Here is a 57,671-nt window from a genome sequence, read left to right as displayed (position 1 = left end):
GAACCTATGATCACCCTGGGACCACCCGGGTGCTCGCGGTGCTGGACGACATCGCCGACGAGCTCTCGACCACGAGGAACCAGGTCGTGCTGGCATGGCTGATGCGGCAGGGAATCGATCCCCTCGTCGGCGTGAGCAGGGTGGAGCAGATCGAGCAGGCACTCGCCGCACGCCGCGTGCGACTCAGCGACGAGCACCTGGCGCGCTTCGTCGAAGCACGTTAGGGACAAGGACCCAAGGAGCCCCATGACCGCCCTGGCCCCAGCAGCGGCCGCCGACCGCACCGGCGTCTCCATCGACACGCTGCGCTACTACGAGCGCGAAGGGCTCATCGGCCCGATCCGGCGTTCCGTCGGCGGGCGCAGAGAGTACACCGAGGACGACCTCTTCTGGATCGGCCTGGTCACCTGTTTCCGCGAGGCCGGACTCGGCATCGCGGACCTGCGGGGATTCGTCGCCCTCCTGCGCGCAGAGCACCCTGCGCAGGAGCGGGTGGCCTTCCTCCGCGAGCGCCGTGCAACCCTGGAGCAACGGGTGACAGCCCTGCGCCGGGCGATGGAAGTTCTCGACGAGAAGATCGCCTACTACAGCTGAGCGGGGGCGCCGTCGACGGACTCGACGGCGCTGGGTCCTCAAGCGCAGCGTCTGGTGGCTCTTCGACCGACCGCAGGCTCGGCCGTCCCTTCGAGCGCAGTCGGGCGAGCTGTTCGCCAGGGAGGGGCGTAGGCGACTGGTCGAGCCTGGCGGGCCAGGGTCTGTTGCGGAAGTGGATCTTGACCGCGGGATGCTCGTGCTGTGTGGCAGTGAACATCGAGAGCTCCGGGGTGCCGGACGAGAGGCCGAGCCGCCGGGTCCGGCGGAGGGCTGATGGTCGTCCGGGCACGTGGAGATCTGACGGACGCGCAATGGGCAGTGCTGGAACGCCTGTTGCCGGAGGGTAAGAACTGTTGGACAAGAGGCGGAGCACGGTTGGAGGCGTGAGTGAAGGGCCTTGGTATGTCCCGCGGTGCTCGTCTGACGGCTCACGGCGCCGTTTCCACATCGCTGGCGCTGCGCAGTGACCGCAGTCTGCGCGAGTTCGTGGACGCCGGCGTACCGCTGGGGTCGGGCATCGGTGGGACGACGGTCCTGCTGGACGTGGAGGGGACTCAGGTCTTCGTCAAGCAGGTACGGCTGACCGATCTGGAGCGACGGCCGGAGCATGTTCACTCCACCGCGAATCTGTTTGGGCTCCCTGCCTTCTGTCACTACGGTGTCGGTACCATCGGCGGCCCGGGGTTCGGGGCCTGGCGGGAGTTGGCCGCGCACATCATGACGACGAACTGGGTGGTCGCGGGTGACTACGAGGGCTTCCCTCTGATGTACCACTGGCGGGTGCTCCCAGACTCCGGCCAACTACTGCCCGAGGAACTGGCCGATGTGGATCGAGCTGTCGCCTACTGGGGAGGTGGATCAGCGGTACGCCGGCGGATCGAAGCTCTCCAGCATTCCACGGCCAGCGTTGTGCTGTTTCTGGAGTACATCCCGCAGAACCTGCACGACTGGCTGGGCGTCCGGGTCGGGACCGGCGACGAGGCGACCGAACAGGCCTGCGCCGTGGTCGACGACGAGCTGAGAGCCGGCATCTCGTTCATGAACGCCCGCGGACTTCTGCACTTCGACGCCCACTTCGAGAACATCCTCACCGACGGCCGACGGCTCTTCTTCACCGACTTCGGCCTCGCGATCTCCTCACGCTTCGACCTCACACGGGACGAGGCCGACTTCGTCGACCAGCACCGCGGCTACGACCAGTGCTATGCCGTCACCCACCTGGTGAACTGGTTGGCCGTCGCTCTCTACGGATACACACCGGAAGAACGCAGGACGTTTGTGAATGCTTGGGCTCAAGGGGCGCCCCTCGAGGGGGTGCCCGCGTCGGTCGCGGCGCTTATGGTCCGTTACTCACCGGTCGCCGCGGTGATGGGCGACTTCTATCGCGAGTTCCAGCAGGAGAGCCGAGCAGCTCCCCATCCGCCGGCAACGACATGTCGGATCTGGTGAAGTACGTCATCAGCGGCAGCCCGTCACAGGCGGGTGGTGAACCGATCGCGCTACCCCGGAGGCAGCGGCAGCGGCAGCGGCAGCGGCAGTGGCACCGGCACCGTCCTCGGCCTCACCGTCACTGGCTCATGGCTCCAGGAGAAAAATGATCACTGCGACGTCCGGAATCGGATTCGACAATCCAGTAGCTACGTGGACCCTGGGAGGTCTCGTTCTGGTGGCTGCCATTCTCCTGGCCCACTGGAGCTACAAGAGGGAGAAGAAGTAGCGGTCGAAGCTCAGGCGAACGGTGGCGGCCGCCGGCAGGGGCCGAGGATGACCGGACGGGGCCGATGCCGTACAGGGCCTCGACCGGCAGCGGCGCCGGCCGGTCGGCCGCCTGGCCGGGGACGGCTGAAGGAACAGGTCGCGTTCGGGGTCCCCGCGCACCAGGACGCGCTCACCGGCCACGGGTGTTTCGCCGCGTGGCGACGGAGGGCCCTGTCGGCGGGCTTCCCCTTGCGGGGACCGGCGACAGGGCCCACCCGGTACCGACGCGGTCAGGAGTGGGACTCCCGGTGGGCGCGGATGAGGTCGGCGTACCGCCTGCCACTGGTCTTGATGGTGCGGGCCTGGGTCGCGTAGTCGACGTGGACGAGGCCGAAACGCTTGTCGTAGCCGTAGGCCCACTCGAAGTTGTCGAGCAGGGACCAGGCGTAGTAGCCGGCCAGGGGGGCGCCCTTGCGGATCGCCCGGGCGCAGGCGGCCACGTGCTGTTCCAGGTAGCGGGCCCGGTCGGGGTCGTGGACCTCGCCGTCGGGGCGGACGGTGTCCGCGAACGCGGAGCCGTTCTCGGTGACGTACAGCTTGCGTACCCCGTAGTCGTCGGTCAGGCGCAGCAGCAGGGCCTCCAGGCCGCCGGCGTCGATCTGCCAGTCCATGCCGGTGCGCGGTACGTCGGGCAGCCGGACCTCACGGGCGTACGGGACGGGACCCTCGGGGTCGTCGGTGACGGTGGCCGGGAAGTAGTAGTTGAGGCCGTGCCAGTCGAGGGGCGTGGCGATCGTGTCCAGGTCGCCGGGACGTTCGGGCAGTTCCACGCCGTACAGTTCGCGCATGTCGGTGGGGAAGCCGCGGCCGTAGACCGGGTCCAGCCACCAGCGGTTGGTGTGGCCGTCCATGCGGGTGGCCGCCGCGAGGTCCTCCGGACGGGTCGAGGCGGCCTCGACGGTGGAGTGGTTGGTGACCAGTCCCACCTGCGCGCCCGGTGCCGCCGCCCGGACCGCCTGGGTGGCGAGACCGTGTGCGAGGAGCAGGTGGTAGGAGGCGCGGACGGCGGCGGTCAGGTCGGTCAGGCCGGGTGCCATCCGGCCCTCCAGGTGGCCGATCCAGCCGGAGCACAGGGGTTCGTTCAGCGTGGCCCACTGGGTGACGCGGTCGCCGAGGCGGCCGGCCACGACGGAGGCGTATGCGGCGAGGTGTTCCGCGGTCTCGCGCACGGTCCAGCCGCCGCGGTCCTGCAGCGTCTGCGGGAGGTCCCAGTGGTAGAGGGTGACGTTGGGGGTGATCCCCGCGTCGAGGAGGCCGTCGACGAGCCGGTCGTAGAAGTCGAGTCCGGCCGCGTTGACCGGACCGTCACCGCCGGGCACGATCCGGGGCCAGGCGATGGACAGGCGGTAGGCGTCGGCGCCGAGCCGCTTCATCAGGGCGATGTCCTCGGGCCACCGGTGGTAGTGGTCGCAGGCCACGTCGCCGTGGTCGTCGTTCTCGATCTTCCCCGGGGTGTGGGAGAAGGTGTCCCAGATCGACGGTGCCCGGCCGTCCTCGGCGATGGCGCCCTCGATCTGGTAGGCGGAGGTGGCCGTGCCCCAGGTGAAGTCGGCGGGGAAGGCGGCGAGGTCAGGCGAATCGGACACAGAGGGCCTCTCTGGGGTGGTCGGGTGGTGTGCGGCGGGGGTCGCGGTCCGGGCGGTTATTTGACGGCGCCGGCGGTGAGGCCGGTGACGAGGTAGCGCTGGAGGAGCAGGAAGCCGGCGACGACGGGCAGGCTGACGACGAGTGAGGCGGCCATGACCTGGTTCCAGTACACGTCGTTCTGGGTGGAGTAGCCCTGGAGACCCACCGCGAGCGTGCGGGTGGTTTCGTTGGTCATGACCGAGGCGAAGAGCACCTCGCCCCAGGCCGTCATGAAGGCGTAGACGGCGACGGCGACGATGCCGGGGATCGCGGCGGGCACGATGACCCGGAAGAGGGCGCCGAGCGGTCCGCAGCCGTCCACCTTGGCCGCCTCGTCGAGGTCCCTGGGCACGGAGTCGAAGTAACCGATCAGCATCCAGATGGAGAACGGCAGGGAAAAGGTGAGGTAGGTGAGGATGAGGCCGCCGCGGGAACCGAAGAGGGCGATGCCGGTGGCGTTGCCGATGTTGACGTAGATGAGGAACAGCGGCAGCAGGAACAGGATGCCCGGGAACATCTGGGTCGACAGCACGGTCACCGTGAAGACGCGCTTGCCGCGGAAGGAGTACCGGCTGACCGCGTAGGCCGCGAACACGGCGATGGTGACGGAGCAGACCGTGGCCGCGCCCGCCACGATCAGCGAGTTCATGAAGTAGTCGGCGAGCGGGACCGTCTCCCAGATGTCGAAGTACGGGCGGACGGTGAGGCCCGAGGGGAACCACTCGAACTTGCCCGACACGTCCTCCAGCGGCTTCAGCGAGCTGGAGACCATCACGTAGACCGGCAGCAGGACGAAGACCGTGAGGAGGGTCAGGAAGACACGGCGGCTCCACAGGAAGGACCGCGGGGCCGCCATCGGGGAGCGGGGCCGGCGGGCGGTGGGGCTAGACATCGGAGGCCTTCCTTCCTCGGGAGGTGAACCAGAGGTACGCGCCCGTCACCACGAGCAGGAACAGGAGCAGCAGGACCGACATCGCGGAGCCCGTTCCGAAGTTCCAGGTCTGGAACGAGGACTGGTAGATGTGGATGGAGATCAGGTCCGCGGCTTCCGGCGCGGCCTTGCCGAACAGGACGAAGGGGGTGTTGAAGTCGTTGAAGGTCCACAGGAACAGCACCAGGACCAGGACCTGGTTGACGGGGCGCAGGGCCGGCAGGGTGATACGGCGGATCTGCTGCCAGACTCCCGCGCCGTCCAGTGCCGCGGCCTCGTAGATGTCCCTCGGGATGTTCTGGAGGCCGGCCATGATGATGAGGAAGGCGAAGGGCCAGCCCTTCCACACCGAGACGACGAGCAGCGCGATGAAGCTGTTGTCGCCGATCAGCCAGAACGGGGCGCTGTCGGTGAGACCGAGCTGGTCGTGCAGTACGTGGTTGACCAGTCCGTTGTCCCGCTGGAACATGAACGACCAGGTGATGACGGCGGCGTAGACGGGCAGCGCGTACGGGACGAGGAAGACCGTGCGCAGGAAGCCCCGGCCGCGGAACGACTCCTGCATGAAGATCGCGGCGGCGACACCCAGCAGCCAGCACAGGCCCACGGAGAGAACCGTGAACAGGCAGGTGGTGAAGAAGGAGTTGAGCAGCGCCTCGCCCACGGGGGCGTCGAAGTCGACCGACAGCTTGTAGTTGTCGAGACCGGCCCAGGGCGCGGTGCCCCAGTCGCGGATGTAGAACTGGGTCAGCTCCTTGAAGCTGACGACGATGCCGATCACCATCGGCACCAGGTGGACCAGTAGTTCGAGGAGGATCGCGGGGGCCAGGAGCAGATACGGCAGTCCGATGCGGCGCAGCCGCCCGGAGCGGCGCTTGCGCGGCGCCGCTCCGGGGTCGTCCTTGCGTGCCGTCCGCTCGCCTGCGTCGAGGTCAGCGGTCGTAGTCATGTGGGTGTCCGCACTCACTTCTTGGGCATCTGCTGCTGGGCCTTCTCGAGCTTGGCCCGCACTGACTCGGTGGTCACCGCACGGCCGGCGGCGGCGTCGGCGAAGAGTTCCTTGACCGCGGTGCCGACGACGGTCTCGAACTGCGACTCCTCGGGGACCTGGGGCAGCGCGGCGGCACTGGTGGCGAGGGTCTCCCGCAGCACGGTGAGGGCCGGGCCGTTGAAGGCCTCGTCCTGCTGGGCCGCCTTGACCGGCGGGATGGAGCCGTAGGCCTTGTTGAGGACGACCTGCTCCTCGTCGCTGGTCATGAACTTCACGAACTTCTTGGCGCCGTCGATGTTCTTGGTGTTCTTGAAGACGGCCATGTTGATGCCCGCGACCATGGAGTTGGTGGCCTTGCCGGCGCCCGGCTGACCGGACTGCACGGGAGCGGGCGCGACGCCCCACTCGTCGTCGTTCATGCCCTGCGCCTTGAAGGTGGCCGACGCCGTCTGCCACAGCACCATGGCCGTCTTGTCCTTGGCGAAGTCGCTCAGGGACTGGTTCTGCGCGTACTCGGCGTTGCCGGGCGCGACGATCTTGTCCTTGGCCATCAGGTCGACGTACTGCTTGACCGCCGCCACGGCCCCGTCGGACGTGAAGTCGGCCTTGCCGTCGGCGGTGAAGAAGTCCGCGCCGTGCTGCTTGCCGAGCACGAAGACCTGGTGGATGTTGTTCGACAGGTTGGATCCCTCGGCGCCGAGGCCCCACTTGCCGTCCTTGGAGAGCTTGCGGCCGGTCTCGGCCAGCTCGTCCCAGGTCGCCGGCGGCTTCTCGATGCCCGCGTCGGCGAACATCTTCTTGTTGTAGTAGAGCGCGTAGGCCATGGAGTAGAGCGGGACGGCGGCCGGGTCCTGGCCCTGTACGCCGGTGGAACCGAGCGCGGACTCCACGAAGCGGTCCCTGCCGCCGATCGCCTCGAAGTTCTTCGCGTCCCAGGGCAGGAGGGCGCCGCTGGACTGCAGCGACGCGCTCCAGGTGTTGCCGATGTTCAGGACGTCGGGGCCCTGACCGGAGGTGGTGGCGGTGAGGATGCGGTTGAGGAGGTCCGCCCAGGGCACGACCTCCAGCTTCACCTTGATGCCGGTCTCCTTCTCGAACTTGTCGAGTTCCGGCTGGAGGACCTTCTTGTCGACCTCGAGGTTGGCGCCCTGGTTGGAGGCCCAGTAGGTGAGGGACTTCGGCTGCTCGTTGGAGCCCTCCGAACCGGACGATCCCCCGCCGCAGGCAGCCAGGGTGAGGGCGAACGAGAGGGTGACGGCGCCGACGGCTGCGGCTCTGATTCTGCGCATGACTCCAGAGGCCTTCCGGAAAGTGACGGGGTCGCCCGCGGAGGGGGGCGGAGCGTCGCCCCACGGTCCCCGAAATCCCCCACGGCTTAATTTAGGATGTGAGTTAAACCTCATGTGAAGGTCGCGTCAAGGGCCTTACCGCATGTAAGTTGCGGTGAGGAGCATCGGACGAGGGGGCGAGGTTGAGAGTGCGCAGCGGCCGTACAGTGCGTGACCTGCGGCGGGAGAATCGCACCGCGGTATTGCAACGGTTGTATTTCGACGGGCCGCTCAGCAGGTTCTCCCTGGGACCGGCCACCGGGCTCAGTTCCGGCTCGGTGAGCAACGTGGTCTCGGAGCTGGTCGCCGAGGGCCTGGTGGAGGAGGCCGGAAGCGTCGACTCCGCCGGCGGGCGTCCCCGCACGCTGCTGCGCATCAGCGCGCGCAGCGGCTACATGATCGGCGTGGACATCGGCGAGACCCGGGTGCGGATCGAACTCTTCGACCTCGCCCTGACCGAGTTGGCCCGGATCGAGAGGCCGTTGGAGGCCACCGGCCCGCGCCGCGTCGACCGCTACGACGTCGGCCTCGTCATGACGCACCTTCGCGACGGCATCCCCGAGGTCCTGGCCGAGGCCGGCATCGCGGTGGAGCGGCTGCTCGGCGTCGGGATCGGGGTGCCGGGCATCGTCGCCAGGACCGCCGAGGACGGTGCGGTGGTGCACGGCCAGACGATCGGCTGGGACGCCGTCCCGCTGGAGCGGTTGCTGCGCGAGTCCCGGATCCTGCCCGACACCGTGCCGTACTACATCGACAACGGGGCCAAGACGCTCGGCCAGGCGGAGATGTGGTTCGGTGCCGGCCGCGGCGCGCAGAGCGCGGCGGTGGTGCTCTTCGGCTCCGGAGTCGGTGCCTGCGTCGTCGGGGACGACATGCGACCGGGCCGAGCCGTGGAATGGGGGCACCTGACGGTGCGCGTGCGCGGGCGCCGGTGCCGCTGCGGCGCCCAGGGCTGCCTGGAGGCGTACGCGGGTGCGGAGGCCCTGCTCCAGCGCTGGGCGGAGGCGGGCGGGCGGCCGCCCGCGGGCGTGGACGAGGAGACCGCGCTCACCGCGATGCTCGCGGCCGCCTACCCGGAACCCTGCGCGTCCGGGACCGGCCCGGAACCCGACGCCACGGCGCTGGCCGTCCTGGAGGAGACCGCCGAGTACCTCGGTGCGGGGTTCTCCGACCTGATCAACCTCTTCCAGCCCGAACGCATCCTGGTCGGCGGCTGGGCCGGACTGCAGCTCGGCCGCCGCTTCCTGGACGCCGTGACGGCCCACGCCACCTCCTACGCCCTGACGTATCCCGCCGCCCGTGTCCGCATCGACCTCGGCACCCTGGGGCCGGACGCCGTCACCGTGGGAGCCGCCATCCTGCCGCTCGCCGACTTCTTCGCCCGGGGTGGCCGGCCGGAGCAGGCCGAGCCGGTGGAACAGGACCCGGCGTGGCGGACGGCGCTGCGGGAGCGGTCGGTGCAGTGACGGCGCCGTGCCGCCCGCTGCCGTCCGGCGGCCGTGCCGATCCGCGGACCGCCACCCGCACCCACCCACCGCTCACCACCACCCGCCGCCGACAACCGCCCGCCGACCGCCACCCGCAACCGCCCACCGCTCACCACCCGCCGCCGACCGCCACCCGCAACCGCCCACCGCTCACCACCCGCCGCCGACCGCCACCCGCAACCGCCCACCGATCGCCACCACCCGCCGCCGACCGCCACCCGCAACCGCCCACCGATCGCCACCACCCGCCGCCGACCGCCACCCGCACCCACCCACCACCCGCACCCACCACCCGCGCAAGCAGAGACCGTGCGCGTGCGTCATGGCCTCCGTCGCACCCCTCGCTCCCGGCGCCGCAGCCCCGGGCGCAGCACGGCCCCGGCCCCGCGCCGCAGCCCCCGGGCGAGGTGCGGACCCGCCCGTCACGGGCCGCCGACCGTGACCGTCCCCTCCCACCGCACGTCCCCCACCGACCTGCCCACCATCAGACGGTAGGGACCGGGCTCCGTCACCCAGCCCCGGTCCGCCTCCGACCAGTGCCGTAGCGCCCTAGCGCCCACCACCACCTCGGCGCTCGCGGTCCCGCCCGCCTCCGCGCGCACCGCCGCGTGACCGGCGAACCAGCGCACGGGACGCTCCACCGCCGATCCGGGGCGAGCCAGGTAGACCTGTACGACCTCGCGCCCGGCGCGCTCACCGGAGTTGCGCACCTCCACCCGCACCGTGAACGGCTCGTCGGCCAGGACGCGCGCCGGAGCCTCCACGGCCGCGTACTCCCACGTCGTGTAGCCGAGCCCGTGGCCGAACCAGTAGGCGGGCTCGCGACCGGACCGCAGCCACGCCCGGTGGCCGATGTGCAGGCCCTCGGTGTACTCCAGTCGGCCGTCGACCGGCCGGGTACGCGTGACGGGGGCGTCCGCCAGGGATGCAGCCCAGGTGGTGGGCAGTCGGCCGCCGGGCTCCGCGAAGCCGAACAGGACGTCGGCCAACCCTCCACCGGCCTCCTGTCCCGGGAACCAGGTGAGCAGCACGGCGCCCACCTCGCCGCGCCAGGGCAGCTCGACCGGTCCGCCGCTGTTGACCACCACCACCGTGCGGGGATTCGCGGCGGCCACCGCGCGGACCAGCCCGTCCTGGATCTCGCCCAGCGACAGCCCGGCCCGGTCGTACCCTTCGGTCTCGCCGTGCTCGGTGGTGCCGACGACCACGATCGCGGCATCGGCTTCGCCGGCCGCCCGCACGGCGTCCTCCAGCGCGGTCGCCGGGTCCGGCTCCGGCGGCGCGGCGGTGACGACGGTGGCGCGCCCTCGGCCGGGCACCAGTTCGCGCCGCGCCACCACGTGCACGGGCCGCTTGGTGGCGAGTACCGTGCGCGCCGTGTGCACGGGCGGGTTGACGTGGACGACGGCCGGGTCGTCCGTGTCACCGGGGAACTCCCCGTCCACCAGCACCCGGTCGTCGACGGTGAGCGTCATGCGCCCGAATCCCCCGACGCCGAAGGTCCATCTCCCCGCCTGCCGGGGACGCAGCACCGCCGAGATCTCCACCGTGTGGGCGCCCGGCGGCAGGTCCGGCTCCAGTTGCCGGCCCGAGAGCCGGTGCTCGGCGAGCAGTTCCCGCCCCGCCGCGTCCAGCACCCGCAGGAGCACGCCGGGGGTGCCCGAGCGCGGGTCGCCGCAGTCGTCGGTGCCGAGGGGAGCGGGCGGGGATCCCGGCGCCGGGCCGGGTGCGTACACCACCCCGGCCCGGCCCCGCAGTCGGGCTCGGATGCCCGCCAGCGGAGTGACCACGTCGGAGCAGAACACACCCGCACTGCCCCCGCCCTGGACGCGCGGCGACGCGGCGTGCACGCCGACGACGGCGACGGTGGACACCTCGGCGGGGTCGAGGGGCAGGACGGCGTCGTTGCGCAGCAGCACACAACCGGCACTGACGGCGCGGCGCAGCAGCGCCCGGGTGTCGCGGGACGTCACGGCGGGCGCTCTGCGCGGGTGACGTGGTTCCAGCGCGCCCACGCGGGCGGCGAGCCGGAGCAGCCGACGCACCTTGTCGTCGACCGCCTCCTCGGCGACCCGACCGTCCTTCACCGCCCGCACCAGGGCGACGCCCCAAGGGCTCTCCGGCCCCGGCATCGCCAGGTCGAGGGCGGCGCGGCCGGTCTCCTCGGTGGTGCGCACGGCGGCCCAGTCGGAGACGGCGACACCGTCGAACCCCCACTCCTCCTTGAGGGGTTCCGCCAGGAGCGGGCTGGCCGTCATCGTAGTGCCGCCGACGGCGTTGTAGCCCGCCATGACGAGCCACACCCCGGCCTCGACGGCCGCCTCGAAGGGCGCGAGGTACACCTCCCGCAGGGTGCGGTCACCGGCCCGGACGTCGACGGTGAGCCGGTCGGTCTCGGAGTCGTTGCCGACGTAGTGCTTGGCGGTGGCCGCCACACCGTGCGCCTGGATGCCCCGGATGAGCGCGGCCCCGGTACGGCCGGTCAGTTCCGGGTCCTCCGAGAAGCACTCGAAGTGCCGGCCGCCCAGCGGACTGCGGTGCAGATTGAGCGTGGGGGCGAGGACCACGTCGACACCCTTGCGGCGGGCCTCGGCGGCGAGCAGGCCGCCGAGCCGCTCGACCAGTTCCTCGTCCCACATCGCGCCCAGGGCGGAGGCGGAGGGCAGCAGGGCCGAGGTGCGCCGCTCGTCCCATGCCTCGCCGCGCACCCCGGCGGGTCCGTCCGAGGTCACCATCTCCCGCAGACCGACGGCGTCTTCGCCTGCGGTGCGCCAGGTCGTCGCGCCGGTGAGCAGGCGCACCTTCTGTTCGAGGCTCAGCCTGCCGATGAGCCGATCCAGTGCCCCGTCGTCCATGTCCGCCCCGCCTCCTGCCCTTCCCTCACTGGGAGAGCGCTCTCCCAACCGTCTGACGTGCACCTCACCCCCGTCAAGTCCCCATACCGCGAGGGGGTCGGAGGCGTCCGGGCAGGCGGAAGGGGCCCGGCGGCACCCGCACCGCGGGGTGCCGCCGGGCCCTGGAGGCCGGACGGGTCAGGGCAGCCGGTGGTCCGCGTTCAGCACGGCACCGCGCTCCGGGTGGTTCTGGTCGTAGCCGCGGGTGTCGCACTGGAGACCGCCCACGATGCAGTGGTCGACCAGCGCCTTGAGGGTCCTCTCCTCCCACGCGTTGAAGAAGTCGTAGTGGAAGGAGTAGCCCCGCCCACTGGCCAGTCGGACGTCACTCATGTCGCCGTTGACCGGGAAGGCCATCTTGAACTCGATCATCGGCAGGGCGACGGGATGGGACGCCGGGCACATGTTGTCGTTGGTGCCGGGCTTGACGACCGGGTAGGCCATGTGGCTCTGGTGGTCGGGGGTGTCGAGATACTTGCCGTCCCAGCAACTGGGGGCCTGGAAACGGATGTTGAGCTGGACGTCGGGCCGGCTCGGACAGCTCGCCGGGATGTCGGTGTTGAAGAAGCTGTCACCGCACTCCCAGCCCTCGACGAACCCCTTGTGGGCGCGGAACTCCTGGGCGCTCTGCATGGGGTTGCCGACGACGTACCGCAGTCCCCTGGGGAAGGGCCGCACGCTGGTGTAGTCGGTGATACCGGACTTGTAGTAGATGACCTGGGGCCCGACGGGGAGGATCTTCCTGTCCCCCTTGTACAGGGACGGCATCCAGTACGCGGAGGCGTCGGCCGGTGCCAGGCAGGTGGTGGCGCCGCCGTAGAGGCTCGCCGTGGTACTGCCCGCGTTCGTCGTCCTGTTGCCCATGAAGGTGTGGTCGTGGGACTTGCCCGGCTGCCCCGGGTACACGATGGGGTCGTCCGGCGCGGTGTGCGTGACGGAGCAGTTGGCCTGGAACTCCTTGTGGTAGCGCGGCGGCGGGGTGGCTTGGGAGGGGGTCACGCCGGTGACCTGGGGGACGGCCGGTATGTAGCCGTCGCCGTCGGGATCGTCGGCGGACGCCCTGGTCGACACCGCCATGGTGTGTCCGGTGTGGGCGCCGGCCGAGACGGCCGGAGCGCTGTCGGGACCGGCCGCCGTGGCGACGGTGCCGACGCCCAGCACACTGGCCAGCAGTGCGGTGCCGAGCAGCAGCGCGGGGATTTTCGAACGTGGTCTCATGGGGCCTCCTGCCCGCCGAGGTACCGAGTGGGGGTGGCGCGAAGGGCGCCGACGGGCGCCCTTCGCCGTCGGTCAGCTGTAGATGCCGAACTCGTGCAGCGAGTAGCCCCAGCCGGTGCCACGCGCCGTCAGGTGCAGTCGCACGTACCGCGCGGTCGCCGTGACGTCGATGGTGTCGATGTCACCGTTGCCGGCGGTCGTGGTGTGGACCGTGCGCCAGGAGGTGCCGTTGTCCGAGACCTGCACCTCGTAGGACTTGGCGTAGGCGGGGTCCCAGACGAGCTGGAGCTTGCGGACGGCAGTGGCGGCGCCGAGGTCCACCTGGATCCACTGCGGGTCGCTCCAGTCACTGGCCCAGCGGGTGTCCGTCCTGCCGTCGGTCGCCTTGGTGGGCTCGCACGGGCAGTCGCCGTAGGACTGCTGGAAGGAGGACGCGGTTGTGGGCTTGTTCAGCGCCACGTTCGTGCCGGAGACCGGTGGGGCGACGACCTTGACCGACTTGGTCTCGATACCGGCGTTGCCGCGGCCGTCCTCGGCCTGGATGTACACCTTCCACACGCCGAGCTTCTCCGGGGCCGTCACCGCGAAGGTGCCGTTGCCGGTGGCGCGCCACTGGGCCTCGACCAGGCGCTTGTCGCCGTTGGCGTAGTTCCCGCTGAGGAAGATCTTGTACTTGACCGCGTCGCCGTCGGGGTCCCGGACGTCGGCGCGGACGGTGAACTCACCGCCCGCCGACGCGGACGAGGCGGGGCTCACGGCCATGTTCGAGATGACCGGAGGGGTGTTGTCGCCGGTGGTCGAGCCGGTGTAGGCCCGCTTGACCGCGTAGTAGGACAGCCGCTTCAGCCCGTCGGGCACGAGGTTGAACCAGACGCCGCCGAAGTCGTGCTCGACGCCGTAGTGGAAGAGGGTGGCTCCGAGGGCGACGCCCCGGTGACCGGTGACGCAGTCCCAGGCCTTGGAGTACCCCTCGGCCTTCTGCACGTCGGTCGGCTCGTCCGGGATGCCGTTGGCGTCGTCCGGCACCTCCCACTCACCGGCGGGCCCGCCCTCGGTGATGATGTACGGCTTGGTGTAGCCCCCTTCCTCCCAGTCCTCCTGGACACCGCAGATGTCGCCGTAGGAGTTCATCGAGTACAGGTCGAGGTCGGGCGCGTTGCGCTTGTAGTAGGGCCAGGCCCCGGTCCAGGCGTCGGTGGAGGTGACGGGGTGGTCGGGGTCGATGCTGTGGATCTTCTTGGCCACGTCGTTGACGAAGCCGGTGTACGCGTTGCGCTGCGCCTCCAGCTCCGCGCCGCTGTAGCAGTTCTGCAGACCGAGCACCGACTCGTTGCCGACGTTCCACATGAGGGTCGCCGGGTGGCTCTTGTACGCCGCCACCCACTTGGCGAACTCGGTGAGCATGTTGTTCTTGTACGTGGTGTCGGTGACGTAGTTGACGCAGCCGCCGGAGCCGGGGCCGCCGCCCGGTTGCAGCCAGAAGCCGTTGACGACACGGATGCCGTTGGCCGCGGCACTGTCGAGCAGCGGCTTGGTGCCGCCGTCGGTGCCCCAGGTGCGGATCGTGTTGACGCCCATGGACTTCACGTCGGGCATGTACTTCGGGGCGTCGCCGATGGCGGGTCCCCAGGTGAGGCCCTTGACCGTGTACGGCTGGCCGCCGACGGTCAGCTGCCAGTTCCCCTGGGATCCCGTGACCTCGACCGCCCCGCCGCCGACGGGAGGCGTGCCGTCGGTGCTCCCGTACACCTGGAACTCCCAGAGGGAGTAGCCGTAGCCGCCGGACCGTTCGGTGCCCAGCATGCGCACGTACCGGCCGGCGCCGGAGACCGCGATCTCGTCCGTGCCTCCGTCGCCGCCGGTGACGGTCTTCAGGGTCCGCCAGTCCGTACCGTTGTCGGAGGCCTGGATCTGGTAGCTCTTGCCGTACGCGCCCTCCCAGGTGAGCACGGTCCGGCTCAGGTCGGCGCGCTGCCCGAGGTCGACCTGGAACCACTGCGGATCGCTCCACTGGCTGGCCCATCGGGTGCCGGTGAGATTGCCGTCGACAGCCGCCGAGGCGGCGTACCCGACGCCCTCCTGGGACGACGCGGTGGCCGGCTTGCCCTGGGAGAGCAGGGCCTCCGCGGCCTGGGCGGGCGGGGCTGCGACGGCGAGCGTCGACGCGACCAGCGCTCCGAGGGCGAGCAGGGGCACGGCGGCGCGACCGGCTGGTCTGCGGGACGAGAGGGGTGTGGACACATCTGCTCCTGGCGGGGTGGGGAGGGCAGGCGGGGGCGGCCGGGGAGGGCTGCCTGAGGGCCCCTCCGGGCCGGGGCGCGGGGCGTCTTCCGGCCCGGAGGGGACGCGGTGGCCGGGGAACGGCCGGTCAGGGGAAGGAGACGAGGGTGGACGGCACGGTCGTCGTGCCGGCCGGGACCGTGGAGGCACCGGTTTCGTTGATGACGTGGTTGTAGTGGCCCATGCCGCCGAGGGAGACCACGAGGAGGCTGTGGAACTTCACTCCCGGTTTGACGGGGGTCTTGAAGCCGTGGTCCTGGCGGATGTTCGGATCGACGTTGTAGTTGCAGTAGCTGCCCAGGCCCCAGGCCTCGTGGGTGTCGACGGAGTCGTCGACGCGGTAGGCGGCGTACCCCTTCGTCGCCCCGTTCTGGATGGCGGCCTGGTTCGGGGCGTCGTACGCCTTCTCGTTCTGGTAGAAGATCGTCCGGCCGCGTTCGCCGTACCACTCGACGTCGTACTTGTTGAAGTGCTCGACGAACAGGCCGGTGGCCAGGACGTCGTCGCCGTTGACGCGGACGCCGTAGTCGGCCCGGTTGGTCTCCCAGCCGACGCCCTCGCCGTGGTCGGCCCGCCAGACCCAGGTGTGGTCGATGATCGTGTCGTGGCTGTTGACCACCATGCTGGTGGTGGCCTTGCCGGCGCCCGCGCCGCCGATGCGGATGTAGACGTCCTGCACGGTGGTCGGGTTGGCGGCGTGGTCGGTGGTGGCGCCCTGGTGACCGATCTCCAGCAGCGTCGGGGAGTTGACCGGGCCGGCGTCGATGAGGAAGCCGGCGAGCTTCACGCCGTCCACGTCGGCGACCTTCATGGCGGTCACCCCGTTGTCGGGGATGATCGTGGCGAGCCCGAGACCCAGCACGATGGTGTTCGCGCGATCGACGTTGATGGTCTGGTCGACGTGGTAGACGCCCGGGGTGAAGAGCAGGTGCAGGCCCTGGGCGAGGGCGGCGTTGATGGTGGCGGCCGTGGCGCCGGGCTTGACGACGTAGAACTTGCTCAGCGGGATCGACTCGCCCTGCGGGGTGCCGTTCGCCCAGGTGGTGCCGCGGGCGTTGGTGCGCTTGGCGGGCGCGAAGACCTTGTACTCGTTGCCGTCGAGGTAGAGGAAGGGCTTCTCGCGGGAGATCGGCGTCGTGTTGAGCGTGGTGTAGCGGGGCTCGGGGAAGCTGGTGGCGGGCGCGCCCTCGACACCGGAGAAGACCTGGTTCCAGACGCTGTTGGACCAGCCTCCGATGGAACTGTCGCGGGTGTACCACTGCTGCTGCGAGTAGTTGCCGACCTGGCCGTCGATCTTGCTGTCGGCGATGTAGCCGCCGCTGGCCCAGCCGTAGCCATTGGGGGCGAGGTTGAGGCCGCCCTTGACGTGCATCCGGCGGAAGGACGCCGCCTGGGAGACCGCCCACCGGTTGGTGCCGTTGACCGGGCTCACGGCGAGGTTCTCCGCGCCGCGCCAGAAGTTCTGGGTGGCGTTGCCGTTGAACCAGCCGGCGTCGACGGTGATGTCCCCGTTGATCGTCGTGTCGTCGGGGCGCAGGCCGAGGCCGGCGATCTGGGTGTAGAAGCCGATCTGGGCGTTGAGGTTGTTGTAGGTGCCGGGCTTGAACAGGAAGGCGTGCCGGCCGGAGCCGAACTGCGCAGACTCCTGCTCCCGGAAGACCTGGTCCAGCTTGGCCTGGATGCCGGGTGTGGACGGGTCGAAGACGTGCACGTTCGGGCCCAGGTCGCCGCCGCCCGGGATGACCGGTCCCGAGTCGTCGCCGGTCGTGCCGTAGACCTTGAACTCCCAGAGGGAGTAGCCGTATCCGGTGGCCCGGGTGGTGCCGAGCATACGGACGTAGCGGGCCGTGCCGGAGACGTTGACGGTCTCCACGCCGCCGGCGCCGGTGGTGGTGGAGTAGGCCGTCGACCAGTCGGTGCCGTTCTGGGACGTCTCGATCCGGTAGGACTTGGCGTAGGCGGCCTCCCAGCGCAGCTCGATCTGGCTGAGGGCGGCGGGGGCGCCGAGGTCGACGCGGAGCCACTGCGGGTCGGCGGCCGCGCTGGACCAGCGGGTCCCGTTGTCCCCGTCGACGGCCGCGGTCGCCGGGGTGCCGTAGTGCTCCTGGCTGGAGGCGGTGACGGGCTTGCCCTGGGAGAGCAGCACGGGCGCGGCCTGGGCCTGTGTGGCGGGGACGAGGGCGAGAAGGGTGGCGGCCAGTGCGGTGACCAACACGCCGACGAGACCGCGGCGGCCGGGTCTGCGGGACATCAGGGCCGCGGGGCGACGGCCGGATCTGCGTGGCTCCGGCGCGGCTGGGGGTATGCCGACTGCGGGCATGCGGGGGCTCCTCGAAATGGGGAACATGGGAGAGCGCTCTCCGGCACCTTGCCCGCCGTGTCAGATTCGGTCAAGGAGTCTGACACGACTTTTCTTTAGGCTTGCATTAAGCAGCGTTACTTGCCGGGACCGAGGGAGGAGCGGGCGGGGCCAGGTCGAGGTGGCGGGCTCCCGGCCGACGGCTGGTCAGCAGCCTGTCCGCCGGATCAGGGACGGACCGGGACCCGGTGGGCCGGGGGAGTGCCATCGGCGGGCACGTCGAGGCTGATGACGAGGGCCTCTCCTGTGTCGGCGCACTCCCAGCGTTGGAATCGTTCCGGCCACAGCGGGCCGTTCGGCCCGAACGGCAGGGCGGCTCGACCGGCTTTCGAACCGGTCGGCGCAGTGGAGGGCGAGTTCGGCGGTCGTGCCGGAGGTCCGCAAGAAGCCTTGCTTCTGTGACTCATGGAGGTTGAAGAGCCGGCCGGAGACTTTCCCACGCCCGCACGTGTGCGCCGTGGAGGTGCACGGCCCACCCGCCGAGTATCCGTGGGCGTTCCTCGTCGAGGAGGGAGATCCGAACGAGCAGCGACGAGTCGTCCTGGGGGCGTGAGACCGTGCTGGGCGCCCAGGACACCTGCCAGGTGGCGTCCTGGGCCCGCACAGCCGCAAGGAAGGCCTGTACGGCCTCGTCGAAGTCCCGGGGCTGCTCGTCGTCACCCTCCGGGCCCTCAGCGTCGAACCAGGTTGCCCTTCAAGGCTCCCCGCTCTCCTCAACCGGTCCGCCTCCGGCAGCGACTGGGTGTGAAGCCCAGCCCTGGTGAGACGCGAGATCGTCGCCGGTTGAGCGTCGCGCACCGAGGTCCCGCACCTTGATCGCCTTCTGTGCGGGGCCTAGGCTCCCATGCTCATGGAGACGGGGGAGCCGGACCGCGGCCGCAAGCCGTGGCGTGACCGGCTGGTCGGACATCGTGCGGTGGGGGCGCTGCTGGCCGGGGCAGCGGGGGTGACCGTGATGGGCGCCGTACTCGTCCTGTTGCCGAGTGCGGTGGTCGACCATGATCTCGCCGGGGCGAGCGTCGCCGCGCAGGACCGGTTGAAAGCGGTGAACGACGTCCGCACGGCACTGCTGCAGGCCGTGGGCGGCATGGTCGTACTGTTCGGCGCATACGCCACCTGGCGGCAACTACGCGTCAGCCAGGACGGTTTGCGAGCCACCCAGGAAGGCTATGTCACCGACCGGTTCAGCACGGCCGTCGATCAGCTCGGCAGTGACAAGCTGCAGACACGCATCGGCGGGCTCCACGCGCTGTGGCGGATCGCTGAGCACTCCGCCCGCGACCGCGAGGCCGTCATCTCCATCCAGGCCGCCTACCTGCGTACCCACCTGCCCTGGCCGCCCGCCGGACCCCAGGCTCCGGCGATGGACGTGCCGATCAACGACGTGGTCCCGCTGGAAGTACGTGCGGCCGACGCCCAGGTGGCGCTCACCGGACTCGGCGTGTTGCTGCTGCAGCCTCGGGAGCAGTCATGGGTCAACCTCAGCGTCACGGACCTGCGCCGGGCCGACTGCGACGGGCTGTGGCTGCACGAGGTCAACCTCGACCGGTCCTGCATGGAGGCGGCGGGCCTGTATCACGCCAACCTGACGCAGGCCTCTCTCGTCTCGGTCAACCTGCGGCACGCCGACCTCAAGACGGCGATCCTGCGCCGGGCCCGCTGCGTCCTGGCCGACATGAGAGGCGCCCGGCTGGTCGAGGCGGACCTGCGCGACGCGGACTTCACCGAGTCCGACCTGCGTGAGGCGAACCTGCGCAAGGCCGACGCGGGCGGTGCTGTCTTCCGCCGCGCCGACCTGCGCCTGGCCGACCTGCGTGGCTCCGACCTGAGCACTGCCGACCTCGCTCAGGCACGTCTGACCGGTGCGCTGGCCAGTGAGCAGACCCGCTGGCCGGCCGGATTCGACCACGCGAGCGCCGGCGTCGTCGTCACCGAGGATCCCGGCCCCGAACCTCCGCCACTGCTCCAGCCCCCGGGCATCACGACGCAGCACCCGCCCTTGCGATCCATGCCGTGACCGCGAGGCCAGGGGGCTGACACCCGAGTGCCGACGGGCTGAGGCGGAGCGCAGGCCTACGCCTGCTCGTCACGAAGCGGTCGCGTACGTCGACCAGGCGGGCCCCGGGTTCCCGTAGGAGATGCCGGAGTCCGCCTCGCCGCTGTCGGCCGAGTGTGATGCCGGGTCGGGTGTTAGGGCAGTGTCCACTTCTGGTTGGTCCCGGTGTGGCAGGTCCACAGGTGGACCGGGGTGCCGTCGTTCCAGGTGCCGCCGGAGGCGTCGAGGCACTTGCCGGACTGCGGGTTGCGTACCGTGCCGTCGGCCTGCGGCTGCCAGGTCTGTGCGCCGCTGCCGTTGCAGGTCCACAACTGGATCTTCGTGCCGTCGGCGCTGCCGCCGCCCGACACGTCCAGGCACTTGTTCAGGGCGCGTATCGTCCCGTCGCCGGGCAGTGTCCACTGCTGGGCGCCGGTGCCGTTGCAGGTCCAGATCTGGATCTCGGTGCCGTCGGCCGTCTGGGAGTTGTCGACGTCCAGGCACTTGCCGTTGACGCCTGTCACCTCACCGGTTCCGGACGCGCCCCCTGGCAGTTTGTTGAGGGTGTACCAGGCTTCGGTGCTCCAGAGCGTTTCGCCGCCGGCCGAGCTGAAGGGACGGGGCGAGCGGACGTGCACGACGCGGTCGGTCTTGAGGCCGGGGATCGTGAGGGTGACGGTCTTGCGGTCGGCGGACAGCGTGGCCGACTGCGCGGTGAGTGTCTCCTCGTCGACCTTGGGGCCGCCGTAGGCGGCGGTCGGCACGTAGCGCCACTGCTTGATCTTGTAGTGGGCGGCCAGTTCGTTCGCCGTGTCCGTCGACAGGGGCTGGGTGTACTCCAGCTGGAAGCCGCCCGGTACGGCACGCATCGCGCGGATGTCGAAGGTGTTGGCGCCGTTGGGGGTCAGCTTCTGCAGACCGTGGGCGAGCTTGCCCTCCTGGCCCCAGTTGCCGCCCGCGCCCAGGCCACCGGCGTAGAGCGCGCCGTCGGGGCCGACGCTGATCCGGGTGACCCCGGCCTCCAGGCCTTGGGTGAGACGGAAGACCGCCCCCTGGTACTCGCCGCCGACCTTCTCCAGGAACCCGCGCTGGACACCGCCGTAGGTCACGTCCCCGAACAGCATCTGGCCGGCGAACGGTCCGTCCTCCAACAGCAACGGGGTGCTGGGGGAGTTGGCGATCTCGTTCTGCGGTAGCCACAGCACCGGCTTGGTCACCGGCCGGGAGTCGAAGGGCCCGTCCGGATTGGTGTAGTGGTTGAAGAAGCGGTCCTGTTTGATGTGCACGAGCTTGGACGAGGGCAGCCAGCCGCCCTGGTTGTCGGTGACGAAGATGCCGCCCTCAGGGCCCCAGCCGATGCCGTTCGGGGTACGGAGTCCGCCGGCGACGTAGGAGACCTGGCCCGTCGCCCTGTTCACCTTGATGGTGGTGCCGCGGTTGGCGGCGGGCTGCGGGTCGGTGGTGGCACCGCCGTAGTTGATGGAGACCGACAGGTTCAGGTAGAAGAACCCGTCCTGGTAGAGCAGGCCGAAGGCGAACTCGTGGAAGTTCCCGCCGAAGGGCCAGGTCGCCACTCGGCGGTACTGGTCGGTGATCTCGTCGCCGTTGGTGTCGTTGAGCTCGGTCAGCTCGTGCTTCTGGGAGACGTAGAGTTTGCCGTCCACGTGCTTGATGCCCATCGGCTCCTTCAAGCCGGAGGCCACCTTCTTGGCGGTCACCTTGTCGGGCCCGGTGTCGCCGGTGACGTTGCTCAGCAGGTAGACCTCGCCCGCCGTGTTGTTGCTGCCGCCCCAGGTGGCCACCGCCAGGCGTCCGTCCGGGAGCCAGTCCATCGCGGAAACCTGCGGCTCGAAGCCGTTCGGCCGGAGATCGGTGAGGGTGTAGTTGGGGTGCACACCCGTCAGCGGCAGACCGTCTCCCGGCGAGTCGGCACCTCCCTCGCACTCCTTGCGGCCCGGCGCCGTCACGCGTACGACATCGGCGTCCGTGCTCAGGGCCGAGTTCGGTACGACGCTGAAGGCGGAGGCGCCCGGCGGTTTCCAGGCCAGCGTGAGCTGCTGTCCGCCGTCACGCTCGAAGTGCTCGATGCGCAGCGCGTGGGAGCCGGCCGTCAGGTCGACCGTGGCGTCCTTGGGGGCGTCCGGTCCGTGCAGACCGTCGTGGTTGATGACCAGGCGGTCGTCGATCCAGAGCCGGGACCCGTCGTCACTGGTGAGTCGGAAGGCATAGCTGCCCGCCTGCGCGGCGTGGAGGTTGCCGAGGACGTGGGTGACGAAGCGGGTCTCCAGGCCGAAGTCGTCGGCCGAGGACCAGTCGATCACGGGCATCAGCTTGTCGACGTTCGGGGTCTGGCCCGCCTTCAGCGTGCAGATCTCGTTCAGCGGGGTCTGCACGTCGAAGACGCGCAGGGTGACGCCCGGTTCCTGCGGCGGGAGAGCCGCGGCGGCCGGGGCGTCCGCCGTGGAGGGGGACGACGACAGGCCGACGGCCAGTAAGGAAGCGATGATCGTTCCGGCCAGGCGTCTGCCCAGCTGGCGGGGGTACAGCCGTGGATACACGTTACCTCCTGACGGTTCCTCGGACATGAGGAACTCGATCGGGTAAGTGGGAGATCCACCGCTGCCGGGACGCGCCGTCGTCCCGGAGACGGAGGGGGGTGTGCGTGGGCCCAGGGGGCGCACAGCGTCGCACCGGACACAGTAGGGACTTGTGACGGGGCCGTCCACGCTTTGTCATCAGTGAGGGAAAAGTTCTGGCCGGACGAGTGGGCGGGGACCGTCCTTGTGACGCGTGGTTCGCAAGGGGCGTCTCCGGGGGGCCGGGCGCCGACCAATCTCTGCCCCGAGCCGTCCGTCGTGGACGGCCGTGCTGCCGACCGCCCGAAGCGGTTGGCGTCCTTGCCATCCACCACACGACGAGCCCCGGGGCCCAGGGGGACAGTCGCACCACTCGCCGCACTGCTGGAGCGCGCGGCCGCCGTCCGACCTAGGGCGGTCAGCGACGGCGGAGCGCTCGACCGGCAGGGGGCGGGACCGGGTGACCCAGCTCAGGCGTCCGCCGGTTCGAGCCGGGGTCACCCGGTCCCGCATGTACTGCCGCAGTGTCGGCGCGGGGGATGCGGAGGCCGTCAGACCGCCACGAGTTCGTCCGCCAGGAACTCCTCCACGAACTTCCCTGCCCTACGATCGAATTCGGTGTACTGCGCCTCCCGCTCGGCGCCGGCGACCGCTGCACCGATCAGCAGATTGCCCTCGGCGTCGATGCGCTGCGGTCGCTCCTCCGCGTCCAGGAGCAGGCCCACGGTGGAGCGGGAGAAGCCGCAGTAGTAGGCGATGCCGTCGTTCAGGTTGGTCTCGAGGACGGACTGCATCGACTCCGCGACGGGGTCGTCGGCGGTGGCGCCGGCCAGGGCCAGCCACAGCATGCGCTTGCCCGCCAGCCGGGGCTTGCTGCGGCCGTAGGCGAACCCGTAGTTCCAGACGCGGTCGATCCATCCCTTGAGGAGGGCGGGCACGCTCTGCCAGTACACCGGGAAGACGGCGACGACGACATCGGCGGCGAGGATCCGCCGCATGTGGGCGTGCGTCTCGTCCGAGTACGGCTTCTCACGGTCGCCCCAGTCCGGCTGGTCCTCGACGTTCATCCGCGGGTCGAACCCCTCGGCGTGCAGGTCGAGCAGGTCGATGCGGTATCCGGCGGCCTCGAGCCGGGCAGCGGTGCGCCGGGCGGTGTGGGCGGTGAGGGAATCGCTGCGGTGGTGCGCGACGACCACGAGGGCCGTCCTGGTGTCGTCACTGCTGTGCTGCGGCACGGTCTCTCCCGAAGGCTCGTTCTGTGCGGTGAGTCCAGTACAGCCGCAGCGCCGTAGATGATCCATGGGAGAAACTCTTCAGAACATAGGAGATCGTCTATGATTGCCGTGTGGATCCTCTGAGTTCACTGCTGAGCGGCATCCGGGCCGAGGGCTCGGTCGTCAGTCATGCCGTCCTGACAGCGCCCTGGAGCATCACCTTCGCCGACGCCGCTCCGCTCACCATGGTCAGCGTGCTGCGCGGTGGCGGCACGCTGCTGCTGTCCGACGGCACCGAACGGGCCGTCGGCGCGGGTGACACGGCCATCGTCCGAGGCCCCGCGCGGTTCCGCCTCGCGGACGAGCCCGCCACTGTCCATCGCCCCCACAGCGCGTACGAGATCAACTGCTTCGCCGCGGACGCCGCGTGCACCGGCCAGGAACTCGACGGGATCCACTGGGGCACCGGCCCGGAGGAAGCGACCGCGCTGATCGTGGGCGCGTACCGTGCCTCGGGGCACCGCCACGAGCGACTCCTGCGCGCCTTGCCGCCCGTCCTGGTCGTAGCCGAGGACGCCGAGGTCTGCGCCTGGCTGGAGAACTCCGCCGCCGACGCCGCGCGCCTCTCCGCAGGCTCGCAGGCGCTGATGGACCGGCTCCTCGACTGGGCTCTGGTCTGCACGCTGCGCACCTGGTTCGACCGCGCGGGCGCCGACGCGCCCGGCTGGTACCGCGGCCTCGCCGACCCGGTCCTCGCCCCCGCCCTGCACGCCTTCCACGGGCGGCCCGCCCAGAGCTGGACGGTCGCCTCGCTGGCCGCTCAAGCCAGCGTCTCCCGGGCGCTGTTCGCCCGTCGCTTCACCGAGCTGATGGGCCGTCCGCCCCTCGCCTACCTCACCGAGTGCCGCATGGACGACGCCGAGGCACTTCTGGCCGATACCGACCTGAGCATCGCCCAGATCGCCAGGACCGTCGGTTATGCCGACGCCTTCGGTTTCAGTACCGCCTTCAAACGCCACAAAGGCCTCAGCCCCAGCACGTTCCGCACCACGGCGGCGTGAGCCACGGCACGTGGCGGGCCGGGGCTGATGTCGTGCTCGGTGTCGTCGCGCATGCCCACTCTGCGTCCGGCGGTCTCCGCGTGTCACTGCGAGCCGGCTGCCACCAGGGTCGCGGTGATGGGCTCGAGTTCGGTGATCAGTTCGTCGAGTTCCGCGGGTGACAGGGCGTCGTACGGCGGGGTGGCGAGTTCGTCGGTGAGGGTTTCGATGCGCTGCTTGGTCGCGCGGCCGGTGTCGGTGAAGTGGCCGTCGGTATCGATGAGGCCGCGTTCGCACATGCCGTCCAGGACTGCGGCCAGGCGCTTCTTCGGCAGATGATGGATGCGCCCGAAGGATCCCGGGGGGTGGATGCCCTGTTCCAGGGCGGAGAGCACGTGGGCCTCCGTGCCGCCGATGCGCGCGCCGACGAGAGCGGCGATGTGCCCGTCGCCGCGGTGCTCGCGCAGCATGGTCGCGGAATGCCACAGTCGGGCGACGGGATCGCTGGGTACCTCAAGGGTGCGCATTCCCGCGTACATCACCCGACCTTCCGTGGGCGCGTTCGTCGCGGCTTTGGTGGTCAGGTCGGCGGCGCGTACCAGGCCCGGGGAGCGGGCCAGTTCGTCGCCGAGGATGCGCCGCAGGGAAGCCGTGCTGCCCCTTTCCCGCGCGGCGACGGAGGCCTCGGGCGGGATCGTCTCCCAGGCGCTGGGGATGTGCCGTGCGGCTTCCCCGTCGGCGAAGTTGTAGAACGCTGCGTGCACGACGTGGGCCTCCACCCGGCCCAGTGGTGCGGCGCGGCTGGCGAAGTAGCCGTCCCAGTAGGTGTGGTGGCCGAGTGCTGCCAGTTCCTCGTTGCACTCGTCGGCGAGGAACGTGACCAGGCAGATCGGCTCCAGGAGCTCGAACATGCGGCGAGCGATGTGAGTCAGCGGATGGCGGTGCGTCGTACCCATCGAGTTCTCCCTTTGCCTGCTGTACCGATGTGGACCGTCCGGTGCACCGAAACTCATCGGAGACCGAAGGGGGACATGCGGCAAGGACGCGGATGGGCTGCCGGCCGCACCAGCCGCATCCGCAGCTCTCGGCCCAGGACCTCCAGGATTTCGAGGTCGGAGGTCGGCCAGGTCGCGTGGGACATCGGGGGAGTGGGTCGAGCGCGGGAGCCCCGAGAGCCGAGAGCCAGAAGCGGTGGCCCATCGAGCCCGACTCGGCAACTCCACGATGGGGTCGAATCGGCCGTCCGGCGCCACTGCGGAGGGGAGATGCTCGGCGTCCGCGGTGACATGACGAGTACGACCGGGGTTTGGACCTCGCGGTCCTCGCCAAGGGACGCATCGGCGTACTGAGGATCGCCGCGGACGACGGCCCGTTCACGACCGATCCCCGTCACCCCTGGTGTCAGATCCTGCTCGGGCACTCTCGATGGCCATGACGGGGCGCGAGGCGTACTGCGCCGACCTAGCGGGTGACGCTGTGGAACTGCTCCGCAGCCCTTGCGGGGCAATGCGCCCGGCGGGATGTGGGCTGAGCACATGAGCGAAGCGGAGTCCGTCGTCGCCTTTATGTCGTGCGCATGGCAGGTTTGTTGACGCCCAGTCAACTTCCTTGCCGCTCATGCCCGTAGTGGGCAAACCTTGATCACAGCCCGGAGCTGAACGCCACGCACCGGGCCGGGGTGCGCACCCGTGCGCACCCGCCCCCACAGATGCGCGCCCCACCCTGGCGTGCCGCCGGCAGGAGGAATCCCTCGTCATGGCAACACTGCGCAGCAAGAGAATACGGTTCGCCGCGATCGCCGCAGTCGCGGCGAGCACCCTGGCCGGCGGCCTCACCGCCGTCCCCGCCCAGGCCGCTCCCGCGGAAGGCCGGGTGCTCGGTGCCGGTTCGCCCACGGCCGTCCAGGACAGCTACATCGTCACACTCCGCAAGGATGCCGGATTCAAAGCTTCCTCCCCGGCCGGCAGGAAGCTGGTCGAGGAGTACGGCGGCCGCGTCGGGAAGACGTACGGCAGCGCCCTGAACGGCTATACGGCCACTCTCTCCGGAACGGAGGCCAGGCGCCTGGCCGCCGACCCCGCGGTGGCGGCCGTCGAGCAGAACCAGCGGGTCAGCATCAGCGACACCACGCAGACCAACGCCCCGTGGGGCCTCGACCGCATCGACCAGACCTCCCTCCCCCTGTCCCGCACCTACACCTACCCGGACGGCGCGGGCAGCGGTGTGACGGCCTACGTCATCGACACCGGCGTACGCGTCACGCACCAGCAGCTCGGCGGTCGCGCCGCGCACGGCTACGACGCCGTCGACGGCGACACCAACGCCTCCGACGGCAACGGCCACGGAACGCATGTGGCCACCACCATCGCCGGCTCCACCTACGGCGTGGCCAAGAAGGCGAGGATCGTCGCCGTGCGGGTGCTGGACAACAACGGGTCCGGCACGACCGCCGGGGTCATCGCCGGCATCGACTGGGTGACCCGCAACCACTCCGGGCCCTCCGTGGCCAACCTGTCCCTCGGCGGCGGTGCCTCCGCGACGCTGGACGCGGCCGTGCGCACCTCCATCGCCAGCGGCGTGACGTACGCCGTGGCCGCCGGCAACAGCAACGCCAACGCCTCCTCGTACTCCCCGGCCCGGGTCACCGAGGCCCTCACCGTCGGCGCCACGACCAGCACCGACGCCCGCGCGAGCTACTCCAACTACGGCTCGGTGCTGGACATCTTCGCCCCGGGATCCTCCATCACGGCCGGCTGGCACACCGGCGACACCGCCACCAACACCATCTCCGGCACCTCGATGGCCGCCCCGCACGTCGCCGGAGCCGCCGCCGTCTACCTGGCCAACCACACCTCCGCCGCCCCGTCCCAGGTCGCCACGGCCCTCGTGAACGGCGCGACGACCGGCAAGGTCACCAACCCCGGCTCCGGATCGCCCAACCGGCTGCTGAAGCTCGTCCCGTGACCCCGCCCGGGGCCCGGAGCCTCGTGACCCAGGGATCTCGTGACCCAGGGATCTCGTGACCCCGGGTTCTCCTGACCCCAAAACCCGGTCGCCCACGGCCCGACCGTTCTGAGCACCGTGCCTCGGAGGCAGCCCCGCCTCCGAGGCACACCGCCGCCCCCGCCACCGGACGGCACCGTCCCGCACCCGTGTCCCTCGCCGGCACCCATCCGGCGCCTCCCGTCGACAGGACCCGCCCCGATGCAGTCGATCCTCCGGCTCCCGCACGCTGGTGCGCTGGCCGCCACCGTCTCACTTCTCCTCGCCGCCGCACTGCCGCCCGCGCAGGCCGCCGGCACCGATTTCGGCCCGCTTCCGCCGCACAACCCGTACGCCGGGCCGCCCGGAACCGCGACGATGCACGGCGACACCGGCTCCTCCGACGCCACCCCGCTGCCCGGGCCCGGAGCGGGCCGACTGACCTCCAAGCGTGTCGCGTTGCAGTCGGCGTGCCCCACCGTCCTCGTCGGCGCCGACACCTACCCCGTCGCCCTCTGCACACCCATGCTGACCCGGATCCCCACCGTGCACCTCCTCGACCCCGCCACCGGCGCCTCACTGGCCCGGCTGCCACTCGCCAAGGGCTCCCTGCTGGGCGGCGTCTACGCCTACCTCGACCACGCGGACCGGCTCGTCGTGGTGGACGGTGACAAGAACCTGCTGCGCGTCGCGCACCGAAGGAACGCGGCCGGGGACTGGCAGCTGTACGTCGACCGCTCCCTCTCCCTCGCCGCGGCGATACCGGGCGACGACTCCGTCACCGGTCTCGCCCCCGACTGGCGGGGGCGGGTCTGGTTCGCCACCGGCGGAGGGGTCGTGGGCGCCGCCGACGAGGCCACCGGAGCGGTGCGCACCCTCGCACTCCCCCCGGGGGAACGCGTCGACAACTCCCTCTCCACGGCCCCCGAGGGCACCGCCGTCACCACCTCCCACGCCACCTACCTGCTCACCGCCGCACCGGACGGTACCCCGACCGTCCGCTGGCGCCACGCCTACGACCGCGGCCCCGCCCGCAAACCGGGCCAGCTCAGTTGGGGGACGGGCTCGACCCCGACGTTCCTCGGTCCCACCACCGGCACCGACTACGTCGCCGTCGTCGACAACGCTTCGCCCACCGTGCACCTCCTGGTCCACCGCACCGACACCGGCGCCCAGGTCTGCTCCACGCCGGTCCTCCTCGCCGGGGGCAGCGGCAGCGAGAACTCGCCCATCGGGGCGGGTCGTTCCGTCTTCGTGGCGAGCACCTACGGGTATCCCTATCCGGCGCTGCCCGAGGGCGCCGGGGAGAGCGTGCCGCCGTCGGCGGACTTCGCCGGCGGGCTGACCCGCGTGGACGTGCGGGCCGACGGCAGCGGCTGCGACCTCAAGTGGGACACCGCCGTCCGCTCCTCGGCCGTGCCCCGGCTCTCGACGGCGGACGGGCTCATCCACACGGTTCTGCGCGGCTCCCTCCTACCCGGGAGCGACGCCACCTCGCTCCTGGACCCCTACTCCTACGCACAGATCGACCCCGAAACGGGCTCCGTCGTCCGCAGGCAGCACCTGGGAGCGTCCTCGCTGTACGACACCCTCCAGATGGTCGGCTCCATAGCGCCCGGCGGCGTCGTCTACCAGGGCACCATCACGGGTGTCGTACGCATCGCGGCCGGGTGACCGGCGGCCGGCGGGTGCGCCGGCTCAGAAAGGCGGGGACCTCCGCCGACCGGGCACGGCCGGGCGGTCGGCGATCGCGTCGACGACGGCCGCCACTTCCGCGCGGTCGGTGGGCCGGGTGTCGACCGGCCGAGCCACCCGGCGTCCCGGTAGCCGCCGTCGCCGCGACGCTCCCAGTGACCAGGGGCCCGTGCCGGGGACCATCAGCCGTACCGGCGGAAGACCATCCGGATGGTGGACAGATCGGCTTCCTTCTCCCCTTCGTCCTCGTACTGACCGTCGTCGTCCCGGTTCGCGACGATGATCTCGGGGGTGAAGTCCTGGCCGAAGCGGTAGGGCGCGAGGCAGTAGTCGAAGCCGGACTCACCGAAGAGGTCCAGACCCTCGCTGCGACAGTGATCTGACAAACCGTCGGTCACGTGCCAGCGTGTGCCGTCGTACCAGAAGACACCGCCCGCGTAGTGAATCGTGCGCCCCGTCGCCGAGTCCGTGAGGTTGAGGGACTCGTAGTTCTCGGGACGGTCGCGGACCAGGGCGACGAGGGACTCGGGAACACCGTCGTAGAACGACTCCTGGAGGACGTAGTCGTCCTCGGCGTAGAGATTCAGTGCCGACTCGTGGTCGAAGGTCAGCAGCAGCACGCGGCTGTCTTCCGCGAAGTACCAGACCGCGGACTGGCCGCCGCCGTCGTTCCACGCCAGACGCCGTGCGCCGGTCACCGTGACCGGTTCGACCTCTGCCAGATGGTTCAGTATGGACGCGCGGCGCCGCACTTCGGAAAGGGGCGTCGCCGTCAGGGCGTCCCATGTCGCTCTACTCATCTCCGAAGGTTATCCGCCCCTTGAGAACATGCTCAGTACGGTCTCGGACGCGCGCTCGCGCGCAATGGTGCAGCCGTACCCGCACCTGGCCCAGCCGGACCTGCGGGAACCGCCCCGTTCCCTACTGAACGCCCTGTGTGTGTGCCGCCGGCCGGACCGTACGGGCTGCTGGATCAGTCCGTCCGAAGGGACTGCCGCCGCCGTGCGCGGAACGCGGCCGGCCGTCCTGGCAGCCGGTGTTCGCCACGTCGGTCTCCTCGGCGTAAGGCGAGGGCAGGTGCCGCGATCGCCCCGGGCTACGCGGCGGTTCCGTGTCCGGCCTCTCGCGGATCCCCGATCGGCCGCGTGACCCCCTCCTCCGCGGCCGCACGCCGACCCCGCTCGGTCTCGTCCAGTTCCCAGTAGTGCCGGCATTCCTCGCACCGGACACCGTCGACCAGGTTCTCGTCCTCTCTGTTCGGGCAGTCGCTTCCGTCGCCACGACCCTCACACACCTGCTCCGTTGTACCTGCCATGCAGTCGACCGTGACCCGCAGAGGGCCTGGCCGGGAGTGGGCTTGCGGGGGCGCACCGGCGCGCGCTCCGCGCAGGTCACCCCGCCCGTCACTAACCGCCCCACCAGCACAGGATCGATCCACCGGGCCATGCGCATGCATGCCGTTCGACGTGATGGCTCCGCCGGACCTGCTCCCGACCCCGTGCTTGTCGACATGGAGCCATCCCCCAGAGCCGTGGCCGAAGAGACGGTGGCGTGAGGCCCCCCGGCATCGTTGCGGGACGGAATCCGAGAGCGGCCAGTAGGGACGAGGGCTCTGCCGTCATGCGGTGTTCAACCTCTTTACGCGGAAGGCGCAGCCGAGTAACTTCCACGTGCTGCAAGAAATTTCAGCAATTTTCCGGTTGTTCTTCCACCCGCTGAGGCGGGGTCAGGAGACCCCATGAAACGCATCCCCGCACGGTTGTCCAGACGGCCCTTGGTCGTCGCGCTCGCCATCGGCGGCATCCTTGGACTGCTGACTGCGCTGCCCGTCGAGACCGCGCCCCCCACCGCCCCCGTCGCGGCGACGGAGGGCGTCGCGACCGTCTTCCACTACACGAAGACCAAGAACTGGCCCCGGTACAACCTGCACTACGCCCCTGACGGCGGTGCGTGGACCACGGTCCCCGGCGTGCGGATGGAGGCCGCCTGCACGGACTGGGTGAAGACGACCGTCGACCTCGGCTCCGCGGCAGGGCTCCAGGCCACGTTCACCGACGGAACCGGCGCCTGGGACAACAACGGTGGCCGCAACTACGCCCTCGGCACGGGGGACATCACCGTCAGGGACGGGGCCGTCGCCCACTCCGACCCGTGCGGCGACCCGGGCCCCGACCCGGACCCGGCCGCCGGCAAGGCCACGGTCTACTACTCCACCCGGAACCTGGGCTGGACCACGGCCAACATCCACTACCAGCCCACGGGCGGCGCCTGGACCACCGTCCCCGGCGTCGGCATGACGGCCGCGTGCACGGGCTGGTGGAGGAAGGAGGTCGATCTCGGCACGGCTGCCGCGATGAGGGCGGCCTTCAACAACGGCAACGGCACCTGGGACAACAACAACGGCGCCGACTACACGCTGCGCGCCGGCGTCACGACGGTGCAGGACAACACCGTCACCGGAGACACCGCCGACCCGTGCGCCGGCGAGGCGCCCGACACGACGGCGCCCAGCGCCCCCACCCAGGTCGCCGCCCAAGCCGACGGCGTGTCCGTCGTACTCACCTGGGAACCGTCCACGGACGACAAGGGCGTCACCAAGTACCAGGTCACGCGCGATGGCGGCACCAGGGGCAGGGTCGTCACCGACGTCGGCTCCACCGTCTTCTCCGAGGCCGGCCTGGAGGCGAGGACCACCTACACCTACACGGTGAGGGCCGTCGACGCCGCCGGGAACGTCTCGGCCGCCTCGTCCGCCGCCCGGGCCACCACCGGCGAGAAGCCGCCGACGCCCGCCCCCGGCGAGCCGCTGGGCACGGACCCGCGCAAGGACCCGATCTACTTCGTCCTCACCGCCCGCTTCAACGACGGCGACAGCTCCAACAACCGAGGCGGCAGCCAGCACGAGAAGTCCGGCAACGCGGCAGCCGACGACCCCATGTTCCGGGGCGACTTCAAAGGCCTGGTCGACAAGCTCGACTACATCAAGGGCCTCGGCTTCTCGGCCGTGTGGATCACTCCGGTGGTCCTCAACCGCTCGGACTACGACTACCACGGCTACCACGGCTACGACTTCTACAAGGTGGACCCGCGCCTGGAGTCCGCCGGCGCCTCCTACCAGGACCTGATCAACGCGGCCCACGCCAAGGGCATGAAGATCTACCAGGACGTCGTCCACAACCACTCCTCCCGCTGGGGCGCCAAGGGCCTGTTCACCCCGACCGTCTACGGGACACGCGATGCCCAGTGGAGCTGGCACTACGACGAGAGGCAGCCCGGCTTCGAGTACGACGGCCTCACCGTCGAGCCGAAGAGCGGGAAGTCCTACTACAACGGCGACCTGTGGTCCACCGCGGAGCCGTCCGGCAACACCTGCGTCAACTGGGGCAGACCCACGGGCGCCAAGAGCCCCGAGGGCTACACCCTCTACAACTGCCAGTGGCCCAGCCCGACCTCCGGGATGTTCCCCAAGGCGCTCTACCACAACTGCTGGATCGGCAACTGGGAGGGCGAGGACTCCCGCTCATGCTGGCTGCACGACGACCTCGCCGACTTCAACACCGAGAACGCCCAGGTCCAGAACTACCTGATCGACGCCTACAACAAGTACATAGACATGGGCGTCGACGGTTTCCGCGTCGACACGGCCGTGCACATCCCGCGCACCACCTGGAACCGCCGTTTCCTGCCCGCGATCCAGGAGCGCGTCGCCCAGCAGCACGGCGTCGAGGCCGCGAAGAACTTCTTCGTCTTCGGCGAGGTGGCCGCCTTCGTCAACGACAAGTGGAACCGCGGCTCGGTCAACCACTCGGCGCAGTTCTACACCTGGAAGGAGCGCAAGGAGTACAACGCCGACGACGAGAAGGCGGCCCTGGAGATGTACGAGTACGAGCAGCAGCAGGGCACCGGCAACCAGCCCACGTCCGCCAACGCCTTCCTGGACGGCAACAGCTACCACGCCCCGGACCACAGCCGCTTCTCCGGCATGCACGTCATAGACATGCGCATGCACATGAACTTCGGCGACGCGTCGAACGCCTTCCACAACGGAAAGGACTCCGACGACAGCTACAACGACGCCACCTACAACGTCGTCTACGTGGACAGCCACGACTACGGTCCGAACAAGGGCAGTGAGCGCTATGCGGGCGGCACGGACGCCTGGGCGGAGAACATGTCGCTGATGTGGACCTTCCGCGGCATCCCCACCCTCTACTACGGGTCCGAGATCGAGTTCCAGAAGGGCAAGAAGATCGACTGCGGTCCGTCCTGCCCGCTGGCGACCACCGGGCGCGCCTACTACGGCGACCACGTCGCCGGTGAGGTGACGGCGAACGACTTCTCCAAGGTGCAGTCGGCCACCGGTGCGGTCGCCGGCACCTTGCAGCAGCCCTTGGTCAAGCACGTACAGCGGCTCAACGAGATCCGCCGCGCGATCCCCGCGCTCCAGACGGGTCAGTACTCCACCGAGGGCGTCAACGGCGATATGGCCTTCAAACGCCGCTACACCAGTGGACCCACGGACAGCTTCGCCCTGGTCACCGTCACCCACGCGGCCACCTACACCGGGATTCCCAACGGCACGTACACCGACGCGGTGACCGGCGACGTGCGCACCGTCAGCGACGGACGGCTCGCCATCACCGCACCCGGCAAGGGCAATCTGCGGGTCTACGTCCTGAACGGGAAGGGGAGGATCGGGTCCACGGGACCGTACCTGAAGTGAGGGAGAGCCGGCGGGAGGGCTGGCGCAAGGGGCCGACGGCGTTCGCGCCGTGCAGTCCGAGGTGGGCTGGCCAACGGCCGCTCCGGACGACCTGTCCATCGCTCGACTGTGACCCCGGAGGTGGTACCCGGTGAGCGTGTCGTAGTCGCCCTACCGAAGGGCCTGGTAGCAGCGGTGCACGAGGCCGGCGTGGGTTCCGGTGGACATGTGATCGGGTCCTGCTCTGCCGTTCTGGCACGGCGCAGGGGAGGCCGCGCGGGGTTGCTCCCAGGGCCGGGGCTCGGGATGTGGGGAGCCCCGGCCCTGGCACGGGGTCTCGGTTCCTGAGCTGCGGTCCGGGCTCAGGCGCGCTGCGCCCAGTCCTGGTCGAGGCGGTCGGTCAGGCCCGCGGCGGCGAATGCTGCCTCCAGCTCGTCGCGGCCCTCGGTGAAGTGGGCCCAGCTGTCGTGGTGGACCGGGACGACACGGCGGGCGTCAAGAATCCGGGTGGCCTCGGCCGTCTGGGCGCTGTCCAGGACGATCAGGTTGCCATCGAAGACCATGGGGAAACGGGGGGCGCCGGCGAACAGGAGGGCGGTGTCGATCGGGGCGAAGCGCTCGGCGATCTCCCTGACCGCGTCGAGCGAGGCGTTGTCGCCGCTGACGTAGACCGTCGGCAGTCCCTCTCCCGTCAGGACGAAGCCGACGACCTGGCCGGTGAAGGGCTCGACCTCCTCACGCGCGCCGGGGCCGTGGATGGCAGGGACTCCGGTCACCGTGATGGTGCCGCCGTCCGGACACTTCAGCTCGATCGCCTCCCAGTCGGCCAGGCCCTTGGCCTTCGCCTTGAGGCGCTCGCCACCGCCGGGGGTGGTGAGGGTGAGGGGAACATCGGCGAGCAGGGCGCGACCGGAGGTGTCGAGGTTGTCGGCGTGCTCGTCGTGGGAGAGCAGGACCACGTCGATGGGGCCGAGGTCGGCGGGTGTCGTGATCGAGGGGGCGGTCTTGGACAGGGTCGGGCCACCGGGCGAGGGGTAGTCGCCCGGACCGTCGAAGGTCGGGTCGGTCAGGAAGCGCAGGCCGCCGTACTCGAACAGGGCGGTCGGACCGCCGAACGTGCGGACCGGGAACTGGTTGGCGTTGAGCTGGGGCATCACGTCTCCGTTTCTCACGAAAAAAACCTGCGGTTAACGTGATGCCAGGCTAGGCGGGCATCACGGAAAAACGCAAGCGCTACCATGAGAGGCATGGACGACACCCTGGCCACCGACGTGGCGTCGACCGCTCTGCCCCCCGCGCCGGGTGCCGACCGGTACCGCTCCGTGGACTTCGCCGACACCGCGGCCACCCTGCCCGCCGGCCAGAGCTACGACCTGCTCGCCGCCCCGGAATCCGCCATGCGCTGGCTCGCCGCCCACGACCTGACCACCCCGGACGTGCAGCTGTACGAGGTGTGCGCGCAGCGGATGCGCAGGCTGCGCGCACACATCCGCGCCCTGTTCGCCGCCCGCGTCGGCACCACCACCCCGCCCGAGGAATCCCTGCGCGCGGTGAACGAGGCCCTCACGGCCGTACCCACCGCCCCCCTTCTCGCCTGGGACGGGGTCCAAGGTCTGCGCCGCATCCAGGCGCACCCCACCGACCAGGCCGTCAACCACGCACTGGCGACCCTCGCCGCCGACGCCGCCGACCTGCTCACCGGTCCCGACGCCGACATCCTCACCGCCTGCGGCTCAGCCCCCTGCGACCGGTTCCTCCTGCGCACCCACGGCCGGCGCCACTGGTGCTCCACACGCTGCGGCGACCGTGCCCGCGCCGCCCGCGCCTACGCCCGGCGCAGCGGCGCCTCGGGCTGACGCACCACCCCCAGGGCCCTCCTGCGGACCGCCCGGCGGGCACGCGAAGCTTCGGCAACAGCGGTTCCGGCACCGCCCACTGCTCGTCCACGAGACCTCCCCGACCAGTGAACCTCCATAGCCTCCAGAGCCGCTTTGGACATACGGCCTAGGACAAGCCGTCGAGCGGTCGGAGGAAGCGGCGCTCGTACCGCTTGATACAGCGGGTGTCACGAGCCAGCTGGAACGCTTCCTGGCACTCCGGGTCGGACATGCTGTCCGTGCGGTACTGCTCGTAGGCGGCCAGGCTGGGGAAGGAGAAGAGGGCGTAGGCGATGTCGCTGTCACCCTCACTCGGCAGGAAGTAGCCGTGGTGCGTCCCGCCGAAACGGGGGACGAGCCTTACCCAGCGGCGACCGTATTCTTCGAAAGCGTCAAGCTTGTCGACGTCGACCTCGTACTTCAGGTGAATGGTGACCATGCCTGCATGATGCCGTGCGACGGTTCGGAGTTCTTGAGCAGGACCAAGAGGCCACGCGGCGGGGGGAGAGGCCGAGCCGGGCGAGATGGCGCGGCCCGGCATCGTCGAGCAAGCCTGAACCGTTCCCGTCCCCGCGACGTCCACGCGGGCGAACCCGACACTGTTGGAGCTGCCGCGCCAGAGGACGGGGGAACCCGGACCATTCCGCTTGCGTCTATCCACCTGAGCGGGGTGGCTTGCCCGCCGCCCACACACCGACGGGGGCACGTGATGAGTGACAAGGCCCGCAGCCTCTTCGAGGCTCTCGACCTGGACGGCGACGGGCTGCTGACCCGTGAGGAGGTGATCGTCGCCCTGCGGAGGAAGGGACCGTCGCTGGCCGCCATGGGCGTCATCCCGTCCTGGGGGGTACAGGACGCCGACGCGTCCTCCGCTCTGTTCGACGCCGCCGACCAGAACGGCGACTCGGCACTCACCTTCGAGGAGTTCACCGCGGTGGTGGACCGCCGGTTCGGCTGGAGCTGATCCGTGCTCAATGCTGCTGAGCGCGGGCATACCACCGCGACCGGCAACAGCGATTCCAACCCAGCCCACTGCTCGTCAGAAGGAGCGCCTCGTCCCCCACCGAGATCATCGCGATGCAGGGCGGGGAACGGAGCCGACGTCCAGAACACGGTCCAGCGGTGTCAGGACCAGCTATCTCACACGCCGGCGTACGTGCTCGACGGCTCAGTGATCCTCGGACCGGCACAAGGCGACGACAGCCTTTCAGGTGCGTCAGCCCACCACGGGACCGGCCGATGGCGTGGTCGGCCGGTTCGCCGGCACTGGAGCTCCTTCAGTAGCTCCAGTCCATGCGGCTGTCCTGGACCGGTTCCCTGATCACGACCATGCGCTGGGTGGTCTCGTCCCAGATGCTGACGGAGCCGGTTTCGTCGTCGACGTAGGTCACCTGCCCGATGCCGTCGACCTGCCGGGTGTAGCCCGGGAAGTCGCGGTCCTGGGTGGTTCCGGAGGACGTTCCCACGTCCGGGATCGCATACGAGTAACCACCGCCCGGGGCGGACAGGGTCCTGGAGTAGCCGGCCCCCGGCGCGTCCCCGCTGCCCGTTCCGGACATCGGCACGTCCTCGTCGTACGTCGGCCCGGATGCCCGGCCGTCCGGCACGTTGGCCGCTTCCACAGTGTTGACGAGGCGGGTGAGGGACCGTTCTGCCATGTGCAGCATCCGCGCCATCGACGACACGGTGTACTCGTTGCTGAGTGCGGCCACCGTCTGGGCCAGGGCGTCGGGCATGCTCCTGGGCTCGATGTGCGACTTCTCCTTGCCCTTCTCCCTGCGGCGCCACTCGGAGTAGAAGTCGTCGTCGGCCGCCATCACCGACTTGATCGTGGCCCAGCCGGAGGACTCCTTGTTCATCGACTTGCGGCTGGGCTTGGAGGACTTCTTCTTGCCCGAGTCCGACTTCTTCTCGGCGTACTTGCCCTTGTCCGGCCTGCGGGTGACGGGCGCTCCGGCCTCACGGCCGTCGCGGGCCTCATGGCCGGTCCGGTCCTTCACGTACCGGTAGATGGCGGACTTGATGGCCTCCATGGTTCGCTCGCCGTCCACCTCGCTGATGATCTCGGCAAGCTCCGGACGGCTCGCTCTCGCCGTTTCCTCCCAGTACTTGAAGAGGGTCTTCTTCTCCTCCGACGATCCGCTGAGCCAGGTGTTCTGGATTTGCTGCCGGTGTTCGGGGTTGGTGATGATCCGATCGGCGCGCAGCCTCGACTTGATCTGATCCGACCCCCGGCCGACACGGGCGGTGCCCGCCTCGGTCCCCGCGATGTCCTGCTCACGGTCGTAGGAGGAGAAGACCGGCCGACCATTCTCGTCGCGGTCCATCTCGATGTCGCTGAGCGACGGGGTCCGGTAGTTCCGCCGTGCGGCGAGGCCGGCGTCCACGAGGCTCTCCGGGCCGTTGTTGTCGTAGGCGTCTTGAGGCGGCTGCATGCGCGACAGGGCGGGCGTGGCCGGCATCCGCGACGCCAGGTGCAGCATGTAGTCCTTGAAATCGGGGTCGCTGACGACGTGCGCCTGGTGCCGGTAGAGGTTCTCGAGCGATTCCCAGTAGTAGAAGCCGGGGTTCGGGTCGAAGTCGAGGTTCCCGAACCCCGCCTTGTTCCGGTAGTACATGAGGGCCGCGGTGCAGCAGAGGCAGCCTCGGTACCGGCCCATGATGGCGTGTTCGCCGCGGACCTCCTTGGGTTTGATCCCGGACCGGCGCAGGGCCAGCAGCAGCTTCTGTTCGGCGTGCAGCAGCCCCTTCTCCTCCTTGAAGGTCAGCAGGAAGATCGAGCCCTCGAACTGCTCGCTGGTGAGCAGCGTGTGCAGCTGCGGATGGCTGACGTCCACGAGGGCCACGGGCTTGCCGTGGCGTTTGCGCAGCGCCTCGGCCGTGGCGTCGTCCTCTCCCCCTCGCTGTCCCGCCATGACCGCTTGAGTCTTGAGGTCGGCCCGGTTCACCCGGTCCGAATACTCCTGGGCGTCCGGTCCCGCCATCCCGCGCTCCCGGCCGGCCGTGCTCTGGTGCGTGGCCACCATATTCGCGTAGCCGTCTTCGGTGCCGTTGGTCGTGAAGCCCTTGAGAGCATCCATCGACTCGTTGTAGTTCGAGGCGAAGAGCAGCCGGTTGTTGATCAGCATGCCCTGGACCTCGCGCTCCCGGTCGTCCCGGGCGCCCTGCTCCTCCTGGACCCCCGCGACGGAGTCGTATACCAGAAAGGCCTGGTGAGACAGGGTCTGGGAGGTCGCGTCGTCCTCCATGGAACGCGCGTACCGTCGCCGGACCTGGTCGGGGCCCTGGCCGTGTCGTCCGCCGCCGTAGGCCTTGTCCCACTTGTCCTTGACGGCCTTGTCGATCTCCTTCGCCGTCTGCCGGGGAGTCTTCTTGTCGCCCTTGCCCGCGCGCTGTACGGGAGCCGTACCCGGACCGAGAAGGCGTGCGACGGCGTTGTTGCCCGCCGTGCCCTGCAGCAAGCGCGTCCGAGCCAGGGCGACCCCGTCGGCCGATCGCTGGACGGCCCCGGCCGGTGCGGTCCCGAGGGGACCTGAGCCGGCCGACGGAGCCGTGCGGGCGCCCGCCGCGAACGCCGCGCCGTCGGCCTTCGCCGTCCGTTCGGAGTCCTGCGCGGGGTCGGTGACGCTGACGCCGGCGCCGTTGTCGTTGCCGGTCTCCCGGATGCCCCTCAGGTTCTTGTCGACGTGGCCCAGTTCGTGACCCATGACCTCTTTGTTGCCGGCCATGCCCGGCCCCAGGAAGACATGCGCCCCCACCGTCATCGCCTGTGCGCCCAGAGCCTCGGTCGCGCGCTGCGCCACGTGGTTGTCGTGGATACGGGCGCTGGAGAAGTCGTTGCGGTAGAAGGAGTCCGCCTCGGCGCGCAGCGCACCGGGCAGCGGCCGGCTCGGCGAGGAGATGGCGGACGCCAGCAGCGCGCTATGGGTGGCGGGGTCGACGCCCTCGGCACCGTCGTGACCGCAGCCGGAGCCGTGGACATGCTGGTCCGGCCCGGCGTCACGGGCGACGACGCCGGGATCCGCCAGGCGCTGGAGCGAGGTCACTTCCGCGGAGGTGAACGGACGGGGTGCGGGCGGGGCCGGGGCGGAGGCCTTCTGCCGAGCGCCGAGCGTTTCCCCGTCCGACTGCTCCGACCGCGACCGCATCTGGTTCGCCTCCGCGTGTGTGGGGGATCAGGTTCCATTCACCCTTGCGACCGTGCCACGGCGGCACGAGGGTCCGCCGTGCACGATCCGGGGCAAAGACCGCTGCCCTTGTGGACCCCGGAGGTGCCGAGCGCCGTGGCCGGCACCGTCCGGTCGGTACGCGCGGGAGGCTCGGCGCCCGCGACGCCCGGATCGGGGCGGCGCCGCGCCGGCCGGACACCCGCCACGGCGGCAGCCGTCCGGCTCCCGGGAGCGGCCGGCCGAGTCCGTGGCCCGGGAGGGCGGCAACCCACGGCCTCCACCGATCCGTCGAACCTGTCCTCCGACAGGTCTCGCACCGGGCCGCCACAGGTCCCAGCCGTCGCTGCCCGCTGCGGGAGCCCGGTCGCGAGGGACGGCGAGGGGGGCGAGGGACGGTGAGTCGGGGGCGATCTGGTACATGCTCACCGGCAACGTCGATCTACCAGCAACTCGGCGGTGCCCACTGCACCCCGCGCGCTCTGGAACGTGCCGCTCGCCCGGCCGTGACCCGCCCGCTCAGCTCGTCCGCACCGTCACCCCCGGCCTGAGGGAGCCGGCACCCCGGCCTACGAGCCGTCAGGCGGATGCTCCGCTGTCGATGACCAGGTCGGTGCCGACGACCGCGCCGGCCGCCGGTGAGGCGAGGTAGAGCACCGCGGCCGCCACTTCGTCGGCCTCCGCGACCCGGCCGAGCGGGTTTTCTGTCTTCACCCGCTCCGCCCGGTCGGCCTCGGTCTCGCCGGGCCGCAGCGACATGGGAGCGGCGGACGCGCCAGGGCTGACCGCGTTGATGCGGATGCCCTGGTGGATGTGGTCGAGCGCGGCGGCACGGGTCAGCGCGGAGACCGCCGCCTTCGAGGTGATGTACGCGGCGGCGTTCGGGATCCGCAGGTGTGCGCCCAGGTTGGAGGAGACGTTGACGATGGCGCCGCCGCCGTTCTCCTTCATGTGGGCGATCTCGTGCTTCATGGCCAGCCAGACGCCGGTGACGTTGGTCCGCAGGACCATGTCCCAGTCCTCCTCGCTCACCTCGCCGACGGGTACGGTGGCGCGGAGTATCCCGGCGTTGTTGACCGCGATGTCCAGTCCGCCGAAGCGGTCGACGCTCTCGCGTACGAGGTTCTGGAGCCGGCCGGAGTCGGTGACATCGGCGGTGACGGCGGTGGCCGTGCCGCCGTCGGCCTCGATGAGACCGACCGTCTCGTCCAGGAAGGCCGCGGTGCGTCCCGCGGCGACCACCGACGCCCCCTCGGCGGCGAAGGCGAGCGCGATGGCGCGGCCGAGGCCGGAGCCTGCGCCGGTGACGAGGACCGTCTTGCCGGTGAAGCGGTTCATTCTGATGACTCCCTTGAGTGGTGGACTACGTGGTGCGGTGGTTCAGGAGGGCCAGTACGGCGAGGGCGGCCCCCGTCGCGGCCAGGGACGAGGTGTCGCCGCCGAGCGTGAGCAGGCCGGCGAAGAGGGCGGTCGGACCGAGCTCCATCGCGGTGTTCAGCACGCCACCCGCCAGGCCGGTGTGCTGCCGAGGTACGCCTTCGGTGGCGAGCACGGCGGCTCCCGCGAAGGCGGACGCGGCGCCGGCCGGCAGCAGCACCAGGCCCGGCAGCAGCCCGTACGCGTACCAGAGGTGCGCGTCGAGCCCGGTGCACGCGAGGAGGGTGAGCCCCGCCGCGCCCGTGCCCAGCCCGACGGTCGTGACGGCTCCGGCCCCGTACCGGCCGATGAGCGGTCCTGCCGCCCGGCCCGAGGCGATCAGTGCGACGGCGAACGGCACGAAGGCGGCCGAGGTCTGCAGCGCTGACCAGCCGCGGGACTGTTGCAGGTGAAGCGAGAGCACCACGAAGGTCATCGCGGTTCCGCAGGCACTCAGCGCGATGGCCGCGAGGGCGAGGGCACGCCGCCGGTCGAACAGGAAGCGGGGCGGCAGCAGGGGGTCGCGGGCCCGGCGCTCGGTGTGCCAGAACGAGGCCAGCAGCGCCATCCCGCCGAGCAGCGGCACCAGCACGTCGGCCGACGACCAGGGACGTGAATCGGTGGCGACGAACCCGTAACTGGTCAGGGTGATTCCGGCGGTGCCGAGCAGAGCGCCCGGCAGGTCGAGGGCCCTGCCCCGGTCCGGTGCGGCGCCCGGCAGCAGCCGGGGCGTGAGGGCGAGGGCTGCGATCGCCACCGCGAGCGGTACCGCGAAGGTCCAACGCCACGAGAGCAGCACCGAGATGACGCCGGAGAGCAGGTTGCCGGCAGTCGCGCCGAGCACTGACAACCCGCCCCAGGTGGCCATCGCCCTGCCGTACGCGGTGGGGGAGGGGGAGACGATGCGCAGCACGGCCATGGCGGCCGGTGCGGCGAGGGCCGCACCCGCGCCCTGTGCGAAGCGCGCCGCGAGCAGGGGTGCGAAGCCGGGTGCGAGCGGGGCGGCCGCCGAGGCGGCGGCGAAGAGGACGAGGCCCGCGGTCAGGGCACGCCGCCCGCCGTACCGGTCGGCGAGCCGTCCACCGAGGAGCAGCAGCCCGGCGAAGGTCAGTCCGTAGGCGGCGCTGAGCAGGATCAGGTCGGCGCGCTCGAGGCCGAGTTCGCGAGCGATGCGGGGCAGCGGTACAGCGATCGCGGCGAGCGTGAAGATCAGAGTGGTCTGGATGCTGCCGAGGAGGACGAAGGCGCGTCGGTGCTGCATGGCGGTGACGCGGTCGGTGCCCGTGACGGTCATGCTTCCCCCGATATTTGACCGATCGGTTCATTATTTGGGTACGCGGAAGCGGACCCGGCGACTGCGCTGAGCGCGGTTCAGTCCAGCAGGGCCAGTGCCTGTTCGACCGCGTCCCGCACCCGGGCGGGATCGTTCGACGCCTTGCCGACGACGCGTACGCCCTGCAGCAGGACGAGCAGCATGCGGGCGAGCGCGCGCGGATCGCGGTCCCCGGGAAGCTCGCCCTGGGCCTGGGCCCGTACGAGCGCGGAGTGCAGCGGCGTCTCGACGTGCTCCCAGCTGATCTCGACCCGGCGGGCCGCCGCAGGGTCGTGGGGGGCCAGTTCGGCCGCGGTATTGGTGACGAAGCAGCCGTTCAACCGTCCTTGCGGCGCGGCGGCTTCCATGGCGGCGCGGCGCACCATCGCCCGCACCGCGGGCAGTGCGGGGCCCGGCTGGGACAGCTCGGCCAGGAGGAGCGGGTCGCGCGTCTCGGTGTACCGGTCCATGGCCTTCAGGTAGAGCTCGTGCTTATTGCCGAAGGTCGCGTAGATACTGGCGCGGCCGATGCCGAGGTGCTCGACGAGATCCGCCATCGACGTCGCTTCGTAGCCACGCCGCCAGAACAGCTCAAGGGCCGACTGCAGCGCGGCGTCCGGATCGAATTCCTTGGTCCTGGCCACGTCGAAGACCCTAGTCTTATCTAGACCGTTCGGTCAATAATAATGATGCGTCGTGGTCGGCCCTGCGAGGGAGGGATCCTCGGGCGCGACACCGCCGACTCGGGGTCCGGCCAGGGAGGCCAACTGTGTGCGCAGCGCGCGTTCCGGGTGAACCAGCGCGCTGGTGGCAGGAGCCTCGGCACATCGGCTGGCGCTCACCGGGCGGTCCCCAGGAACGGGCCCTACGGGCCCTTCCGCAGGAACGAGTCGCCTCCGGCTGCGGCGCAACTGTCTGACGCGACAGATCATCGGCCCTGGCCACGGCATCTTCACGGGCCCGGTCATGAAAAGCCGTGACCGCATCGCGACCAGCAACCCGGACATTCGAGCAACTCCGGGGTCTCTCCGAGCGCGCATGGCAGCACGTACTCGATGTCCTCGGACGACAGACCGGCACCGAGCAGGTGCCGGATCTGCTTCACCCGCAGTCGGCGTTCTCCTCGTACTCGCGATATCCGTCGGCGTCACGCTCCGCCTCCAGCAGCCCCTTCCGGACAGCTCCACCACGCCGGCGGTCTTCGCCAAGATCGAGCCCCGCCTGCCTTGGCAACGCTCGTGGACGATACAACCAGGGCGGGTACGAACGTGCCGGTCGCCGGTGCGACCCTGCCGACGGAGGCCTCAAAATCGCATGCGACCATCGCCCGGGCATGCTGGGATCAATCGCTATGAATGTTGATTCCCTCAATGAAGCCGACTTGCTGCACAGGATGGAACGGAACCTGGCGGAACATGCCTGTCACCTGCACCGGAGCATGACCGGTGCGACCGTCACGGATGGTGGTGACCTTCTGGTCGCGGACAGCGGTCTGGACGACGACACGTTCAACATCGTTGCCGCGGCCCGGTTCACCGCCGCCGACGCTGCGGCGCGTATCACCGAGACTGCCGGGACGCTGGCTCGCACCGGCCGTCGCTTCTCCTGGTGGGTGGGGCCCGCCTCGACACCAGGGGACCTCGCCAGCCGCCTGACGGCGGCCGGTCTGCCGCCATCCGAACGTGAGACGGCGATGTGGGCCGAACTCGACGACACCCTGCCACCGCCTGCCGTCCAGGGACTGGACATTCAGAGGGTGGTCACGCCCGGACAGCTCGCCGACTACGCCATGGTTCTGGCGGCGAACTGGGACCCGCCCGCCGAAACCGTGCGCCGCTTCTTCGCCCAGGCCACCCCGCACGCACTGGCCGAACAGTGCCCGGCCCGGTACCTGGTCGGCTACGTGGAGAACCGTCCGGTCTGCTCCGCCGAGGTGTTTCACCATGCGGGAGTCGCCGGTATCTACAACATCTCCACTTTGGCCGCCCACCGCCGACGCGGCTACGGCGGCGCCATCACGCTCGCGGCGCTCCGCACGGCCCGCGACCGGGACCACCGCATCGCGGTCCTGCAGGCATCAACCGACGGCGAGCCCGTCTACCGCCACCTGGGGTTCCGCTCCTGCGGCCAGTTCACCGAACACGCCATCAACCCCTGAACCGCCGCACCTCAGTGGCCCCCCGCAGCCGCTCCTGAAGGTGCGGGTCACAAGCACTCGTCGACAACCCGGGCTGGGGGGAACGGCGTTCCAGCGCTACTGGACATCGCTGAGTGCTCCTTGGTTGTCTTTCCGGTATGACGCGACATCTCCGACTGCGCTTATCACTCGCCACGTCGACCGCGTTGGCGCTGCTGGGTGGCCTCGCCTGTGCGGTTGGTGCCCTCACCGACGACACGCACGCCGTCGACGGGGTGAAGGCCTCGGCAGGTGCAACCCGGGTGCAGGGCAACGCCTCCTCCGCTTCCGGTCTGTCCCAGAAGCTGAGAGCACTCGAGAAGTCCTACGGCGGGCGGATCGGGGCGGTGGGTATCGACCTGGGGAACGGCCGGAGGGTCGCGTACCGCGCCGACGAACGCTTCCCGTTCAACTCCTCGTTCAAGGTGTTCGCGTGCGCCGCGGTGCTGGACGAGGCACGCACCAGCGCCCCGGGGCTGATGGAGCGGGTGGTGCGTTGGAAGCCCGCCGACATGGCCGGGCTGACCGCGAACTCCCCGGAGACCACCGAGTACACCGACACCGGAATGACACCCGCGCAGCTGTGCCGCGCCGGGATCACCAAGTCCGACGGGTTCGCGGGAAACCTGCTCCTGGAGCAGATCGGCGGGCCGCGCGGGTTGACCGCCTTCTTCCGTGCCGCCGGCGACCGGTCGAGTCGCCTGGACCGCCCGGAACCGTGGCTGACCGAGTGGGGGCCCGGCGAGGCCAGGGACACCACCACCCCCGCGGCGGCCGCACGGACCTTCACCGAACTCACCACCGGTGACACCCTTCAGGCCGGTGACCGGGCGCGGTTGGTCGGCTGGCTGAAGGCCAGCGTCACCGGCGCCGACCGGATCAAGGCGGGGCTGCCGAAGGACTGGACGGTCGGAAACAAGACCGGCACCGGTGGCGCGAGCAACCACGGCACCGCCAGCGACCTGGCCATCGTCTGGCCACCCGGATCGGACGCGCCGCTCATTCTGTCGGTGTACACCAACCGCGGCCACGACAACACCGCTCACGACGACAGGGTGATCGCATCCACCGCCACCGCGCTGGCCACGGCCCTCGGCAGAGTCTGACCAGCCGTCGGCCCGGCACAGGGCAACAGGCACGCACGCGCGAAGCCGCCACGGACGACACCTGACGCGGTAGGCAGGGCACCAGCGCCGCGACAGTCCCCAGGATTCGCCGACCGTGTCCGGCGTTCTCGCGTCGATCAGGGACGCCGCCGGCCGCACCACGACGTTCACGCCCGGTACCGACGGGATGCTGTCCCAGGTGGGACTGCCGGACGGTGAATCGGTCTCGTACGGCTACACCGGCGGTCTGCTGACTTCTGTGACCGACCCGGCCGGCAAGTCGGCTATCAGTGTCGGCTGAGGCAGTTCGGCGGGCCCGGTGACGACCGTGGTCTGGCTGGCAAGCAACTCACCGCATGATCGTGCGAGTTCGGGGGCTGTTGGCCGGCCGGACGGTTCCTTCGACAGGGCCCTCTCCACCAGCTGGCGTAGATCATCGCCCATGCCGTCGAGGTCGGGCTCGGCGGACAGGACACGAAAGACAACGGCGTCGGCAGCACCGCTGCCGAAGGGAAGACGACCTGTTGCTGCGTAGGCGACCAGGGCACCCCAGGCGAAGACGTCGCCTTCTGGGCCGACCGTGCCGGTGCGGTTATGATCCGGGCTGATCCAGCCCGGCGTGCCCGTCATCACGCCAGTGCGGGTGACGGAGGTCCCGTCCAAAGCATGAGCGATGCCTAAGTCCAGCACCATCGGACCGCAAGGGGCCAGGATGACGTTCTGGGGCTTCACATCCCGGTGCACGACGTCGGCTTCATGGGCCGCGGAGAGTGCGGCTGCGGTACCGGCGGCCAAGGCGTACAGGCGGGCCCCGGCCAGCGGCCCGCCAGCGGCCACGTGCTGGTCGAGGGTGGGACCTGGTATGAAAGCGGTGGCAAGCCACGGAGCGGGCGCATCGGGGTCGGCATCGACCACCGGAACCAGGCAGGGGCCCGTAACGCACTGGGACAGCTGAACCTCCCGCCGGAACCGAGCACGGAACCCGTCGTCGGCGGCGTGTGCCGGATGCACGACCTTGACGGCCATCCGCTCCCCGGCGGCACTGAGCGCGGCATACACGGTGCCCACGCCGCCGGACCCGAGCCGGCCCGCGACGCGATGGGGGCCGATACGACGCGGATCACCTTGCTGCATCGACTGAACACGACTGGGCATGGATGCTTCCCCCTGGTGATCAACGGCACGCATACGCCGAAGTAGTGATCAATCGTATCGGCTCGCCCGCGCAGCCAGACAGCAGGAAGGCTCGGCCGTGGCGCGTGGCCCTCGCGCGTCTGACGGCGGTTCCTGTCGCTGTCGGGGCGTCCGTCGTGCGGCGCCGTCAGGAGCAAACCCACACCGGGGGCTTGCCTCGCTCGACAATGCGTTGCCTGCACTTTCCGGGGTAATTGCAGCAGATGCCCCCGGGGCAGCATTCGTCGCAGCAGTCCTCTTTGCACGGAACCTTTCCGATGCAACAGCGTGTACGACCCTCAGTGGCCTTACCTCTGTCGCAGCAGCCCTGGGCCGTGCATACTTCTTCCGGCTCTTTGCAGCGCCGGTTCGACGGACCGCAGACCTGGTCCCGCGGAATGCAGCCCTCGTCGTGGGTGCATTCCTCATGCGGTTTGCAGCGCCGCTGCGACCTCGGGCAGATCTGATTCTGCGGGACGCACCCCTCGTCGGTGCACACCTCGTCCATCTTGCAGCAGCCGAACGGCGGGCAGGTCGGCCTGGGCCAGCAGCGCTCGACGGTGCCGTTGATGCACACCTCGCTATCCAGCCAGTACGAGATGCCTTGGCAACAGGCCATGCCAGGGTGAAGACAACTGACGTTGCGGCCTCCGTCCGCACGCACCGGACCGATGCACGGTTCGGTGTTGCGAGTACAGCAGTACTCTCTCCCGTCCACCCAGAACGAATCGCACGGCGGAGGGGGGCCCGTCTGGCATGAATGCCGGCAGGGCGGCTCACACTCGTAGCGCAGACCGCCCGCCCACAGGCATTCGTTCACGCAGTCTTCTACGCACTCCTCCACAGAGTCCGCGAGGTGGATGCCGTCGGACCGACGGTTCAGGCCGCCTGCCCTCGTTCGGTACTGTTTCCTGCTCTGATAAAGCGAACTCTCCGCCGTGGCACACGGGACAGACATCGCCCCTCACTCTCCCGGCCCTGCTATCGGTCGTAGTACGGAGACAGTTTGGTGATCAGGTGCGGGAACACCTCTTCGATGTCCACCCGGACGAAGAACTTCTCCGTGACATCGGTCTTCCGGTCGGTGAACGAGAAGATGACGTCCAAGACCCTGCGCACGCCGCTCAGACGGGACGGGCGGGTTTCGATGGCCGTCAGGGAAGCGCCACTGGAATGCGCCTCGGCGCATTTCGCGTAGATACTTGGATATCGCACCGCGAGATAGTTGACCGCGCGGTGCTCATCGGCGGATCCCGCGTTGTCGGCTATCTGGATCACCCTCTCGAACAGCTCTTCCGCCGCCGCCCGGAACTGGTCCTCTGCCATGCCGTCCGGCTTCGGCAGGGAGTGGACGAACGTGGTGGGGCTGAACGTGTAGATCTGCTCGAAGGCCACCATGGGCAGCATCAGACCGTTGCAGTAGTCGGGGGGAGCCAAAGGGCCCCGCAGCCCTATCACAACGTGGAGATCCGTCGAATGCGGCGCCTCACGAAGTGCTTCGATGAGCTGGGGAAAGTCTCCGGGGTCACGCGGACGCAGCAAGTACGTGTCGAGCCCCTGAATGGTCACCACGTAGCACAACTGCCGGGCGAGATAGCGGTTCCGTGGTTCCGACAACACAGTGAACAGCGTCTGGCGATCGGTGAGGTCCACGGTTTCAGCACGGGCGGTCGCCTGGGCGAACTCCTTCTCCACCCCCAGGCTCGGCATTCGCGGTTCAATCCGGCCCACGGCGTACACGTATGACGGGTACAGCTCGCCGCCATGGCTCACCGCTTCGGACATGACGGCGCTGTGACCGCATGTCGTGCAGGAGTGATGCTCCCCCTCCGGCACCGGCGTGGCCTCGCGCACCACGTCGGCGGGCGGCGGTTCCATCGACTCCTGCGGGGGCAGACCGTTCTCCTCCATGATGCCTGCGCTCCTTCCTGATCGCATTCTGCTCCGTCGCTACCGCCGCCGACTGCTCCTGCCCGAGATTACGAGCCAGCGGTTGAGTGCCGCGGCGCGTTGGCTGCAGCTCCGGCACGGCCGTATGCCCACGGCGCCGATGGCTCTCTTGGCCAGGTCGCCCAGCCCGATGTCCTCGTCGGTGACGAACCCCGGGAGGCGCACTTGCGAAGGCTGTGGCGCGGTCCGTTCCGAGTCCGGGCCTGCATCGCGGGACATGTCCCCGTCGTCGTGTACTTCCCTCTCGTGCACTCCCGTGCCTCCTTGCCACAACAGGTCATCCGTGGTGCCCCGCGCGCAGGATCTCGTACGCCCGCCAGACGTCCGCCAGGGGCGGCACCACGGACGTGGGGCGCGACCGGGATCGGGTGACGGCGAGCATGAGATCAGCCGGCGCCGCCCGGGGGAACTCCGACCACAGCAGGGCAACGGCCCCGGTCACGACGGCTGTTGCGGCGCTGGTGCCGCCGAAGGGGCGTAAGCCCTCGCTGCCCGCCTCCAGACTGAGGATTCCCGAGCCAGTCGCGCCAACGCCCCGCCGGCCGATCGTGGGCCCGAGATTCGAGGCCCCCGAGGGATGCCCCTGTGGGTCGTAGGCGATCACAGGGATGACCGACCGGTGGCGGGTGATCACGGAGCCGCCGACCGCCCCGCGATTGCCTGCGGCCGCCACGACGATCACACCGCGGCGTGCCGAGTAGTCCAGCGCCTCCTGGAGCGCGCTGAGCGCGTCGTACGAGTGCGGGGCCAGCGTCAGGCTCAGATTCAGTATGCGCGCACCCGCATCGGCTGCTTCCGTGATCGCTGAAGCAAGCGTCTCCGCGGGGGCGGAGTCGCCGCCGTGGGGAAAGACGGGGCGCACCACCAAGGTGGCACCGGGGCAGATGGCCGGTGCGCCGGATCCGCGGCGGGCCACCAGGATGCCGGCCACGGATGTCGCGTGGCGGGACGCGGCGTCGCCAGGCGCGGGGAGTCGGCCGTCGTCGTGCGGGGCGAGGAATTCCACGTGTGCGTCGGCCAGGGCGGGGTGAGTGGCCCGGACGATTCCGTCGATCAGCCCGACCCGCACGGCACGCCGACCGGTGGCCCGGGCCATGAGACGGGGAAGAGCGACGAGTCCGAGAGGATCCGCGCTGACGGGGTGACCGATGCCGATCATCTGATTGCCTGCCGTCGAGTGGAGCTCGGTTTTCCGGTAGCCGACGCGCCCCGGCACGCTTGTGGTACCTCGCGTCGCCGGGGTGCGGCAACGCAACGCTGCTGTCCGATCCCACCGGGTGGGTCAGGGGTCGAAATCGCCGACGTTGGTCCTTCCCAGTCCGCTGTCCGACCCGTCAGGGCTGGTACTGCCGAGGTTTCCCGACGAACGCAGCCAGATCTCGCCATAGATCTCTTCGTGGCCCGCGTCGTGAACTCCGCCCTCGGTGTCCGCGACTTCCCTCGGGAGGACGATCGGAATGGTCCTGTCGAGCAGCGTCATCCCCTGGTGGCCGGGCCGGTTGTCCGGCCGGCGGCCGGTGACGTTGTTGGGCACGAAGGTGGGTCCTCCAGTGGGGTTCAACGGTGACAGGTGATCGTCGGTCAGCGTGAGGCCGCCGTCCTCCTCGCAGAGCCTGCTGAACTCTGTGAAGGTGTCAGCCATCTCGCCGGGGTCGAACGAGGCCGTGTACGCGAGTGTGAAGTGGTAGTCCGGGTCGTCTTCATGAGACCCGCCGTGGATTTTCAGGGACTCTCTTACTAGCTCCACCATGATGACCATCTGCTTCGTTGCCTCTGGCTCGGATGTCATCGTCCGGCGTCGTCCGGCGTCGCCCGCATTCGGCTGACGACGGCACCCGAAAGTCCTGTGACAGCCATGGCCACCACGGCCGGCTGTCACCGACTGAGGGTGAGCGCTTCCCTCAGTGTCAGGGGGGCTCACGGCGCAAGCGACGGTTCCGCACTTCCCGCAAGTCCCGCATATGTGCCTATACATGACTAGCGAACCACCGATGGCATTGAGGTGCAAGCGATGCCCGATGCGGGTGGGGCGGCATAAGTCGATCTACGCGGCCGGTGCTCGTGACGGCAGGAGGGAGCGTCGTTCGCTGCATGGTGGTGGCTGGGTGATGGCTGACGCGACGGGTAGCCGGTTCCTGCCGTGTCCACGCCCTGCCCGGCATACCGGCTCCGGGGGTCTTGATCGGTCACCGCCCGCGCAACGTGCCACTCGTGGGCGCGCGCAACGGCCACGCGTGGGCCCGCGCGCCGGGCCCCGAGGGTGTTTGTGCGGTGGGCCGGATTGTGTTGCGTGTTCTTGCGGGGGTTTCAGGGGGTGTGCCAGCATGCGAGGGCGTGATCGTGATCTTGTAATCGGCTGCCGTGCCCCCATGAGCGGGCCGCGCCGATCCGCTGACGAGAGGTGTGACGTTGAATTCGTCTGCCGACACGGCACCACCCGCACGAAGCACCCCGCCCCCGACCGGCCCGACCAGCCCGATCCGCCCTCCGTGCCCGCACAGTCCCCGCGTCCCGCCGATGGCGCCCGGAGCGTCCCCGCCGGCGATCCGGTCGCCGAGCGGTTCCACTTCCTGGTGAACGCCCCGGCCCTCTTCAACGCCCTCGTCACCGCGCTCGAATGGGACGTCTTCGGCCATCTTTCCGCACACCCCGGCGCCTCTTCGGCGAGCGGGAGCGTCTCCGCCGCGTGGGCCGGGTTGGACGCGGCGACGGGCAGGATGGCGAGGGAAGCGGCGGCCAGGCCGCGCAGCACAGAGATGACCATGAACTGTTGATAGCGGCCAACAGCCGGGCGCAATCAGTCCTTTGCCGAGTGCGCCGCCCGTGTGAGTGCAATGGTCATACTGGGCGACATGCAGTTCGTCTCCGTCATGCCCTTGCCAGGCCCACACCACCTGCCCTGACGCGCCTGGGGTGAACCCGGCCCGGGAAGAGCAGGGTTTCACACCCCGGAGGAGACCTCCGCCTTCTCCTTGCCGCCGTCGCCCCCGGCCGCGGCGAGCCGCTTGTTGCGGCGGACCGAGGACCAGAAGGAGGCACCGATCAGGACCACGCCGATCATGCCGGTGATGAACTCGTTGATCTCGTACTGGATGGTCACCAGGAGGACGGCGGCGAGGGCGCCGATGGCGTAGTGGGCGCCGTGCTCCAGGTAGACGTAGTCGTTGAGGGTGCCCTCGCGGACCAGGTAGACGGTCAGGGACCGGACGTACATGGCACCGATGCCGAGGCCCAGGGCCATCAGGACGATGTCGTTGGTGATGGCGAAGGCGCCGATGACGCCGTCGAAGGAGAACGACGCGTCCAGGACCTCCAGGTAGAGGAACATGAAGAACGCGGCCTTGCCGGCCAGCTTGACGGCCGACTTGGGCTTGCCAGCCCGTTCGGCCTGCTCCTCGGCCTCGTGCTCGCGCTCCTCCTCTTCGAGCTTGTCCTCGAAGAAGCCGGAGAGGCCGCCCACCGCGGGTGGCCCCGTCGGGCTGCGCATGATTTGCGACGAGGTTCTCTTCTGCGAGGTCACCGACCCCAGTAACACCCAGCCTCGTATGCGCCGCGCCCGCACGAGCGACGAAGGGGGCCGGGGGCTGTTCCTGGTGGCTCAGCTGAGCCGCCGGTGGGGGAGCAGGTATGGGCAGACGGGCAAGACGATCTGGGTCGAGCAGGAGCTGTCCGAGTGAGGCGTCCGCCTCTCGGTCGCCGGGTTCGGCCCTCTAGGTGGAGCGGCTCTGTGCCCCAGCGGCTCCAGGGGCGCCGGTCAGGAAGTCGATGAAGCTGGTGGGATCTTTGTGTCCTCGTAGAAGCGGGCGCTGCGTGGGAACAGGTCCCGCTCGTAAGCGGTGAGGGCTGCTTCGGTGTCCTCGGGGTGGGCGGCGATGGCCTTGCCCAGTACTCCTCGGCCTTGAAGATCAAGGCGTGCAGTACGACGCCCCGGGTCGAGGGCGACCGTGAACCCGACGGGCTACAAGGTCAAGGACGCCGCCGGCAACACCTTCACCCTCAACAGGTCATCTCATTTGGCTTTGCAGGAAGACTCTGACTCCGCGCTTGATCAAGGGCCTGCTCGCAGACACACTGCTCGTCGTGGAATCAGTGGGCAGAGCCACCAGGCCGCGGATCGGAAAGTGCCGATGAGTGCCGACCGTCCATCCGCGCGTCGACCGAGTTGTGCGCCTGTTGCAAGGCCAACAGGGCATGGATTTACACGGCCACCTTCTACACCGCTCAGGACGTCAGCGGACGGTTCTGTCCTTGGTGTATCGCAGATGGCAGTGCGGCTGAACGGTTCGCCGGCGACTTCACCGACTCCTACGGGCTCGACGGTGTCAGTGAGGACGTCTTGCATGAGCTCACCCGCCGCACTCCTGGCTTCCACGCCTGGCAGGATCCACACTGGCTCGTTCACTGCCAGGACGCGGCCGCCTTCGTGGGGGAAGTCGGATACGCCGAGCTGGCGGCGTATCCCGAAGCACTCGACCAGTTGCGGACCGACATGCGCCTTGACGGCTGGCACGACGAAAGCCGACTCGAACACTTCCTGACCAGCCTGGGCGAGGGGGCAACCGCCATGCTCTTCCGCTGCACCGGTTGCGGGGTCCACCTCGCCTACACCGACGCCTCCTGAATATCGTTTGTGCTGGTGAGTCTGCGGTAGCAGATGAGGGTGCATGCGATGCTGGTGAAAGCCAGGAAGTGGCTGGCCGTGCGTTCGTAGCGTCGGTGGAGGCGTCGACATCCGGCGAGCCAGGTCATGGTGCGTTCGATCGTCTAGCGGTACCGGCCCAGCCGCTGGTTGGAGTCCGTGCCCTTCCGGGCGATCCGCGGTGTGATGCGTGGTCGCGTATCCAGCGCCGCAGGTGGTTGTAGTCGTACCCCTTGTCGCCATGGAGCTTGCCGGGCCTGCGCCGTCTCTGCCGCGCCGGGAGCGGACCGGTGGGTTCCCTTGGACCAGGGGGATCAGGGGTTTGCTGTCATGGACGTGGCACCCGAGATGCCAACGGACAGGGGCAGACCGGTCCGCTCAGTGATTAAGTGGATCTTCGAGCCGTACTTGCCCGGCTCCACTGTACTCGGGCCTGTCAGCTCCGCCTTTCAGGGCGCATGTTCACCGAGTCGATCGCGCAGCGGGACCAGTCCAGATCGCCGCGGGAACCGAGTTCGTTGAGGACCAAGCGATGGAGCTTGGTCCACACCCGGGTCTTTGAGTACTCCGTGGACCGCCGCTGTGGCTCCCGACGGCCCGAACGAAGCAGACGGCAACTGCTGCCACGTACAACCAGACGTCGCGACGAACACGATCGCGGCCAGCACTTCCCGGTTCCCCGTGCCGACGCCGGCCACCACCCTGCGGACGGGTCGGCGCCTCCGGCACCACCCGCTGGAACAACTCCCACAACTCATCCGGCATCAGCCGCTCAACGATCCCCGCCACGGCAGCAGCCCACCCAGCCAGATGAGATGACTTGTAAGAGTTCGCCGGGATCACCGGTGCGGGCAGGTCTAGAGCACGGCCGAGGACGGAGGCGACCGGGGCGGCGTAAGCGGGCAGGTGCCGAGCGGCCCAGACAGCGGCCAGCTGGAGGAAGTCGATCAGGTCCTGCCCTGCGCCGGCGAGCAGGCGACGCAGGCCCGTAACGGGTACCTCCATCATGGGGCTGTTGTCGTGCTCAGCGTCGACGGTAAGCCGGACGACTTCGCCGTCACGTGCGGTGATCACCGAACAGCGGCGCCATGCGTTCCGCACAGGTTGCGACATACAGGCGTACCGCTTCACCGCGCCCGTTGCGAAGCGTCTCCTCGACGGCCCCCTCCACCAGCGTCTCCACGTCTCCACCTCATCCCGTTCGAGCAGATCGACAGGCTACACAGTGGGCTGAGGGCCGCAGCTTGACACGATGACTGCCTGAGGTGTCTGCGCTGCGCGCCGCGCGGACCACCGGGGCCGGCGCCCTGCGCACCCACCGGCCCCGGCTGACAGCCCGCTGCGCGGCCCCGCCGAGCCCTCGCCCCACCGCGCGGCCTCCTGATCACCACCACACCAGGCCAGAAAGGGGCAGTGCCCGGGTTGGCACCGACAGGCCACGGTCGCTTCGGTCGCTCCCACCTCCCTCTTCCTCGCTGCTCGAACGGCTCTGCATGCCCCTCACGCTGCTTTGCGCCTGCTGTTCGGCGAGGTGCTCCACGATGCGGGCGTCGAGCGCACGGAGCCCGCGGTGGGCTCGGGCCGGTCCGCTAGCCTTTGAGCCCGTAGAAGAGGATGGGCGAGTTCGGCTCGAAGCCGATCCTCGGGTACACGGGTGCGCCCGCCGCCGTCGCGTGTAGGGTCGCGCGGGTCAGGCCGGTGGCTCTGGCGCCCTCGTAGAGGGCCTTACGGGTCACCGCCTCTCCATAGCCGCGGCGTTCGCAGTCCGGGTCGGTGGCGACTAGGACGACGAAGAGGCGTCCGTCGGCCTCCACCGTGGCGGCGCAGGTGACGGGGATGCCGTCGCGCAGGCCCAGGTAGGCGTGGATGTCGCTCTTCCACAGCGTGGAGCCGGCCAGGCCGTCGCGGCCGTCCTCCAGATGGAAGCCGTAGGCCCGTGAGTTGAGGTCGGCGTAGGCCCGCAGCAGCTCGTCGTCGGTGACGCGCTTGAACGTCAGCTCGTCGTGGACCGGTTCGGGCAGGGACGACAGGTCGGCCGCCATGCCGGTGCCGGGGAAGGCGTAAGCGAGCCCTGCCGCGTCGGCGGCCTCGTCAAGCCTGGCACGGGCCTCCTCGTCGAGGAGATCCTCGAAGATCCACAGAAACCCGGGCCGCCGCTTGGCGCGCATCACCTCCACCGCCTCGCCGAGCCGGTGCCTCACCAGTCCGGCGTCCGCGCCGACGTCGGTCAGCGTGAGGCAGTTCCAGAACGCGAACCGGCAGTCGGCCCAGCGCACCGCGATCCCCGGGAGGTCGCGGACGTCGGCCCCCGGGTCACGGTCGAGAACCATGGTCCGCCAGACCAAGGCGAGTTGTTCCATCGATTCGACCGAGTCCGCCTGACGGTGCATAAAACCCCCGAGGTCGTCGAAAGCGCGTCGCACGGACAGTACATGCCGTTCACCGCCCGGCGGGCCGCGCGGGGACGCGTACCGGCCAGGGCGTCAACCGGGGGCGGCGGCGCGGCCTCGGATCACGCTCGACGCGGGTTCCGTGTCCCCGCCGTCGCAGGCCAGGTGGATTTTGCTGGTCAGGCCGCCTCTAGACCGGCCGAGTCCCGGGTGTGGAGCCCTCTTTTCATCACCCACACGGTCCTGTACGACCCCGACGGCCTCATCAGAGCCGAGCTCCCGCACGACCGCGAACCGTACGAGTGCCTCGTCAGGGCCGTCCTCGCGTGGACCGGCGAGAACACCCTCACCGCCCGCGACTTGGAGCAGATCACCCTCCAGCTCACCGGCCACGCTCGCGCCGTCGTCTCCGATGTCCGCCGCCGTGCCGACCGGCTGCCAAGGACAGCGGACCCAAGGCGCTCGCCGACGTCGTCCTGCGCGAGGCGGAAGGCTGGCTGTCCGTGCCGATCGAGGGCACCGTGCGCTGCGTCCAGAAACCGCGCCCGCCTCGTGCGCGCCCTCTACGAACGCCCGGACCGCCTGGAGGCCGCGCTCGCCCCGGAGAGGGTTGTACCGAGCGGGGGCTGAACCGTGGGCTGGACGGTTGCTCCAGCTACTTCGTCAGCGTGTCGAGTGCCTTCTTCGCCTCACCCAACAAGTCGCTGACCTGGCGCAGAGTATCTTCCTGGGCGTCGGCGGGCTTGCTGACCGTTTCAGCGCAGGAGGCCTGGCCCGGCTCCCGCCTCGGATACCGTGTTCCTCTACGGGGTGCCATAACGGATGTGACGCCCCCCACCGGAGGTCGTCAGCGTATGAGTTCAAAGCGCAGCAAGAATCCAGCCCTGCCCACACTTGACGACGCATTCCGACTCGCGTCGGTCAAGGACGCCGAGGAGTCCAACCGTGACTTGGCCGCGCGGCTGGCCACCACCGAGCTGCGCCGCGTTTCCCACCCGGGCCGGGTCACCTGGGAGCCCACCGATCAGGCCGAGCCCGTGCCGGTCCCGCCGACTGTGGTCGACGGTGACGGGGACCTGTGGCTGCGGGACCGGGGCACTGGCACCTGGACCATGCCCGAGTTCAACCCGAAGGAGTTCCCGGCCCGCTGTGGCGAGGTTCTGACGTGGAACGAGCTTGCCCGCGAGTTCGGCCCGTTGACCGCACTGGCCGACGACCGCCGCATCGGCGGCGGCAGGCGTCGCTGACCGGGCAGCTCTGGGCCCTGAAGCGCCCGTTCCGGGTAGCTGGGAGCTCTAGCTCACCGCCGAGCTCGAAGATGGCGGCGAGCAGGTGAGCGTGGTGGTGGCGTGTGACGGCCTCGGTGGACCAGCCGGATAGCGGTCGGTCTTCAGTTGCCGTGGTGAGCGCGCGGCCCAGCTCGCCGATCGACTGCTGCCAGTCGGCCAACTGCCCGACCAGGCCGCACACCAGCTCATTGACGGCGGCCGCCGGGCCAGGGATCGAAGGCCCGCGCCCTCGTCCAGGTCCTCGTCATAGCGAGTGGCCAGACCACGCCACTCCTACTCTGACCGGTCATTGGACAGCGCGAAGCCCGGGTGTGGGGGGGGGGTGGGGGGGGGCCCCCCGCCGCCCCCCCCCCCCCCCCCCCCCCGGGCCCCCCCCCCCCCCCCCCCCCCCCCCCCCCCCCCCCCCCCCGCCCGGCCCCCCCCCCCCCCCCCCCCCCCCCCCCCCCCCCCCCCCCCCCCCCCCCCCC

General features: G+C 69.9%; 40 protein-coding genes and 5 pseudogenes (1 of these 45 running past the window's edge). 19 read left to right on the top strand and 26 right to left on the bottom strand.

The features are described 5' to 3' along the window. The 3 genes from ACGF5T_RS33935 to ACGF5T_RS33925 all read left to right on the top strand — a co-directional run. Window positions 1-224: the end of an aldo/keto reductase gene (locus tag ACGF5T_RS33935; RefSeq protein WP_361016336.1), read on the top strand. It extends 715 nt beyond the left edge of the window; only the last 224 of its 939 coding nucleotides appear in the window; its start codon lies beyond the left edge, outside the window; it ends in the stop codon at window positions 222-224. A gap of 22 nt (window positions 225-246) precedes the next feature. Then, window positions 247-594 carry a MerR family transcriptional regulator gene (locus tag ACGF5T_RS33930; RefSeq protein WP_356610412.1) on the top strand — a complete coding sequence of 116 codons (348 nt, stop codon included), beginning with the start codon at window positions 247-249 and terminating at the stop codon, window positions 592-594. Between the two features lie 402 nt (window positions 595-996). Further along, window positions 997-2,043 carry a protein kinase family protein gene (locus tag ACGF5T_RS33925; protein WP_366768545.1) on the top strand — a complete coding sequence of 349 codons (1,047 nt, stop codon included), beginning with the start codon at window positions 997-999 and terminating at the stop codon, window positions 2,041-2,043. A 539-nt stretch (window positions 2,044-2,582) separates the two neighbouring features. Here the strand turns inward: ACGF5T_RS33925 and ACGF5T_RS33920 are convergent. From ACGF5T_RS33920 to ACGF5T_RS33905, 4 genes are read right to left on the bottom strand one after another with little or no spacing between them, the layout of a single operon-like run. After that, complete coding sequence (locus tag ACGF5T_RS33920; RefSeq protein WP_356610413.1) at window positions 2,583-3,938, bottom strand: GH1 family beta-glucosidase; 1,356 nt, start codon at window positions 3,936-3,938, stop codon at window positions 2,583-2,585. Window positions 3,939-3,994: 56 nt separating this feature from the next. Further along, window positions 3,995-4,834, bottom strand: a complete 840-nt coding sequence (locus ACGF5T_RS33915) for a carbohydrate ABC transporter permease (RefSeq protein WP_356610447.1) — start codon at window positions 4,832-4,834, stop codon at window positions 3,995-3,997. Between the two features lie 28 nt (window positions 4,835-4,862). Beyond that, window positions 4,863-5,858: a sugar ABC transporter permease gene (locus tag ACGF5T_RS33910; protein ID WP_356610414.1), complete on the bottom strand. Its 996-nt coding sequence runs from the start codon at window positions 5,856-5,858 to the stop codon at window positions 4,863-4,865. Between the two features lie 14 nt (window positions 5,859-5,872). Then, on the bottom strand, window positions 5,873-7,189 hold the full coding sequence (locus ACGF5T_RS33905) for a sugar ABC transporter substrate-binding protein (RefSeq protein WP_366768540.1): 1,317 nt from the start codon (window positions 7,187-7,189) through the stop codon (window positions 5,873-5,875). Between the two features lie 182 nt (window positions 7,190-7,371). Here ACGF5T_RS33905 and ACGF5T_RS33900 point away from each other — a divergent pair, with 182 nt between their 5' ends. Continuing rightward, on the top strand, window positions 7,372-8,694 hold the full coding sequence (locus ACGF5T_RS33900) for an ROK family protein (protein WP_356610416.1): 1,323 nt from the start codon (window positions 7,372-7,374) through the stop codon (window positions 8,692-8,694). Between the two features lie 443 nt (window positions 8,695-9,137). On the opposite strand, the gene ACGF5T_RS33895 is transcribed toward ACGF5T_RS33900, so the two are convergent. From ACGF5T_RS33895 to ACGF5T_RS33880, 4 genes are all read right to left on the bottom strand, one after another. Beyond that, window positions 9,138-11,570, bottom strand: a complete 2,433-nt coding sequence (locus tag ACGF5T_RS33895) for a glycoside hydrolase family 3 C-terminal domain-containing protein (RefSeq protein ID WP_366768539.1) — start codon at window positions 11,568-11,570, stop codon at window positions 9,138-9,140. Between the two features lie 177 nt (window positions 11,571-11,747). Further along, complete coding sequence (locus tag ACGF5T_RS33890; RefSeq protein WP_366768538.1) at window positions 11,748-12,827, bottom strand: DUF1996 domain-containing protein; 1,080 nt, start codon at window positions 12,825-12,827, stop codon at window positions 11,748-11,750. Window positions 12,828-12,899: 72 nt separating this feature from the next. Beyond that, window positions 12,900-15,068, bottom strand: a complete 2,169-nt coding sequence (locus tag ACGF5T_RS33885) for a discoidin domain-containing protein (protein ID WP_366768537.1) — start codon at window positions 15,066-15,068, stop codon at window positions 12,900-12,902. 127 nt (window positions 15,069-15,195) lie between these two features. Beyond that, on the bottom strand, window positions 15,196-17,427 hold the full coding sequence (locus ACGF5T_RS33880) for a discoidin domain-containing protein (RefSeq protein WP_366768536.1): 2,232 nt from the start codon (window positions 17,425-17,427) through the stop codon (window positions 15,196-15,198). A gap of 889 nt (window positions 17,428-18,316) precedes the next feature. Here ACGF5T_RS33880 and ACGF5T_RS33875 point away from each other — a divergent pair. After that, window positions 18,317-19,483 (top strand): pentapeptide repeat-containing protein, encoded by a 1,167-nt coding sequence (locus ACGF5T_RS33875; RefSeq protein ID WP_366768535.1) that lies wholly within the window; start codon window positions 18,317-18,319, stop codon window positions 19,481-19,483. A 173-nt stretch (window positions 19,484-19,656) separates the two neighbouring features. Here the strand turns inward: ACGF5T_RS33875 and ACGF5T_RS33870 are convergent, their stop codons facing one another. Together ACGF5T_RS33870 and ACGF5T_RS33865 are read right to left on the bottom strand one after the other, a co-directional pair. Beyond that, complete coding sequence (locus tag ACGF5T_RS33870) at window positions 19,657-22,086, bottom strand: ricin-type beta-trefoil lectin domain protein (protein ID WP_392890207.1); 2,430 nt, start codon at window positions 22,084-22,086, stop codon at window positions 19,657-19,659. A 542-nt stretch (window positions 22,087-22,628) separates the two neighbouring features. After that, a complete protein-coding gene (locus ACGF5T_RS33865; RefSeq protein WP_356610423.1) occupies window positions 22,629-23,312 on the bottom strand; it encodes an NAD(P)H oxidoreductase in 684 nt (227 codons plus the stop codon). Window positions 23,313-23,422: 110 nt separating this feature from the next. Here ACGF5T_RS33865 and ACGF5T_RS33860 point away from each other — a divergent pair, with 110 nt between their 5' ends. Beyond that, a complete protein-coding gene (locus tag ACGF5T_RS33860; protein WP_366768533.1) occupies window positions 23,423-24,352 on the top strand; it encodes an AraC family transcriptional regulator in 930 nt (309 codons plus the stop codon). 83 nt (window positions 24,353-24,435) lie between these two features. Here the strand turns inward: ACGF5T_RS33860 and ACGF5T_RS33855 are convergent, their stop codons facing one another. Beyond that, a complete protein-coding gene (locus tag ACGF5T_RS33855) occupies window positions 24,436-25,287 on the bottom strand; it encodes a MarR family transcriptional regulator (RefSeq protein WP_366768532.1) in 852 nt (283 codons plus the stop codon). Window positions 25,288-26,086: 799 nt separating this feature from the next. Between ACGF5T_RS33855 and ACGF5T_RS33850 the strand changes: the two genes are divergently transcribed. Together ACGF5T_RS33850 and ACGF5T_RS33845 are read left to right on the top strand one after the other, a co-directional pair. Further along, the gene (locus tag ACGF5T_RS33850) at window positions 26,087-27,295 is read left to right on the top strand and encodes a S8 family peptidase (RefSeq protein WP_366768531.1); all 1,209 of its coding nucleotides are present in this window, start codon (window positions 26,087-26,089) and stop codon (window positions 27,293-27,295) included. Window positions 27,296-27,535: 240 nt separating this feature from the next. Beyond that, window positions 27,536-28,987 (top strand): hypothetical protein, encoded by a 1,452-nt coding sequence (locus ACGF5T_RS33845; protein WP_366768530.1) that lies wholly within the window; start codon window positions 27,536-27,538, stop codon window positions 28,985-28,987. 203 nt (window positions 28,988-29,190) lie between these two features. Here ACGF5T_RS33845 and ACGF5T_RS33840 read toward each other — a convergent pair whose 3' ends face one another. Beyond that, the gene (locus tag ACGF5T_RS33840; protein ID WP_366768529.1) at window positions 29,191-29,808 is read right to left on the bottom strand and encodes a hypothetical protein; all 618 of its coding nucleotides are present in this window, start codon (window positions 29,806-29,808) and stop codon (window positions 29,191-29,193) included. Window positions 29,809-30,746: 938 nt separating this feature from the next. On the opposite strand from ACGF5T_RS33840, the gene ACGF5T_RS33835 reads away from it, so the two are divergent. Next, the gene (locus ACGF5T_RS33835) at window positions 30,747-33,731 is read left to right on the top strand and encodes a carbohydrate binding domain-containing protein (RefSeq protein ID WP_366768528.1); all 2,985 of its coding nucleotides are present in this window, start codon (window positions 30,747-30,749) and stop codon (window positions 33,729-33,731) included. Window positions 33,732-34,072: 341 nt separating this feature from the next. On the opposite strand, the gene ACGF5T_RS33830 is transcribed toward ACGF5T_RS33835, so the two are convergent. Further along, the gene (locus ACGF5T_RS33830) at window positions 34,073-34,864 is read right to left on the bottom strand and encodes an MBL fold metallo-hydrolase (RefSeq protein WP_366768527.1); all 792 of its coding nucleotides are present in this window, start codon (window positions 34,862-34,864) and stop codon (window positions 34,073-34,075) included. 93 nt (window positions 34,865-34,957) lie between these two features. Here ACGF5T_RS33830 and ACGF5T_RS33825 point away from each other — a divergent pair, with 93 nt between their 5' ends. Beyond that, window positions 34,958-35,566, top strand: coding sequence for an ABATE domain-containing protein (locus ACGF5T_RS33825; protein ID WP_366768526.1), 609 nt, complete (start codon window positions 34,958-34,960; stop codon window positions 35,564-35,566). Window positions 35,567-35,714: 148 nt separating this feature from the next. On the opposite strand, the gene ACGF5T_RS33820 is transcribed toward ACGF5T_RS33825, so the two are convergent. Next, on the bottom strand, window positions 35,715-36,026 hold the full coding sequence (locus tag ACGF5T_RS33820; RefSeq protein WP_356610432.1) for an NIPSNAP family protein: 312 nt from the start codon (window positions 36,024-36,026) through the stop codon (window positions 35,715-35,717). Window positions 36,027-36,296: 270 nt separating this feature from the next. Here ACGF5T_RS33820 and ACGF5T_RS33815 point away from each other — a divergent pair, with 270 nt between their 5' ends. Continuing rightward, complete coding sequence (locus ACGF5T_RS33815; protein WP_356610433.1) at window positions 36,297-36,551, top strand: EF-hand domain-containing protein; 255 nt, start codon at window positions 36,297-36,299, stop codon at window positions 36,549-36,551. A gap of 313 nt (window positions 36,552-36,864) precedes the next feature. Here the strand turns inward: ACGF5T_RS33815 and ACGF5T_RS33810 are convergent, their stop codons facing one another. The 4 genes from ACGF5T_RS33810 to ACGF5T_RS33795 all read right to left on the bottom strand — a co-directional run bounded on the left by ACGF5T_RS33810 (window position 36,865) and on the right by ACGF5T_RS33795 (window position 43,125). Beyond that, on the bottom strand, window positions 36,865-39,735 hold the full coding sequence (locus ACGF5T_RS33810) for a DUF4157 domain-containing protein (protein WP_366768525.1): 2,871 nt from the start codon (window positions 39,733-39,735) through the stop codon (window positions 36,865-36,867). Window positions 39,736-40,332: 597 nt separating this feature from the next. Continuing rightward, a complete protein-coding gene (locus ACGF5T_RS33805; RefSeq protein ID WP_356610435.1) occupies window positions 40,333-41,091 on the bottom strand; it encodes an SDR family oxidoreductase in 759 nt (252 codons plus the stop codon). 25 nt (window positions 41,092-41,116) lie between these two features. Beyond that, the gene (locus ACGF5T_RS33800) at window positions 41,117-42,463 is read right to left on the bottom strand and encodes an MFS transporter (protein WP_366768524.1); all 1,347 of its coding nucleotides are present in this window, start codon (window positions 42,461-42,463) and stop codon (window positions 41,117-41,119) included. Between the two features lie 77 nt (window positions 42,464-42,540). Further along, window positions 42,541-43,125, bottom strand: coding sequence for a TetR/AcrR family transcriptional regulator (locus ACGF5T_RS33795; protein WP_356610437.1), 585 nt, complete (start codon window positions 43,123-43,125; stop codon window positions 42,541-42,543). Between the two features lie 749 nt (window positions 43,126-43,874). On the opposite strand from ACGF5T_RS33795, the gene ACGF5T_RS33790 reads away from it, so the two are divergent. The 3 genes and pseudogenes from ACGF5T_RS33790 to ACGF5T_RS33780 all read left to right on the top strand — a co-directional run. Then, window positions 43,875-44,639, top strand: a complete 765-nt coding sequence (locus ACGF5T_RS33790; protein ID WP_361016402.1) for a GNAT family N-acetyltransferase — start codon at window positions 43,875-43,877, stop codon at window positions 44,637-44,639. A gap of 137 nt (window positions 44,640-44,776) precedes the next feature. Continuing rightward, window positions 44,777-45,763 (top strand): class A beta-lactamase, encoded by a 987-nt coding sequence (bla, locus tag ACGF5T_RS33785; RefSeq protein WP_366768523.1) that lies wholly within the window; start codon window positions 44,777-44,779, stop codon window positions 45,761-45,763. Between the two features lie 187 nt (window positions 45,764-45,950). Then, window positions 45,951-45,998 (top strand): annotated as a pseudogene (locus ACGF5T_RS33780) (hypothetical protein); the annotation flags it as partial. On the opposite strand, the gene ACGF5T_RS33775 reads toward ACGF5T_RS33780, so the two are convergent. The 4 genes from ACGF5T_RS33775 to ACGF5T_RS33760 all read right to left on the bottom strand — a co-directional run bounded on the left by ACGF5T_RS33775 (window position 45,998) and on the right by ACGF5T_RS33760 (window position 50,675). Beyond that, on the bottom strand, window positions 45,998-46,918 hold the full coding sequence (locus tag ACGF5T_RS33775) for a serine/threonine-protein kinase (protein WP_366768522.1): 921 nt from the start codon (window positions 46,916-46,918) through the stop codon (window positions 45,998-46,000). The pseudogene ACGF5T_RS33780 and the gene ACGF5T_RS33775 sit on opposite strands and share 1 nt — an antisense overlap. Before the next feature lie 999 nt (window positions 46,919-47,917). Next, window positions 47,918-48,847, bottom strand: a complete 930-nt coding sequence (locus ACGF5T_RS33770; protein WP_356610441.1) for a hypothetical protein — start codon at window positions 48,845-48,847, stop codon at window positions 47,918-47,920. 316 nt (window positions 48,848-49,163) lie between these two features. After that, window positions 49,164-50,102, bottom strand: coding sequence for a S8 family serine peptidase (locus ACGF5T_RS33765; RefSeq protein ID WP_356610442.1), 939 nt, complete (start codon window positions 50,100-50,102; stop codon window positions 49,164-49,166). Window positions 50,103-50,168: 66 nt separating this feature from the next. After that, the gene (locus ACGF5T_RS33760; protein ID WP_356610443.1) at window positions 50,169-50,675 is read right to left on the bottom strand and encodes a hypothetical protein; all 507 of its coding nucleotides are present in this window, start codon (window positions 50,673-50,675) and stop codon (window positions 50,169-50,171) included. Window positions 50,676-51,375: 700 nt separating this feature from the next. On the opposite strand from ACGF5T_RS33760, the gene ACGF5T_RS33755 reads away from it, so the two are divergent. Further along, window positions 51,376-51,660 (top strand): hypothetical protein, encoded by a 285-nt coding sequence (locus tag ACGF5T_RS33755; RefSeq protein WP_356610444.1) that lies wholly within the window; start codon window positions 51,376-51,378, stop codon window positions 51,658-51,660. 167 nt (window positions 51,661-51,827) lie between these two features. Here ACGF5T_RS33755 and ACGF5T_RS33750 read toward each other — a convergent pair. Further along, window positions 51,828-52,346 (bottom strand): annotated as a pseudogene (locus ACGF5T_RS33750) (DUF475 domain-containing protein); the annotation flags it as partial. 1 nt (window position 52,347) lies between these two features. On the opposite strand from ACGF5T_RS33750, the pseudogene ACGF5T_RS33745 reads away from it, so the two are divergent. Next, window positions 52,348-52,563, top strand: a pseudogene (locus ACGF5T_RS33745) (ATP-binding protein); the annotation flags it as partial. 467 nt (window positions 52,564-53,030) lie between these two features. Beyond that, window positions 53,031-53,507 (top strand): CbrC family protein, encoded by a 477-nt coding sequence (locus ACGF5T_RS33740; protein WP_366768397.1) that lies wholly within the window; start codon window positions 53,031-53,033, stop codon window positions 53,505-53,507. On the opposite strand, the pseudogene ACGF5T_RS33735 reads toward ACGF5T_RS33740, so the two are convergent. From ACGF5T_RS33735 to ACGF5T_RS33725, 3 genes and pseudogenes are all read right to left on the bottom strand, one after another. After that, window positions 53,489-54,290, bottom strand: a pseudogene (locus tag ACGF5T_RS33735) (IS5 family transposase). The gene ACGF5T_RS33740 and the pseudogene ACGF5T_RS33735 overlap by 19 nt on opposite strands. A 292-nt stretch (window positions 54,291-54,582) precedes the next feature. Then, window positions 54,583-54,708: a hypothetical protein gene (locus ACGF5T_RS33730; RefSeq protein ID WP_356612929.1), complete on the bottom strand. Its 126-nt coding sequence runs from the start codon at window positions 54,706-54,708 to the stop codon at window positions 54,583-54,585. Between the two features lie 406 nt (window positions 54,709-55,114). Next, window positions 55,115-55,915, bottom strand: a complete 801-nt coding sequence (locus tag ACGF5T_RS33725) for a GNAT family N-acetyltransferase (protein ID WP_366768394.1) — start codon at window positions 55,913-55,915, stop codon at window positions 55,115-55,117. 210 nt (window positions 55,916-56,125) lie between these two features. Between ACGF5T_RS33725 and ACGF5T_RS33720 the strand changes: the two are divergent. Together ACGF5T_RS33720 and ACGF5T_RS33715 are read left to right on the top strand one after the other, a co-directional pair. Beyond that, window positions 56,126-56,545: pseudogene (locus tag ACGF5T_RS33720) on the top strand (DUF6415 family natural product biosynthesis protein). A 224-nt stretch (window positions 56,546-56,769) separates the two neighbouring features. Beyond that, the gene (locus ACGF5T_RS33715; protein ID WP_356612933.1) at window positions 56,770-57,162 is read left to right on the top strand and encodes a hypothetical protein; all 393 of its coding nucleotides are present in this window, start codon (window positions 56,770-56,772) and stop codon (window positions 57,160-57,162) included. The last annotated feature ends 509 nt before the right edge of the window (window positions 57,163-57,671 follow it).

It is taken from the genome of Streptomyces sp. NPDC047853 (assembly GCF_043204535.1).
In the GTDB taxonomy this organism is placed as follows: Bacteria; Actinomycetota; Actinomycetes; order Streptomycetales; family Streptomycetaceae; genus Streptomyces.
This window is presented reverse-complemented; position numbering and strand designations above follow the sequence as displayed.

Bases quoted from the DNA above. Each gene is read 5' to 3' on its own strand.
- ACGF5T_RS33790 (WP_361016402.1), top strand. From the start codon at position 43,875: ATGGAACGGAACCTGGCGGAACATGCCTGTCACCTGCACCGGAGCATG.
- ACGF5T_RS33880 (WP_366768536.1), bottom strand. From the start codon at position 17,427: ATGCCCGCAGTCGGCATACCCCCAGCCGCGCCGGAGCCACGCAGATCC.
- ACGF5T_RS33910 (WP_356610414.1), bottom strand. From the start codon at position 5,858: ATGACTACGACCGCTGACCTCGACGCAGGCGAGCGGACGGCACGCAAG.
- ACGF5T_RS33905 (WP_366768540.1), bottom strand. From the start codon at position 7,189: ATGCGCAGAATCAGAGCCGCAGCCGTCGGCGCCGTCACCCTCTCGTTC.
- ACGF5T_RS33760 (WP_356610443.1), bottom strand. From the start codon at position 50,675: ATGACATCCGAGCCAGAGGCAACGAAGCAGATGGTCATCATGGTGGAG.
- ACGF5T_RS33715 (WP_356612933.1), top strand. From the start codon at position 56,770: ATGAGTTCAAAGCGCAGCAAGAATCCAGCCCTGCCCACACTTGACGAC.
- bla (WP_366768523.1), top strand. From the start codon at position 44,777: ATGACGCGACATCTCCGACTGCGCTTATCACTCGCCACGTCGACCGCG.
- ACGF5T_RS33820 (WP_356610432.1), bottom strand. From the start codon at position 36,026: ATGGTCACCATTCACCTGAAGTACGAGGTCGACGTCGACAAGCTTGAC.
- ACGF5T_RS33825 (WP_366768526.1), top strand. From the start codon at position 34,958: ATGGACGACACCCTGGCCACCGACGTGGCGTCGACCGCTCTGCCCCCC.
- ACGF5T_RS33925 (WP_366768545.1), top strand. From the start codon at position 997: ATGTCCCGCGGTGCTCGTCTGACGGCTCACGGCGCCGTTTCCACATCG.
- ACGF5T_RS33895 (WP_366768539.1), bottom strand. From the start codon at position 11,570: ATGGACGACGGGGCACTGGATCGGCTCATCGGCAGGCTGAGCCTCGAA.
- ACGF5T_RS33890 (WP_366768538.1), bottom strand. From the start codon at position 12,827: ATGAGACCACGTTCGAAAATCCCCGCGCTGCTGCTCGGCACCGCACTG.
- ACGF5T_RS33835 (WP_366768528.1), top strand. From the start codon at position 30,747: ATGAAACGCATCCCCGCACGGTTGTCCAGACGGCCCTTGGTCGTCGCG.
- ACGF5T_RS33915 (WP_356610447.1), bottom strand. From the start codon at position 4,834: ATGGCGGCCCCGCGGTCCTTCCTGTGGAGCCGCCGTGTCTTCCTGACC.
- ACGF5T_RS33770 (WP_356610441.1), bottom strand. From the start codon at position 48,847: ATGGAGGAGAACGGTCTGCCCCCGCAGGAGTCGATGGAACCGCCGCCC.
- ACGF5T_RS33815 (WP_356610433.1), top strand. From the start codon at position 36,297: ATGAGTGACAAGGCCCGCAGCCTCTTCGAGGCTCTCGACCTGGACGGC.
- ACGF5T_RS33850 (WP_366768531.1), top strand. From the start codon at position 26,087: ATGGCAACACTGCGCAGCAAGAGAATACGGTTCGCCGCGATCGCCGCA.
- ACGF5T_RS33840 (WP_366768529.1), bottom strand. From the start codon at position 29,808: ATGAGTAGAGCGACATGGGACGCCCTGACGGCGACGCCCCTTTCCGAA.
- ACGF5T_RS33830 (WP_366768527.1), bottom strand. From the start codon at position 34,864: ATGCCCCAGCTCAACGCCAACCAGTTCCCGGTCCGCACGTTCGGCGGT.
- ACGF5T_RS33930 (WP_356610412.1), top strand. From the start codon at position 247: ATGACCGCCCTGGCCCCAGCAGCGGCCGCCGACCGCACCGGCGTCTCC.
- ACGF5T_RS33800 (WP_366768524.1), bottom strand. From the start codon at position 42,463: ATGACCGTCACGGGCACCGACCGCGTCACCGCCATGCAGCACCGACGC.
- ACGF5T_RS33870 (WP_392890207.1), bottom strand. From the start codon at position 22,086: ATGTCCGAGGAACCGTCAGGAGGTAACGTGTATCCACGGCTGTACCCC.
- ACGF5T_RS33725 (WP_366768394.1), bottom strand. From the start codon at position 55,915: ATGCACCGTCAGGCGGACTCGGTCGAATCGATGGAACAACTCGCCTTG.
- ACGF5T_RS33855 (WP_366768532.1), bottom strand. From the start codon at position 25,287: ATGGGTACGACGCACCGCCATCCGCTGACTCACATCGCTCGCCGCATG.
- ACGF5T_RS33775 (WP_366768522.1), bottom strand. From the start codon at position 46,918: ATGCCCAGTCGTGTTCAGTCGATGCAGCAAGGTGATCCGCGTCGTATC.
- ACGF5T_RS33810 (WP_366768525.1), bottom strand. From the start codon at position 39,735: ATGCGGTCGCGGTCGGAGCAGTCGGACGGGGAAACGCTCGGCGCTCGG.
- ACGF5T_RS33875 (WP_366768535.1), top strand. From the start codon at position 18,317: ATGGAGACGGGGGAGCCGGACCGCGGCCGCAAGCCGTGGCGTGACCGG.
- ACGF5T_RS33805 (WP_356610435.1), bottom strand. From the start codon at position 41,091: ATGAACCGCTTCACCGGCAAGACGGTCCTCGTCACCGGCGCAGGCTCC.
- ACGF5T_RS33845 (WP_366768530.1), top strand. From the start codon at position 27,536: ATGCAGTCGATCCTCCGGCTCCCGCACGCTGGTGCGCTGGCCGCCACC.